Consider the following 56,088-nt stretch of genomic DNA (forward strand, 5'->3'; position numbering starts at 1 on the left):
CATCGCCACCCAGGAAGTGGTTCAGCTCTACGTTCACGATAATGCCTCTCGTCTGGATCGGCCTTATCAGGAGCTGAAAGCGTTCGAAAAAGTCAAACTGACGGCGGGAGAAGAGAAGCAGGTGTCGTTCAAACTGGATAAACGTGCTTTCTCTTATTTCGACGAAGATAACAATGCCTGGCTGCTGGAGCCTGGCCGCTTTACATTACGAATTGGTAGCTCATCCCGCGATATCCACGCTGAAGTGCCGGTAACGGTCGTCTCTTCAACCCCGGCTTTCTCACTGGATACACCGTGGATTGATGTGCAAACTTATCCGGTGGCCGCCACCATCGTGGCGAAAGTGATTGGCGATGCTGAAACTAACGCGTGGATTGAAGGTACTCCGACGCTGGGAGAGAAGCTGGAATCGGCGCTGAAACTGCAGCCTGCGCTGGCGAAGGACGAATCCAAAAGGGAGCAGGCAAAGAAAGATATTCTGAGCAAAATTAACGCGCTTTAATCATTGATAAAAAGTGAAAATAAATCAGCCAGGCGAACATGTCGGGCTGATTTTTTGGCGTGCGGTTAACAGCGTTGAGAAACTAATTTCTCCAGCGCTTAAAATTCCATGGCAACGGCATGGGCACCCGGTTCAATATTTAAATCCGCACCTGATTACGCCGCACGATACACCACCAGTCGATCCTGAAGGGCGATTTGCGTTATCCAGACAGGCTGTCTGGAGCGGGTACAAGGAGCTAAAAGCCAACCAAGGCAGCGTTAGAGCCAATGGTCAATTGATAGAAGAATTCGATAAGAACCTCGTGGGAAATTTGTACAAACTCTGGAACCGAATGGTCTAGGGTAGCTATGTGCCGCCAGCGGTTCGGCGTATCAAGGTAGCAGATTTTATCTGCAGTCATATTGCCCACTGAGATTTACGGTTTTTCAGGTGATTCACCGAACAGTAGTACGCTGCAGCGTGAGCTAAGGGTCTGTCAGAAAATGGTTTTTTTTCAGCCACACGCATACTCATGGAGTATAAGTTGAGTTAACCCCTTGTATCACCCGGCAGAGCCGGATGATACCTATTTTGAACAGTTAACCTTCTGTAGTTAAATCATAACACTACCTGTACCCTTCTCCCTTGCTTTCAGGCGATAAGCCCAGTTCCCAAAATAATGAGCAGGCGTATACAGTATCCGCCGGCGTTCATTCATCAGTGAGTTGCCAATCACCACTTCACCCGCCACACCGCACAGTGACAGCTGGATGTACGCCATCCCTGCGGCAAGCGGGTCAACGTCGGTCGCTGAAAACCACAGATGGCGGTGTAATGCATAGCCTGCCTGGTTGAGGGTATCTGCAACAGCCAGCACCATGCAACCGGCACCGCATGCGGGTTCGCTGAGGGTGATAAAGGTTTTTTGCTTAAACAGCGTCTTCACATCGCCCAGCAGCACGGAAGCCATCATGACGGAGACATCCCAGGGTGTGAAAAACTGGCCGCGGTATTTATCGCCCAGATCCAGCTGCATAAAAGCCTGCCCCAGAAAGTCACAGAAGCCAGCCTGCAGTCCGTTAACTACGTGTGCCAGCAACTGCGCCATGCGGTTCATATCCGGTTTCTGATAGCTGCCTGCAATCCGCAGGTATTTACGCTCCCGTTCCTCACTGAAGCAGAGCCGGTTTTCCAGCGCGATAACGCTGCAGCTGACAAAATCCTCAAATACCTTATGCCGGTGGTGGTAGCGGGCCGTCTGGTTAAAGAGCGTAATAAAAGCCTTCTCATAGTCAGTCATGCCGGTCATGCGAGTTCTCCATTTATAAAAGGGAAACACGCAGCCCGGCCGGGGGAACGGTGTTCCCCCGGGGGTGTAAATACTGTCGTTATATGAAAAAAGACCACCGTTGTCAGCGGTGGTCATACGTCAGTCAGCAGACCATGATTAACCGGCTGCTGCGCCGGAGGGAACCGGTTCTGACTCCCCGCCGGAGCAGGTCAGGCTGATAACCTCTCCTCCGTGCGCATCGGCCGTTATTCGCCCACTGTCAACGTGTTCGCCGCGGTCGTAGCGGTCGTAACCACTGCGCTGCGCGTCCGGCATGTGCCAGCTATGTTCGACCTGACAGCTGAACTTCTCTGACAGGACCATGATGACCTCGCCGGCTGGCGGATACCACGGCGAGTCAAAGTGCACCGTCAGCGTATTGATACTGTCGCGAACGCACCCGGCGTTATGGCCAGACGGCCATTCAACACCATACTGGCGGCCATACAGTTCAGCCCTTGTCGGCACGTCACGCAGCAAATCGCCGGCCCCGTTCAGCTCGGTCGCCAGACGGGTCGGGATGAGCATCAGCATATCGCACGGCGCGGTATGCTCCGGCATCACCCCAAGGCGTTCCCAGCAGCTGCCGGCATCAACTGCAGCACTTAAGCCGGTGAGGCCAAACCAGTCGGCATACTGGCGGGTGAGCACGTCCGCTATACGCTCCCGTGCCACTGCAGGAATGTTTTCCCACTTCACCGCGTCAATACCCGACTGACGGTAGAGTCGTTCTGTCAGCCGGATTTTTTCCGTCGTCAGCGGCACATCCGCTTTCAGCAGACCGAACCATTGTTCAAAGGCGAGATTTTCCTGTGAGGCAATCCCCGGTTGCGTCAGCAAACCGGGATAAGGGGCGTAAGCACCCGCTTTCACCGTCACCGTTTTCAGTATCCCGGCGCAGCCTGCCAGAAAAAGGCGGCAGCTCTGCTGAATGGCATGGCGATAATCAGGTACCACGCAGCCATTTACCCACTGCTGAAATTCGTCCACAAACACGGACTGCCCGGTGATGATCAAGCGATTGTTGCACCAGTTCGACATGGTGATGACTCCTTTTAACAAAAAAAAGAGGGCACCATCCCGTGAGGAACGATGCCCTCACGGGGGCAGGAAACGCTGCCGGTACGGTCAGTGCTGGTTCAGCACACCCTGCAGGCAAAACGCCTGCAGGGTGTGTCAGTCAGATAAATTTCGCTGGTTATTACCAGGTTGCGATGAAAAACACCACATCCCGCTCAAAGTCCAGCGTGGCGGTACAGTGCGCCGCCCACAGGGCAATCAGCTGGAGCTCCATGCTGAGCGGCTCGCCCGGAACGCAGGCCGGGCTGCCACCAGACGACGGAAACTGACCAGTGCGGATATCGTTGCGCAGTAACGCAAGATGATTACGCGATAAGAAAACCGGCTCCCCATCTTCTACAGTGGTCACCACTTTCAGGCTAATCCAGTGCAGCAGCGCAGGAAAATTATGCAGCTCCACCAGAGGGCCCCGTTCGCGGCTGCTCCCCAGGATGATGTCCGGTGAAGGCTCCACTTCGTGTTCAGGATTAACAGTTTGTTGTGTCACAGAAAAATCCCCTTCAGTCAGTAAAAAAGGGGATTTATCTCCCTGACGGGAAATAAATCCCCTTCAGGGTGTGCAGCTAAACCGTTAACCGCTACCGCGTCTGCGGTGTGCCATAACGGTAACGCAGCGTGGCCAGATGTTTCGCCTGTTTCTCCGCTTCACGCATCGCCTGACGGCGACCCGTAAAAACAGTGGCAGGGCGCTCATACGTTGTCTGACGACAACCGGCAGTGCCGGTGCGGCTCACCAGTTCTGCACCCCATTTCCCGTTATCAAGAGGAAACACGCGGGCGCGGACGCTGTAAGTGCCGCACTGGTTATGGAACCATTCGCCGACGCAGGATGGAGCACTCTGCGTCAGGCGTATTCGCATAAGTGCCTGCCACATAAGGTGCCACAGTGACGCCGACCGGCTGAGGGTTAAAGTTTTCATGGGTATTTCTCCTGTTAAAAAAAGGGAAACACCCTGCCCGACGGGAAAGGGGTTCCCATTGGGTAAAGTCGTTGAAGAATTCTGAAATAATCAGAACATAGTTTTCAGCGTAACCAGCCTGATGGCCTGTTGCCTAGCCGCACGATGTGCATCACGCCAGCGGGTATGCTGACAACGCCAGACAATCTGCGCCGTCTGCACTGATGGTTCAGGTTCAGTTCCCCGATGCAGATAAACCACGCCGTGGAACAGCTCACCATCAAACCAGATAGATGGGTAGAAATGACAAATCCCGCTGGCAGAGCGTAACCAGCCGGTGCGACGGAAATACGCCACCACATGCGGATTACTGGCCACAAAGCGCGTAAACAATGAACGGATAACGTCACCGGGCGCTTTCAGTTCAGTGAAAAAGTCTCTGACAGAGGTACGAAATGTGGGCATACAGTTTTCTCCTGAATGGCAGAGAAACTGCTGCCCGGCAGGGAAGACGTCTCCCTGGGGGGTAATAAACCGGCGAATGCCGGAGTTTTAAGGAACCTTCATCACCGCTGGGTGATCCCTGTTCTCAAAGGTTTAACTGGGGTGCCGCCACATGGGCCTCCTCTTTCAGGCTACGAGGCTATTGGCGATCGCCCGAAGGCATTTCTCACAGACCGCTGAAACTTTGGCTGGCAGTCACCCGAAGGCGCTTCTCACAGACTGCTGAAGCATTAGCTGGTTGTCCGGGGACAACAGGTAAGCCTGTTCATTTTCAAACCACTTAAGATCAGTGTCAAGACGATTTACCAACATTTAGCGTTATAAAAAGCCGCAGCCCTGAGTGAGCTGCGGCTGATACGTTTTATTATATCTATAGGCTCTAATATCCCCGTCCGTCCCAGAATATTAGAGCAGCTAACATGCTATAAAAAATGTTAAAGATAACTCATCCACGGCTTTTTACTGCTGCGTTTAAGATCAGAGAAGCGTTTACAAAAAGGATATAACCCCAAAGAGAGAGCAAGGGTAATAAACCAGACGGTAATAAGCTCAACGCTTCTCGCTATCCCGCCCACAAATAAATCAGCCAAGAGATATGCGCCAAGGATAATATAAAGATGTAACACATAAAAAAATAACGGAACACTACCCAGCACAATGAATGGGCTAATAAGCCTGTTTGCGTTTTTAGAAACACTCTCAATAGCGGCCAGCAATAGCAACCCTGTCCCAATAGTGATCAGCAAAAGATCGACTGAAGGTGGGTATTTGCTAAAATTAAGGAAAGACATAACCATTCGGATAGTATCAGCAGACATCGTCCAGGGGTTAGAATCGCCAAAACGATTAAGCAGCCGCAGTATAATAGAGATGAGTATCATTGCGCCACCAATAGCGCATAACATGCGAGTTCGCCAGGAAGGAGAGCTGTTTTTTGCGAACACCGGTCCCAGCAAATACCCACCGTAGATAACGGCAATCCAGGGAAGGACCGGATATAGTACGTCTATAGTTATGGTGTCAGTCAAGTGCAATACAGCAGGAACCTGATAAAGTACAATCCAGATTTCGCGTAGCCACAAGATATCAGGTATGTTTATCTGTACGACAATATAGGGTAAAACCGTCAGGCAGATTACCAGAAGCAGTTGAATCACTCGGGGAAATAATAACAACCCGGAGAGGATGATCATACTAACACCAATTGCCCATATCACTTGTAGTTGCATTGTGTAACTTTTGTAATAAAGAAAATAAAAATTGCACACTGCAAATTCGAGCATAATCAAAAAAACACCGCGCTTGAGTAAAAATAGCCGGGTTGCTTGTATGTTTTGATATTTCTGGTGATATAACCATGTCGCCAACCCAGTAAGGAAAATGAATATTGGCGCGCAAAAATGTGATATCCAGCGGGTCCAAAATAAAAAAGGCTCTGTCGTATCCACGTTAATTGGATAAGCGAGGGTTTTTTTACTATAAAAAAGACCTCGGACATGATCAAGCAACATGACAAGCATAATCATCCCACGCAATGCATCAATCGAATATATCCTCTGACTAACAGATACCTCCTGTTTTACAAGCGATTTTTTCATTAACCTGTGTCACTTTACTGACATATCGTTAAACCAGTAACGCCTCCCCCTGATTAAGGGGTATAAAGTATTTAGCCTATTTTTACAGAAATGCAAATTGAGTTAGAAACCCTCAGAAAGATCTTTACCCATGCCGGGCATCAAAAACTGATTACTGAAGCCTGAACCATTCCGCACTCAATATTGCAGTTCTCCGACTTGTAGTTATTTTCCCTTATTGTAATTAATAATGTATTACTGGCAAAGGGCTCGCAAATACATTTCAAACCTGACTATTTTAAATACAATAAATATTACTGAATTTGCCGTACCTGTAAAGCATGCGTTAGTTGTCAAAAAATTCAGGGAGACCAATGGGCACACCTGCTAAAAGCAATCTACGCGAACTGAGAAAAAAGGCACATCTGAAGTTTGACTATATCCGGAAAAAAGAAAATACATCCCGTAATCAAGCATGTCTGTGGTTATGCCAGAAGCTAAATTGTAGTATTTGCGAATGTCACATTGGATATTTTGATGAGACCATGTGCATTCGCGTACTGGAAATACTCGACGGGTTTATAGGTGGCAATAATAGTCACTACCCTGAAGATTCTTTTGGAATAATCAGAGTCAGTTATCGCCTGACTGATAATATACATTCTTAATATATGTTCCCCGGCCATCGCCGTGCCCCAAATCAATCGACGTTAACGCAAGAGATTCTTCATCATTAAATCCACATCTGAGATGATATTGCATGGCATCTCTGGCATAACTGTAACGAAAACTATGAGGAGTTTCCATCCCCCCTTTTAAACCGCCATCCCGACGGAGCACATTAATATAATAATCAAGAGAAGATTTAAGGCCTGGTTTATCTATCAACTTACCGTTATGCTCTCTGGAATATGCAAGTGCCGCTTCAACAGCTTCCTTCACTTTCTCAGGCTGAACGACCGTTGTCATTCTGGCCCGCCCTCCTTTAGTGCCAAAAATTACCTTTAGTTTATCATCACCCTTGTCGAGTGATTTTTTCCAGGTCTGCAGCGATTTGACCGATTGTACCGCTTCCTCATTTCTCAGACCAAGATAACGGGATAATCTGGCAGCTGCGGCCACACCACGATCCTTCTTTTCGATCCTGGCAAGGATCTCTCTGTAACGCTCATCAGAAATGGATGCTTTTGTTCCTTTACGGCTGGCCCCGGAAAGCCCCAGAGCTTTATTACTTAACCGCTCGTGACGGGGATCTGCCATCAATGTTTTATCTGCTTTATTGAGCATGCAACGTATAGCCGACATTTCATTTTGCCCTGTTCTCTTTGAAATGCCGTCATCATTACGTCGACTGGCTATATACATTTCAATATGTCTGACTTTCAGTTGTTCCGCAGAACTGATTTGGACGTTCATCGCTGCAAGTCGCGAAGACAGCCGTTCCACGATAAGCGTGTAATCTGAGATTTTTTTAAAACTCCCCCCGGTCTTCCTGATGAGATTGACCAGATCGCGCTTAAGTAGTTTTTCCCGTCTTGACATAATACCGTCTCTTTACTGGACAACACGTTGTTTTCCCCGATGGCACGGCTGTTGAATTGCGCTTCCTGCGGCTTAACGGATATCTGTGCATCGGGAAATGCAAGATGTTGAGGTATCGGGAGGTGTCAAATCAGAGTTGCATACTGATCGCAGCTTTCGCTGTACCTGTTTTCAGGTCGCCCCCAACGTCCCCCTCACAGGACGTTGCCATCGATATCGCGTTAATTATCTCCTTAATAAATAATAAAAAAAGCGCTGACTGATTGTCATAAGCCGTAGTTGAAAGGTTTTGAGACGTAGCCCTACAGGGGCAAACATTCAGCTCAAAAGCGGTCAAAGCGTTTTATCACGTCGGGTCACGTTGTCAGTTGTTAACAAACTGGACGCCAGTACGCGTGAACAGTGCTCTGATTCGTATGCGCTGCGCGCGTCACTTTGTCGTCGTTTTACTCCGACGAAAGTGACGCACGCTCCTCTTCTCCTGATGAGACTCACGTAAGCGGCCAAATGTACCCAATGGCCTTATACGTGCGTTCAAAAGTTGCATCGTCAGCGAGACGTTGTAAAAGATTAAAATAATCAGAATGTTGAAGCAGTCCAGTCCGTCGTTACGTGCTTTGCTGCATGGAAACGTAGAAAGATACGTTGATTGTGAAAGGAAACGTCCCGGGTGGGGACTGATTAGTTATTAAGAAACCTTCATCATCGTAGGATGATCCCTGCTCTCAAAGGTTTAGCAGAGGTACCGCCACTGGGGCATCCTCTTCCTGGCTACGAGGATTTTGTGACCACCCGAAGGCGTTTCTCACAGGTCACATGAAACATTGGATGGCACTCACCCGAAGGCGCCTCTCACAGAGTGCTGAGACATTGGATGGTTGTCGTATGACAACATTACAACGAGAATAGCGTAGCAATTTAGGCTGGCTGGCGTCAATATTTATCATTAGATCATCCCTGTTTTATCTCGATAATCGATTCTGCATTTTTTATATGCTGGTGATAATTTTCCCATGGCACCCCAGGGAAAATATTTCTTTCTCCACTTAGCCATCTTTTAAACAAAGCCGGCTCTTCCAGGGCAAGGAATAATGACCGGCTCATTTCATGGCTATCTATATACAAATTATTTTTATGTGCAGCAAGGGAAAGAATTGTCGAAATTAAACCGGTTTCATACCAGACAGTTCCATCCTGTTCTGGTGAGCCATGACTTTCAATACATTGTGTGTTATTGACTGCAAAAAAAAACGCCTGCATGGTTCTGGTCGATAATCATAAATAACACATTGCCCGGTTTGGCGACCATGAAAGACACATCGGGCTCTATAGTTATCTTTTTTATATTCAGACACCAATCCTGCTCTTTTATTAAGATTTTTACGTATAAAAAATAATTTAGAGCAACTAAATTCCTCTTTCAGCTTTTCAGCTATATAAAACACGCTAGGCGCAATCAGAGATACGTGAAGATAGCAACATCTTGAACATCCTTTATGGCAGACGGATTTTAATCTCTTTGCATTCTTTATATCTTCACTCACCTTATCAGAAACACCAAACCAGTTTTTCACAACAATCAAGGTCTGTCGTTTGCTCTTTATCTTAAAAGCGTTAAAACAGGCAGGATAAAATCTGGAGTGTAATAAATCCATAGGTGCCCCCATATTAATTATGAGTTAATTTCGCCTTCAGCAACTTGCTTGATTTGTAACATCAGATCTTTCAACTCGTTACTTTCCAGACGTTTCTTCGAAGGTGAGCTGTATGTAATATATAGCCGACTGCCGGTACCATTCTTTTCTAATTCAACAACCAGGCGGTCATAATCATTCCAGTCATGCCCCATCTTATAATAACTACCGGGCATAGCTTCCCAGACAGAGTGCGCTTCATCAATCGCCGCAGCACTCCAGATTGTTACGGTTGCGCAGGCTTTCCAGCTCCTGGCTGGAAATAAATTGATAACGTCGCTTCAACCGCGCAGCAGCCGTATCCACATCAACAGGCAGGCGATAATCATGTCGGGCATCCTGTCGTGGGCCACTGTTACCGGCTTTTGTCATCCAGGGCATACCGCCATCATTATTGTTGCCACTGGACAGTCCACCCGCTGACAGGGAGTGAGCTGCGTCACTGATTTTTTTATTAACTGCGGTAATTTCTTCCATCGAACATGCTGTAACCAAAACAGGTGCCATACACGCGAACAAGATTTTTTTCTGAACATCGCCCTTTCCTTGTGTGAACCAGTAGAAACTGATGCATTAATCGCCTATCATCAGGCGATAAGTTCATTTTTTCGTCTATAAAAGACCCCCCCCCCCACAGAAAGAATGGAGATTGTCAATATGCTGGAGAGCAATGAGCAGGCTTACGTTCGCGGGCAGAAAGCAGCTACATACTGGAAACGTCTGAAAAAGGTTGTCTCAACGTGGGATCGGCTGTGTGTGGCTTGGGCGAAAAATCACAAGCTGCCAGCATGGATTGGTCATGTACCTATCGCTTGTTTAGTCGCCGTATCTGCCGTTAGTTGCTTGGCTGGAGGGTTACTATTAACTATTGGAGTTTTGTTTGTTTGGGCATTCTTACTGCTGCCTTCTGTGATGGAATTGTTAAGACCAACTGTAAATGTAAAAGTGACTAATTGGGAAGAAAAAAGCCATAACAGTAATTATGGCTCTAATGGTTCTAACGGATCGGATGGTTCAACAGGTTCTTGACTATTTTCCTCCCGAAGCAACTTTTGAAGCCGCTGCGTCACCAACAAGCCCGCCCGTTTGCTGAGGTTTAGAAGTTCCATCAGAAACCATGCGGGCAAGTTCTCCAATTCGTATTCCTGCCCATGAAAATGCAGCAAGCCAGAGCATCGGCAACACAATAAACATCGTCCCCATCACCAGTTCCATAATCAGATCATCTGAACTGTTCTGAAATCCAGCCACATTCCAGCGACTGTGCGAGTCCGAGCTGAACAGTGCCGTCAGCAGCCAGCTGTCCAGCCAGCGCGCCAGCTCCCACCAGAACGTCAGGAAGTTCAGCGCGAATATTACGAAGGTCACGGTGATCACGGTTTTGTACTCGTAGGCCGCAAATGCCAGGATAAGTGGCAGCATCACGTAAACCGCCATCAGCAGGATGGCCTGAACCATCGGCAGCGCCTGACGCATGGAGTCAAAGGCCGGCCAGGCCGCCAGGCTACCCAGCGCAGTGCCACCCACCGCGGCCACGCGCGTGACGGCGTTATCCAGCGTAAAGTCTGCGTTGCCACCATAACCGGCATAGGCGTGACCGCCCTGGGAGACGGTCAGGTTGACCGGGCTCACCAGGCGACGCACCATTGCCTCGCGGTAATCCTCAGTACCATGGCCAATCATTTTCACTGCCGCCGACATGCGCAGTATGACGTCCGGCTCAACCTGTTTGATTACCCGGGCTTCCAGGCCGGTATCGGCGGCTGACCACCATTCACTGCAGTAAGGATAGCCGCCCCGTCCGGTATTCGGTCGCCCGCTGTCCCGCGCCTCATTCCACGGGAAGCTGGCGCGTGGCGTTTTCGACTGCAGGCTGCTGTAATAGCTGCCGTTCAGGAAGGTTTTCGACCCCAGCCACTCGATATCGCGCAGTGTGCTTTTGTCGGTGGTCTGCCCCTGGTCTCGGTTTTTCCAGGTGTACAGCGCCAGCGCATAGCAGTCGTTAGTGAAATCCTGCAGCTCAGCGGCCAGCGCCGGATTGTTTACCCGGCTGTGCTGCACCTCAAAGCGCACCTGCCGCAGGTCGGGACGGCACGGAATGGTGGCCACCGCCGCCTGGGTAACCCCTTTTGAGAGTTTGTGTACCACCATCCACCATACCGGCACCTTTGCCGTCTGGCCGTTCAGGCTGGAGACGATGTTTGCATACCCGGTGTCCCCAGGCGGCTTCGGGGTCCAGGTGCCGCAGGTCGCCGCACGGCTGCCGTCATACTTAAGGGTGTCCAGGCTGACGTTCAGCAGCGGCACGCAGCAGGCAATCATCACAAAGAATGCGCCGTACAGCAGGTTCTCGATGCGCGGCAGCGACAGCATGCCTTTATTGCCTTCGTCGTCACCTTCCTCCCGCACCTTCAGCCAGATACCCGCCACCTTAAACACCATCGGCAGCACAAACAGCCCGGTGCTCAGCAGCACGCTCCACAGGCCGTTACTCACCACCCAGCCGAGCAACGTCAGGAAGTATTCCAGATAGCTGTTGGTCATCATGACGGTGTTCCTCCGTCGCTCAGCTGCGCGTATTCACACGTCAGGATAAACAGCGCACTGGCGATGGCCATGCGTCGAAGCGGCGCTTTATACTCCGGCCGGCAGCCCGGGGACTGCCAGATTCTCAGGAAGCCCCATGCCAGCGCGGCATAGAGTGCAAACCGCCACGCCAGCCAGCTGTGGCGGGTACTGTGCATCCAGTCGCGCAGCGTGGCGCTCTCCTGCGGATGACCAATACCCCAGTGGGCAATGGTCAGCGTAATGACCATCATGGCCACAAGCAGGGCAGACAGCTTCAGCACGCGCCCGGCTCTGTAACCGAACCATCTGGTCCGGCGGGACGGATGTTGTCTGCTGCCTGTTTTTGATTTACTCATTTCAGTTATCCCTGTCATTATTTGCCCCCTTCAGGCACGGCAAGCTGATTAAACCGGGTATCCGTATTGTCGGTCGCCTGGCGCTGCGGGTTCATGTCAGCGCGGTTGTTCTCCCGCTCAATGATGGTCAGCACTGCGTTACGGGCGATTTCGCGTTTCATCTCCATCTCGTTCTTCAGCGCGGTGATTTCCCGGTCCAGCGCCTCAATGCGGCGGGTGCCTTCTTCGGTGGCTGACTTCAGCGCCGCGGCGTTTGGCTCTGACATGCCGGTGGTTATCATCCGGCGCATGATAAACGCCGTTTCAATGGTGTCGGCCAGCGCCAGCTCGCTGGCCAGGCGGGCAACCAGCGCGGCGTTGTCCGGGTCGCGCTGCAGGGCGCGGATAACCCCGGCAGTGACGCCCAGGCTGCCGGTTTTCAGCTTCGCCAGGTTAGCGGCGGTAGGTTTCTCAGCGCCGTTGACCAGCCGGGCCAGCTGCTCGTTGTTGGCTTTCGTTGCCTCTTCCAGCATCGGGGCAAAGCCGGTACCGGCCACGGTGCTGCCCGCCTGCTCGGTGCCGTCACCGCTGGTGCACTGCGCCGCGTCTTTACAGGTGCGCAGCGAGGTGTCGCCCAGCACCTTCACCACGGCGGCAGCCGCCGCTTCGCTGCTGGCATATTTCGCGCAGGCACCGCCGGTACAGCTGTCGCCGGTGACGCTGGCGGTGCTGGTCACCGGCTGGCTGTTCATCATGTTGTAGCCGGCGGCCACCAGGTCATGGGTGGGTTTGATGGCGGGCTGGCCTGCACCGCCGCGCTTCTGCCCGCCGGTCCAGGTCTGGCCCGACTGCCCGGTGACCTTTTCCGTGGCGTTCATCGAGCGCACCGCGTCCGTGTCGCCGCTGTTCACCAGGCTTTTCACCTCCTCCATCGCCGCCGCCTGGCTCCAGCCGGCGCTGTCGCTCATCGCCACCATGCGCTTCGACAGGTTCTGACAGTTGAGCTGCGCCTTGTCGAAGGCGATGCCGCTCTGCAGCACCCCATTGCTCAGCATTTCATACAGGCCGGGGTTGGCACGCTGGATAATCATCGCGGGAAGGCTGGCCACCGCCCCGGTTGCCCCCTGGATAACGTTGCCCATCAGGCTTTTAAATCCGTCCGTCACCCCGTTGAGCTGGTTGCCAACGGTGGTTTTCAAGTCGAAGTTGCCGCACATCAAATCCGAGCTCCAGCCCAGGTTCATGCCGAGGCGCTGCATATTGCTGCGCGTTGGCGGCTGGGAAATCACCGAGCCACCGCCCAGCGAGTAAAACAGCTTGTCCGACACCGCACCGCTGGCGTTTTTTCCGTAGCCGATATTGCTGTCGTTCACCTGCGGTAGCGACACGTCAAACAGCCTGCCGCTCCCCTCATTGTTATCTGCAAATGCGCCACTGCTGATTACAGTGAACAGCAGGCCGCTCATCACAACAGCCCGGGGCGACAGGCTGCATCGCCCCCGGCATACGCCATTATTTGTGTTTTTCATCACCATAGTTATGACTCCGTTAATAGTCGGAGCTGTAGAGGAAGCGCTGCCCGCGGCGCTGGCAGCAGCTGTAGGGCTGCCACAGGGCAAAGGCGGCGTTCGCATCGGCAGCAGCCGGATGTTCGCCATCAGGAAATACCGCGCAGGACGGGCTGAGCTGCGGCGACAAGCGCTGCCATTTGTGGTTGCGGGTTCCGGTGTTCTCTTTAACTGCATCCGGCGGCCAGTAGCCTTCTGAACGCTGACCCGTCAGCGGCTGATAGACGTGGGGCTGACCGGTACGCGTAATAATGTCGGCCACGCGCTGCGCCACCAGGGCCCCCGCCTTGTCATCATCAACCTGAGTAACAAACCCCGAGCGGGGATAGACGTTGCCCCACATGTTCGCAGCAGCCTGACTGCCCAGCTCGCGCTGCCCCGGAATCAGCGCTTCCGGATATAGCGACTCCGGCATGCCGCTGCGCCATACCAGGCTGTCCAGCGTGCTGAGGAAATAGGGAACAAACGGTGTTGCCGCACTGCGGCACGAGTAGCCGGAGATGCTGCCACCGATTAAAGAGGTCGCCGGATGGCCGAAGGCATCGGCATATTTGAAATGGAGGTTAGTTTTACGCTGGCCGGGCATTTTCAGCGCGCTGTTGCCGCCGCCGGCAGACACGCCCGCCAGCGCACCGGTAATGCTGTTCTCCAGGCCGCCGGTGCTCTGGCTGACCATCGCCATTTCCTGCCAAGGATTGCCGCCCGGGGCGTGGTAGACCGACACCACCGCCTGCGGAATAAAGTGGGTCACTTTGACCGAGGTGCGCACCTTGCAGCCAAACGGCGTGCAGAACAGCCAGTAGCAGATGCCGCTGACGCGCCAGCTGATGCAGGACTGTGACACGGCGCTGGCGACAATCTGCGCGCTGTTGAGCGCCGCCGTCGCGGCCGGTACGCTGGCGGCCGACAGCATGAGGGCGACGCTGAGCGTTCTGAGGTTAAGGTGTGATGAGCCAGGGCATTGCCCGCAGGCCACACAAGAGAAAACGGACCGCATCTCACCATCCTCCCTGCGTGCGCAGGGCAACTGCCTGCGCCACGTCGGCCGTGCCGTATACCACATCGTGGTCATCAAACACCACCGCCGGCAGTTTTTTAATCCCCAGTTCCCGGGCGCGGACCACGGCTCGCCAGGCGGTCGTCAGCTGCCGTTCGTGCTCCCGCCACTGCGGTGAGCGGATAATGGCTTTCGCCTGGCGCGCTGCCTCATCCGGGTCAGAGGGCAGTACCCCGAATATCTGCGCCTGCAGCTGTTCCGAACCGTCAAGATAAATGACGGCCACTGACGCATCCGCGTTGCGCGGGGGATGGTGAGAATCGGTATACAGTACCGTACCGGCGTCAACCGATGCCGGCATCAGCAGAGGGAATAGCGTCAGCAATAAGGGAATTTTCATGACCTGCACTCCTGCGTGGACTGGAGCCACACAGGGTGCAACATTCAGATTTTCAGCACAGCAAAGAAATCTTTACCGGATTGTGATAATTTAATTCCCTGCACAATAAATGGATAATGCCCGCAAGCCTCAATGGAGATAACAGTTGCGCATGAAAAAAATACTTTCCCTTACCCTCGTACTGGCAGCCGCTGGCTGCACCCTCACAGAGGCCGTGGCAAAAAACCAGAGCTGTGAGCAGAGAAAAGAGGTCATCCAGCGTCAGATGAGCTATGCGAAAAAATACAATAACGCACATGAGCTTGCAGGTCTGGAACGCGCCTTATCAGAGGTAAAAAGGAACTGCAGGGATCCATCCTGGCAATACAGCGATGAAGATGACATACGACAAAAAGAGCGTAAGGTTAAGGAGCTTCGCAAAAAGCTGGAGCGTGCAGAGGCCGATCTTGACAATGCCCGTGATGATTAGTTTTCCCGGCAGGTGTACTGAGGGGTAATTACAGGAATGGTGCAAATCATGAAACGACGTTATTTATTTTCCCTGCTTCCCGTGCTGTTCATCATCGGGTGTGCGCAGAAAAACACTGTACCTGAAACTCTTCAGAAAAAACCACTTATGCAGGTTCAGGTCGATTTATCGCCTCAGGCCAGAGAGGCCCTTATACGTGGAAATGAAAGTATTATTGTTTCTGCAAGCTGGTACGGGTGGCCACTCCCGGGAAAAGAAAATGCTGCAGATGATGTCGGACAAATTGATCTCGGTCGCCCGAAAATTCTTCTGCCAGCCAGCGGTGGGGTAGCCCGGTTTGCCCCGACGAGCCTGAAGTCAGAGAGGCTTGACTGGATTAAAGGAGGCGTACAGGTGAACGTCAACGTGTATTCGGCACGACACCACTGGGCGGATAATATTCTCGCCTGTGACGTTATCGATGACGCTTTGTCCGACGTGAGCGGCCAGACTGCCGTTCTGAATTGCTCTCTCATCAGCGAGCGGCAGCCTGGGCGGGTGGTCGGGGGTAATACGAACCACGGAAAATCAACCGGGCTACGTTAAGTGAACGTAACACAGAAAACGCGCTTTGGGTACAGAACTCACCAAAACTGGCGACAACGTACCAGCGCAATTTTAAAAACCTCTGGAATGAATCCACCCCGGTGGAAAAGCACAATTAATTATAATCAAATATTTTGATGGTGTTTTTTTGGTGAGGGCTGTTGGTCGCAGTAGCACAACACTAATCAGCTGCACCTGACGTGCGATGGGAATATTGAAAATTCATTCAATTAGGCAAAATCAGTCATGAAATATCATCTTTCAGAACATTTGAAGCCCTGCATCACAGGGCTTTATCTCTCAGCAGTCCATAAGATAGTGATGCGCCTTACCGGCGCCACTGGCTGCTTTGAATATAGTACATCGTCCCACGGACTTGATGCCAAGGGACGACGCACCGGATAAATCACAGAAAAAATTTTAATTAATTCCAATAACTAACTACAATTTTTTTCTTGTCACCTCTACATATGGTGTATTGCCAACCGGCTTTACTTCTGAAGGATTATTAACACTTTCAGATAATCCTACACGGAAAATACCACCGTCCGGATGCCATTGTTTAATGATTTTGATTGTAACATCTTTATCTTCACCCGCCTTTATTTTCTGATATCCTCCAAACGTGCCCCATCTGCCTGTATCAGGATCTTTAACCTGAGTGAAAAGCCAGGTATCACGATCAGCCAGCCCACTAACTACAATCTTAAATCCTGACTCCGCGTCCTCTGGGGTCATAACACTTGAGGTCCTTTCATCAAGTAAAACATCGCCATTTTCCGGAAGATAACTTGTATGCATAAAGGATGCTGGCCCTTCAATCTGATTGCTGTTTTCTGCATGGCTGATTCCAAGAGACCATCTCTGAAATATTTTTTGCCATGGATAATCCGGAGATGACAGCATGTCAGGTGAAATATAAACACTCCCTTTATCAGGCATACTTGCTGTTACCAGAACTTTAGCTGCAATATGACTGAAATCTGATTTTTTTTCTCCTGTCATTAACATAATCCATCGTTCTGGTTTTTCCGAACCACGATCCGATACATCATAGTTAATATGCATCCCTTCCTTTACTATTTTACTGCCCTCCTGAAAATATTTTGTCGTAGCCATATCTGGTAATCGGCATAATTTTTCAGGGGTAGAAGATGAAGGATCCGTTGTTTCACAGCTGGCTTTTGGAACGACTCTCACCAGACTGACTTGTGCCGCAGCAACATCTTCAGGGGTCTCCTTCCATGAGGGCTCTATAAAATATGGATTATCCTCGCAATACTGAAGTTGTTTTTTTATATAAAAACAAGCCTGCTTAATAAACTTTCCCTTTACCCCTCCAGCAAATGAAATCTCTGCCTCTCCGGTATCGGCTGGCTTGCCAATTGACAGTTCCTGATTAATTCCTCCTGGCGCATATATTTCATACACCCATCCTTCACCCTGAGGCTTTGTCCATTCAAGTGCTCCTATTGCAATTTCCTTCTTTGTCGAAGTACTCACAAAAACTGAACGAAAAGAGTCAGTTTTATGGCAGCGCCAGTCGTGATCCCGCTCGGCATCAGTGTATCCATTTGCGATACCTTTTGGGATCATCCCATTTTTGAATGCATCAAGCCCTTCATTTCTTGTATCACCACGCCATAAAACATTTTGATCGGTTCGCCATATTAGTTCAGGTTCTTTTTCCGATGCGCGGGAAAAGTTGATATTATCATTACAGTCCGGATAGTAGCCAGAAGAATCCCATGCATATGCCGCAGGCATAATTGACAACAACACTGGTATAAGGAGTAGTTTTTTTTGAGGCATAATTTTAACATCCATATTAAATAGTTAATTTTAAGCGTTAAGAGATTTATGGTAATATCTCAAATGGAATATATACTTCGCATGCAACCTTGAAATTGTTTTTAAGCAAACTTAAGTGTAATTAAAATCAAAGAATATTCATTTTCTGTAAGCGTGACGAGACATTCAGCCATTGAAACTCGTGTTCGACCTCCCTCAGTCGTTCTGTAGAACAAGATCGGGGAGCATGGAACTATTGTAAAGATGGAATAAAAATGAACAGCGGTCTGATAATTTTGTCTTAACTTCAAAAATTTTTCTCCTCAGACGCATCTCACCCCGGAGAGGGTCGAAGTAGAAATTCTCCTCCTGTTCTTTACACAATGCAGCATCATCTCAATTTTTTGATAACGTCATCACGTGAATGCGCATTTTGTAACTTCGTTTCCCTGGGCCTGTATGGCAGGTTTACACTGGCCTCTAAAGGCCGGAACGACGGAGTCCGTCTGTAACGCTGCAACGTCCTTGCGCTGGATGTTGAACAACGCGTTGATTAAACAATGCGGAGGGCGGGCTACGGGTGACGAAACTCTATCGTTAGTTCTGATCCCATCCGTAGAGTGTAATAAGGTGCCGCCGCGGGACCGAAAACCTGTTCAGGCGGCTTAGTCATTCTGATGATTATTTGATTGCCCTGCAATCTGAAGGGCAACTCAATACTCAGCCCCAGATAATTATTAAATATCCGGGCGAGTTTACGCTTTATGTCGATATTAACCGATGTCGTGCTCTTCGCCGTCTGGTGCTTGCGCGTGATGCTGTCATAAACATCCACGGTCGTGTTTCTGAGGATAATAGTGGTGCCGTCGGCATCCTCTTTCCTGACGCAGGTTCCGGCGCTGAGAGCGTTCAGAGTGGCTTTGTTCACGGGGTACCCACCGGGCTCACGATCCACAATAAAATGGCGGAAGCTGGCCTTACAGGGCTGCGCGGGGACAGCAAGAACTACAGAGGGTAAAAACAACCCGGCCAGTAACAGAATTTTTGGAACAAACATGACTCCTCCATTGTTATTTATGGCCGCCGCTCCGCACCTGCTGATTGCCAGCTTGTCCGGCATGGCAACCTGTTGCGCTGAGTTCGTCCTCACTCAGGGTCCGAAGTAATGATAGGCGAAAACTGCCCGGATGCTCCCGATAATGACAGGGTCAACTGACCGCCACCAGTCAGAATTCTATCTGAGCACCCAGTTCAATGACCCGGTTAGGGGGGATACGAAATAGCTCTGGTGCCCGCAATGAATTACGCTGCAGGGCCTGGAATACCCTGCCTCGTATTCGCAGATACCAGGGACGCCTGCCCAGGACCAGGGTATCGCGCGACAGGAAGAACGACGTTTCATTCATGCTGAAACTCAGTCCCTCCAGACCACACCGGTAAAGAATGTCCGTCACATCCGGGGTTTCACGCCATCCATAGCGGGCAACCACCCGCCAGAAACTCGGAGATAACTGCTCAATGGTGACACGTTTTACATTGTGTACATACGGGGCATCAGCGGTCGCGACGGTCAGCAGTACAATACGTTCATGCAGTACCTTGTTATGCTTGAGATTGTGTAATAACACCAGTGGTAAGGCATAAGGCGTACGCTCCATCAACACGGCAGTACCGGATACGCGCTGCTGTGGCGTAGTTTCCAGGGAGTTTATTAATGCAGTGAACCCTTCCTGGTTATCACGCAGACGATGGATAAGCCGCGAACGTTCTGACTTCCAGGTCAGCATAAGCAACAGAATAATGAGTCCCAGCGCGACCGGAAGCCAGCCGCCGGACACCAGCTTGATCAGATTGGCACCAAACAGGGGAATATCAATCACCAGCATGGCCAGCAACATGATGAGACCCCAGTGACGAGGCCAGCCCCAGTTTTTTACCGCCACAATGCTCAGCAGTATTGACGTCAGCGCCATGGTTCCGGTGACAACAATACCGTAGGCAGAGGCCAGGTTGCCGGAATGCTTAAAACTGATGATAACAATAAGCACTGCTGCGTAGAGCAGCCAGTTCACTGTCGGGATATAAATCTGGCCAGATTCCTGATCTGAAGTATAGATAATCCGCATGGGAGGAAGATACCCCAGGCGAACCGCCTGACGGGTCAGTGAAAATACGCCGGAAATCACCGCCTGAGAGGCGATCACCGTCGCCAGGGTAGCAATTAACAATAAAGGGATAAGCGCCCATTGTGGTGCCAGCAGGAAGAACGGATTATCTATTGCCGTCGGGTCGACAAGCAACAACGCCCCCTGTCCAAAATAATTCAGCACCAGCGAGGGCCCCACTAACGTAAACCAGGCAATCCGGATCGGTTTTTTGCCAAAATGGCCCATATCGGCGTACAACGCTTCCGCGCCGGTTACCGACAGAACCACCATCCCGAGAGCAAAAAATGATACTGCTTTATATTCGAAAAAGAAATTCACGGCCCAGTAAGGGTTCATCGCCTGCAGGATCTGCGGATGACGCAGGATCCCCCCAATGCCCAGTAATGCCAGCGTAAGAAACCAGAGTACCATCACCGGCGCAAACAGTTTACCGACACTGCCAGTGCCATGTTTTTGAATGGCAAACAGGACCGTCAGCACGATAAGTGCCAGGGGAATAATCAGGTGATCCAGTGAAGGGGCAATGATCTCCAGACCTTCAATCGCGGAAAGTACCGAGATTGCCGGGGTGATCACCCCATCCCCATAGAAGAAGCTGCCACCGACCAGGCCAAGAAATATGCTTGCCGGCACCCATCGTTTGTCCAGCTTCCGTACCGCCAGTGACATCAGTGTCAGAATACCGCCTTCGCCATCACTGTCGGCACGCATGACAACGCAGATATACTTTATTGATACCACCAGTACCAGCAGCCAGAAGATAAGCGACAAAAAACCAAAGATAGCGCTATGGCTCAGGGAAATCCCTTTTTCGCTGGTCAGACATTCACGCAGGGTATACAACGGACTGGTGCCTATATCACCGTACACGACGCCAATAGCGGCCAGGGTTACCGCCGGTAATGGCTGTTTTTTTGCGTGCATAATCAGATTTCCGGAAAGAGTGTTCTGGCATTATAGATGCAGAAAAGGCATTTCAGGAAAGTACATTGCCTTACTCTCTCGTCCTGGACGCAGCTAACTGAACCTTCACGGAGGCTGTCGCAAAAAACCAAAGCTGTGAGCAAAGAAAAGAGCCATCCAGTGTCAGATTTACAACGCGAAAAAATACAATAACGCGTATGAGCTTGCGGGTTTGAAACGCGCTCTATCCCCAGTAAAAAAGAATTGTACGGCTCAATCATACCGACAAGACGATGACATCCGGCTAAAAGACCTTCGCAAAAAACTGAAACGCGTACAAGTCGAGCCTGATGAGGACCGGGGTGACTAGTTTTCCGGGTGCGTTCCCGCTGGATACGTTTAAGAGAACAACTACCTGAGCCAGATTAAGAAAGGCGGCGCAGTGTAAATTGCCGCCCCATTGCTAATTACTTCTTATCACTTTCGTCCGCAGCATCACCTGATTTTTCATGCGCCGCTTTTGAAGCATCTTTGGCTTTATCAGACTCATCTTTCGCTTCTTTGTGCTTACCCTCTTTATGAAGCTTTGCCGCCATTTTATGGTGCTTCGCAGCCATTTCGTGCTGAGTTGCCGCATCTTCGTGTGTAGTAGCTGCATCTGCCGCAATACTGGCGAAAGAAACAACGCTAAGAGCGAGTACAGAAGTTACCAGGATTTTTTTGAACATAATGTTTCCTTTCATTGAATAAATGGGTGGACCTAAAGCCAGATTAAAAGTAGGGGAAACAACGCAAACCCGCAAGGAGGTGATAATTTACTTAAGTGATTTTAAAAAGCCCCTCCAGAGGACAAACAGAGGGGTGGTCACAGGACCCAACACCAGGGAAATGATAAATTATCGTCAACATACTATGCCTTGGTATAGTCATGCAAGGATTGCTGACTCAGGCGGCCACCAGAGGCCGGTGCAGGACATGACTCAGATGCAGCAGCAGATACACCACGTCCGCCGCATCCGGTACGGTGATATACCAGCGGGGATGCGCGTATTCCTCCGGCAGTGGCCACAGCGTATTGCCTGTCACCGTTACCAGCAAATCGATGCAGCGCCCCGGCCGTCCCTGCAGATGCAGGGCCACGCTGTTACGGCTGCCAATCCGGTGCGGGTGAACCGTCAGTGTGACCGGCCCGGACAGCCGCGCCGTGATGGCGCGGTACAGCGTATCCAGTGCCTGCCCGTGCATGACGCTGACCGTTGCCGGCCCCTGCGGCGGCAGTGAAAACAGCAAGGAGGAGTTGCTGCCCGCATGGTGAGCACAGACAACAGGCTCCGGGTATTTCAGGGCCATCATGCCGCAGCCTCCCCCGCAGACCGGGCCGGAATGCCCCGTTTTCTGTCCATGCTTTCCGCCACTTTATACGCGGCGTCCAGCTCACTGCAGCCGTACTCGTCCATCAGTGCACGGCGGGCGGCCTTCTCCTCTTTTTCCGTCTGCCCCAGCGCCAGGTACAGGCTGGGGGGCACCGCCCGAAACAGCGCTTCGAGCTTTTTCGACAGCACCACGCCCTCGGTATAGCAGCCGGACAGCTTGCTGGCCGATAACAGCACGACTTTCTGCTCGTCAGTCAGCGCCTTAAAGCGGGCAATCTCATTCACCTCTTCCGGCGGCATGGTGAGACAAATCCACCACTCCGCCATGTTCAGCATCTTCGCGGCGATGTCCGGAAAATCCTGCAGGTTCTGCGTCGCCAGCCACAGCCAGGCGCCGAGTTTGCGCCACATTTTGACGATTTTGGTCATGTACGGTGCCAGCAGCGGGTTCACCGTCACGATATGCGCCTCATCCACCGTAAACACGATGTCCCGCGCAGAATACTGGTCACGTTCGGCAATGTTGTTGATGGTGTTGGTCAGGCTCACCATGGTCAGCGCCATCTGCGCCTCATACCCTTCGCGCGCCAGGTGACCGAGATCAATCAGCGTCACGTCCGCCTCCGGCCACAGGCTGCCCTCACGGTTAAACAGCTCCGCTTCAAAGCTCCCGGCCTGGGTAAACATCCCCAGCGACTCCGCCATCTCCGCTGCTCTGGCCCGTCGCTGCGCGTTGCGGCTGTCACTACCGTCGTCCCGGGAAATGATATACAGCGCTTTCTGCAGATCGGACGGCAACATCTGCCGCCCCTCATCATACGTCTGGCGTGCCGCCATCAGCAGCGCTTCGCGGATCATCGCGCGGTCGGCACGTTTCAGTCCGGCCTCTTCCCCCGCATCACCGCCGGTTATCATCATGCGCGCCGAAATTTCCATTTCGCCGAGGTAATCGCGTTTGTCGCCATCTCCGTCATCATCAGCATCAATATCCGGCAGGCTGTTTTCATCCAGCGCCAGGGAGGTCTGCGGGTCCTCAACCAGTTTGTGCGCATAAGAGAACGGCGGCAGCGAGACGCCGCTGCCCGGTTTGATACTCACCTTGTTGACGGTAAGCCCCTGACTGGCAAAGTAATCGGCCAGCAGACCAAACGAGTTCCCCGCCTCGGCAATAAACAGCCGCGGGCGGTGCACCGCCATCACCTGCGACAGTGCCGCGCACAGCGTCGCCGACTTGCCCGCCCCGGTCGGCCCGAACAGCAGTAAATGAGCATTCTGGCTGCGATCAAGCTTGTTGAGCGGGTCAACCGTCAGCGTATCCCCGCCGCGGTTGAAAAAACTTAAGCCCGGATTGCCGGTGCCGGTCTCCCGCCCGGTCACCGGCAATAAGCCCGCCAGGTGCTGCACCCAGGTCAGGCGCGTGTACCAGTGTTTTTTGTCGGTCTCGGGGTTAAAGCACATCGGCAGCGCCCGCAGGTACGTATTGAGCGGTGCCACGTCAAACTCCGGACGTACCGGCTGCAGACCGGCACCGAGCAGGATGTTAGTCAGGGCAACACGCCTGTGGTTCAGTGTGGTCAGGTCAGCGGCGCGCAGCAGGAAGGTGATGCCGGCCCGGTACAGCTTGTGGCGGTTGCCGAGGTATTCCTTTACCTGAGCCACGTCCTGGCGCACGCGGCCGGATTCGGTATTCTCGCCAACCGCGTTTTTCGACAGCCGGTTGAAATCATTCTCGAGCCGATCCTGCGGCTGCACCACGACAGTCATGCACACCATCGTCCCTTCCGGGAATGCATCCATCAGCGCGCTGATTTTCTTCTCACCGCGCTTCATTTCCCCGGTGAGGGTGCCCGGCTCCGGGGGGTGGCGCAGTTTTTCAACCGGAATGGCGCAGTGCGCCTGGTTGTCGAACCACCACACGCCGTGCTGCGGATCGGACTGCGGCGGGGTAAACCACAGCGTCTCGGCAAAGTCGTTCATTACTGGCATCGCGCCATCCGGCGTATCACGGCTGTCAAAATACGCCGCCTCGCGGTACAGCGCCTCTTTATCCACCCACTCAGGTTCGGGGTTAAAGTGACGCAGCAGCCAGTCATGCACCTGCGCCCCGTTCTGGCGGACACAGATAATGCCCGCTCCGGCCAGCGCGCCGGTGACGCGCTCACAGGTCTGGTTCAGCATGGCCACCGGCGGCATCGGGTCAGCGTTGCTTTTACCGATCCGGCGGTACACCACCATGCGGGTCCGGCGCTGCTGCCCGCGCCACGACTGGTCGGTGATCAGCGTGTCTTTAAACAGTCCCTCCGGCCGCGCGATGCCGCGCAGGTGACGCTCCGTTTCTTTTAACCAGTCTTCCGTGAACGCGCTGCCCCGGGCATGGGGTTTGACGTAGTTTCTCAGCCGGTCGATATACGCATCAACGTTGTTCTCATCCTGGCAAAAGAACTGCACCACCCATGGGTTTTCGTCATGCTCGTCAAACGAATCCTGCAGCGCGTCTTCCACCGTGTCGCGCATCTGCTCCAGGCGGTCGGCGGTACGGCCCTCGGTGGCCACCGGCGTGATGTCAAAAACGGCACCCACCGAGACGCCGTCGTCCAGCAGAATGCACTGTTCCCGGTCAAGAAACTCCACCCATGGCAGGTAATCAATGATGGAGGGATTGGCGTGGCAGAGCCGCTGCTCCTCCTGCACCGTCATCTTGCCGGGACGTCGCAACGGCTCGCGTCCGGCCACCGAAAGGGGCACGCCTTCCCCGGTAGCCATCAGGGATCCAGGGGCATCGTCAACGGGTAATACTGGTTTTTTACGCACTAAACGTTTTTTATCAAACAGGGAAAATCGCATCAGTACGCCTCCGTCCGTTCGCCCGGCATCGCATACTGCACCTGGCTGTAGAACGGAAACACGGTGCTGTAGCCCGGCACTGGCGTGTTGCCGTTGGCCAGATGGGGAAACACGTACATTACCAGGTCGGGATTGGGCAGGCGCGGAAACTGCTGGCTGATTTCGCTTTGCTGCGTACGGCTGTAACTGCTATCAGCAGCGGTCGTTGACTGATGTTCCCCGTCAGTGAGCGGCCGGCGCAGGCTGTCACGTGCGGCTACAGCATTGCGCGCGGAGCCGCCGCCGTCTTTACCCTGCCACAGTTCCAGCATGGTATTATCACCGGCTGGCAACATCTCTTCTTTTGATGTCGAGCAGCCGCTCAGCAATGTGGCAATCAGAATAGCGGCCATCGTCACCTCTGTTTTTTTCATCATCATGAAATATTTCCCCTGTGTTCAGTCCAGACCGCCGGTGCTGCCGTCAGCGTCCGGCAGGCTGAAATCGTCATAACGCACTTTGCGGCCCCTGTCCTCGTAATCCAGCGCCAGCTGGCGGGTGATATGCACCGCCAGCTTCTGGCCCGGCGGCACGTACACGGCGTCAAACATCATGCCGTAACGTTCACGCACCCAGTCGGCTGTCTCTTTCATTCCGCCGGACAGCGCCTTACCCAGCAACGCCTGGCCGGCACTGCCGGTCATGGTGGAGGTGATGCCGTTGACGTTGTTCTGCGTGGTGTACTGCCCCTGACTGATACCCTCGCCAGCAGCGCTGGCGGCAGACAGGGCGGCAATAGTCGGCAGATAGGTCGAGGCATTGGATTTACGCTCGCCGCCGATACACGGAATACCGTTGTCATCGGAGATCCAGCCGATACCGGCAGTGGTGCTGACGTCCTTCGCATTGCCGCCAGAATTCGTGTTATTTCCAGTGGCATTCATGTTGGTGTTGGGTTTTGGCAAAGTGCGCACGGTGCCGTCGGCAAACACGAACGTAATGCTGTTAACCTGGCCGCGTACGCACGACAGCGTCCAGTCGCCGCTGGCGGTGCCGGAGACAATCGCCCCTTCCACATCAGGTAGTTCGATGCCGTTTGCCGTCAGGTTGTCTTTGCCAATCATCAGCTTGAATGGGTAGGGGTCGGTCACCGTGCCGTTAACCGGCACCCGGCCCAGCAGTGCGGTCATCGAGCGGCTGCCGACCAGCGTGGAATTTTCCGGCAGCGTGAACACCGGCTCGGCGTTTTCTTCAGCCCCTTTTTCATTCGTGTAACCTTTCACCTGCTGCTCATACGCGGCTTTCTGGCGGGTCAGCGCGTTATCGGCCAGAAACGACGTCGGGAACTGCGGCCCGTCCTTCGCGCTGCCTGCCTGGCGCGGGTCGGGTTCTTTCTGGTCCTTCGGCCCCACCCACATCAGGCCATCGCTGCCCGCTGTGGCACTGCTTTCGCCGGCACCCATGCCATCCAGGCCAAGACCCGGCGGGATATCGCTGTCACTTCTGGCTTTGTCCTTATTCAGGACCAGCTGGTCGGTCAGGCTCTGGATTTTACTCATCAGCGTCTGCTGCTCCTGCTCAAGCTGCTGCTGGCGCTGTTGGGCCTGCTTCTCAAAACCGGCCACCGCGTTGCTCACCTGACCGGAGACGTTCTGGCCACGCCGGCGCAGCGCTTCGTTCTCTTTAAGTACCTTATCAATATTTTTCTGCAGCTCTGACTGCTGGCTCCGCGTGGTGTGCAGCGTGCCAATCAGCGTGCGCAGCGTGTCCTCCGGCGTATCGCCTTCGACACCGAGCGCATGCAGCTCCTTCGGCGACAGGCTGCCCAGCACCGGGTGGCCCGGTGATGACTGCTCCGTCGTTCTGCCACCACCACAGCTTTTCAGCCCGACGGCAATGGCGGCGGCCAGTACGCCGATAACGATGACTTTGGGTACCACACTGGATTTAACGCCTGCCATGGTTGCCCCTTTGTTTTGCCGCTTTCACTGCTTTTTGTGTTGCTGCCGGCTCGGCAATAAACGCACCGTCCGGACGACCGGTCGTCACCAGATACAGGGTGGTAGTGTCTTCCGGCGTCCCCACGGGCCCAAGATAACGGTGCTGGAAGGTGGCGGTGACGAACTGCCCCTGCAGCAGGCGCGGGTCGAGGGTGATTTTCCGGCTGGCAGTGTTCTGCACCTTCAGGGCCACCACGTTGCGGATGCCAGTGCCCCAGCCTGCCAGCGGCGTGACGGTCAGCGGCTCTGACGGGTACAGCGTGGTGATACGACCGGGCAGGTGATGGTTAACCGGACGAATACCCTGAACCGCCTCAACCGTGCGCACCGGCCCGTACAGGCTCTGCGCCGCATAACGGGTCAGCACCACCGGCAACGGCGCATTATATTTCACGGGTTTGCGCTTTGCCTGTGAAACGTTATCGCTGCCCGGGGTGCCGACTGCAGAAGCGGTATCCCGGGATTTTGTTGCGCTGTCCTGGCTGCTGCTGACCGACGTCACCTCACCGCTGTAGACGATGCGCACCGGCTCGGCAGAGCCTTTGTCAGACGCGGTGACATCAAGCAATATGACCTCCCCGTTTTCCACATCCTGCAGCTGCAGGCGGGTCTGCGGGAAGGCGCTGTCGGCTTTGAGATAAACCGCGCCGCCGCTGCTCTGCACCCGCAGCTTACCGTTGAGCGCCGGCGGGAAGCCGACGCGCACATTTTTATCGGCAAATAATACCCGCTCCTGGCCCACGGCCAGCGGGATTTGTAATGGAATACGTTCCCATTTCATCAGTTCTTCTGCCAGGGCAAGCGGTGCGGTGAGCATCGCAGCCGTGGACAGTAAGCCCATGGCAAGTGCCGGAATGCGTAATTTCATCACTGGAAGACTCCTTTGTTCTGCGGGGCCGCTGCCAGGCGCTGCGGCATGCTGTCGTAACAGTCCAGCGCAAGACCGAACTCATTACGCTCCGGGTCCCCTTCCGCGCGCACCACTTTAAGCGGGTAGCGGGTCAGCGCGCGCTTGACCGGCTCGCCGGCAAAGGCCTCGTCCGCCACCAGGTCAAGGCGCACCACCCAGTTATCCCGACCCTTCACCGTCACCGGACTCGGGTTATAGCGGCCGTTGTAGCCGTGCTCAGGGATTTCGAACACCACGCGCGTCCTGCCGGCCAGCTCGCCGCTGTCGCTGCGCTTTTTCGCCTCCGCCTGCAGGACGGTCTGGCATGAGGGCGTCAGGTAGGGTGACAGGGCGCTGATTTTTGCCGGGTAGTCCGCTTCGCCGTTTTTCGGCCAGGCGTTAAGCTGCTGGAAGATATAGAAGGCAAAGCTGTACACCGTGGAAGGCGGCACCTCCCACCAGGCGCGCGTTGAGCCGCTGCGCAGGTCCGGCGGATTGTGGATGGTGAGGTTAGCCGGCGCCCGCATCCAGCCGATGCTGGTAACCAGCAGAAAAAGGACCAGCACGCCACAGGCAATACGCAGGGTAAGAATATGCTGGTCGCGGTTTTTTACCGCGTGTCGGAAACGGCTCATCAGGATTTTCTCCTCTTTACATCACGACTGCGGCGCAGTGACCAGCCCTGTTTATCGATAATCAGGGCGGGGTCGCCCCAGCCGGTGCGGCGTTTACGCTCGCCGAGACGCTGCCAGATGTAGTTCTCCGGCTTGCCGCGCTTAAGTCGCGTCAGCCGGCTGCCGCCAAACCAGATAACCAGCAGGGGCATCACCAGCATGCCGGTGGGCACCACCACCCAGCCGGCAAGCGGAAGAAACGGCAGCGAGGCGAACAGCCCCAGCCCTGTGCCCGCCAGCGCCGCCAGCCCCATCTCCGGGGTGGTGAATCCGCGGAACACCACCGGTTCGGCGTTGAGGCGGTCGGGCAAAAAACGAATAGTCTGCATGGCGGGTATCCTTAAACCAGGATTTCAGCAGATTTGCCAACCAGCCAGATAACGGCAACCAGCAGCACGACACCGACGACGATAATGGCGCCAAATTTACCCCAGTTGGATTTTCCCTCACGCACCTCGTGGAAAGTAGTGATTGCCGCATTCGCCACCACCAGGAACGCCGCCGCCGCCGCAACCAGCCCCAGGATGACCAGCCCGTCCTGGAGATATCCCTTCAGCGTGTTCATCAGGCCACCGCCGCCGGATGATGGCGGCTCCACGCTGGGCAACCCCGCAAGGGCTGGCTGAGTGACCAGCCAGGCCAGGGAAAGTATCAGCGCCGTGCGCGGTGAAAAACAGCGTAAACGTTGTACAACAGTGTTCATAACAGGTCCTTACAGACAGAAAATGAAGATGAAAAAGAGAAAAGCGCATTCCGGACCGGCGTCCCGGGACGCCGTTTGCCTTAGCTGGCAAACATCCAGATGCAGAACAGCAGCAGAACGACCAGCCTGACGACAAAGTGCACCAGCGCGGCGTTGCGGAGTTTTTCGTTACTCCAGCCGCGCCAGACATCCGTCAACGCCCAGGCCGCCCACACCAGCAGCGTCGCCAGCAACCCACCGATGCAAATCAGCGACAGGAGACTGACTTCAACGCCCCCGCTGGCCGCCTTAAAAGCCTGCTCCTGTGCAGGATTCATCAGGGGCGCTCCCTGCGGTAATTGCCCGCGACAGAACCCGCATCACGGGGCTGCGCACGTGAAGGTGCCAGATAGCGGTCAATGCCGGCATCAATGGTGCTGAGGTCAGCGGTCGCACGGCGGTAGTCGAAAAAGAAACGACCGCGCTCTGCCGGGTCGGCCTGGACCGCTGCCACGCGGGCGCGCTCCAGCGCGGCCTGTACCTGAACCAGCAGGCGCTGCGCGGAAGCCAGCTCGTCTTTTTCGGCGGCGCTGACGGGCTGTGCCGCCAGTAAAGCCAGCGCCATCAGGCAGCCGGCAATGAAGGGGATTTGCATTCACGAACACTCCTTAGACATTCAGAGCGTTCATGGTGCGACAATGCGGAAAGCGGGACAGCGAATAACTCTTTATGATTTTTTGATAATTTGGCCGTACCACGGAGTGATGTTGCTATTAACGGGGATTTGTTGCAGTTATCCTGAGAAAGAGAGTGGTGTCGTCCCTGATCCCATAATCTGTCGGAGTCTGTGGGCATGGTTGCAGCGATGGATAAGCTCACCATCGCCCTTCATCTTATTCCAGGAGCAAAGAAAATATGCATAAGCTGATTGTTATTACCGCATGGTTAACATCGATTTTATTAAGCTCTTCGGCATTCGCCTCGCGCCTTCCCGCCCCGGTTTATCACTATGATGCCGAAGATGACAGCGTAGCGCTGCAACATAAAACTGCTAAAGATATTATTCCGCGAATAACCCTCGATGGACGCACATATCGATTTGAAGAAAATACGCTTGTTGATATTCAGCGCGCCCTGGGAGGCGAAATACATCACACGCAGCGGACGGAATGGATCTGCTTTTATAACCGGGCAGACCAGCAGACCTTGTGGTTCCTGTCGAATAAAGTGATGCAGCATGGACGTTTGTCCGGTGTCGCCATTTCTCAGAATGGCTCCTCTGCGGACTGTACTAAAACGGATAAACCGCTATCAGTTAGTTATTCTGCTCCTGGTCCCGGCGCGCAGCACCAGACGCTTTCCCGTTATTTCGACACCCCTCCTGGCGCAGGTAGCCCGGTCAGTTTTTACTGCGAACACGCCCTTGATAAAGGGGCAATCCAGCTTAACGGCCTACAGTATTATTTTACGGGCGATAAAGTGTCTGAAATACTTTTCAGTCAGGTCACCACGATGTAGCCGGGGGCGACTCCACATCAGTAGTTTTAACCGATGCCAACTACTCAGTGGAACAAACGGCTGATAGTGGCGAATACCCAACATTGGGGATATGACGGAGAGTCTGACCCGCATGCTCGCTGCACAGATCCCTTTAGATATCAGCTTTACGTCAGTGTTCAACATTACTAAAGAACGTCAGACAAAAGGTTTGAAACACATGGAAAATGCACGGAAAAATCTGGATATCGGGCTTACCGACGACGAAGCGATTTCGCTGGTTTTACTTCCTGAATGCCTCAGGGAGAACGGGGTTGGTCCATATGCCTGTAACCTGTCAGAGTCTGAGGACATGGTTACAGCAATAGATAAGCTCACCATCGCCCTTCATCTTGACGGTTACGTTATCGGGGGAAATCCCGACGTTACCCCTGACGGTTGCGGATAACTGACGCGCTGTAAATGTTTTTACATCGCTTGTCTGCTGACGGCAGCGTACAAAAGCAAGTTTTGTACGCTGCCGTCCAGCAATATCACTAAAAAATTGATAATTATAGGTATTTTTTAAAGGAAGCCGTAGTCACCGTCACCGCTATCCCCAGCAGGGTCGCCGCAGGCAACAGCAGCAGATTAGGCCAGACTGCTGCTGGCCAGGACAGGTACAGCATGCAGGGAATATAAATAGCCGGCTTTACCATCCGTTTGGCATGGTGATATACAAAGCTTGATTCATAGCCGGCACCGTAGCGCCGGACATCACGCCGCCCCAGCCCCTCGGTCAGCGCAACCAGCACCACCAGAACAAATAGCGGAATAGAGAGCACCAGAATGGTCACCCGCACCAGGGTAATGACGGTGACATACATCGTCGCCAGCAGGTAATCTTTCAGGGTATTTGCCAGCCAACCGCTCCAGCTGTTCAGCTCCCTGGCAACCGCATTCTGGCTATGAGCCTGCGTATCATAAGTACGTTGGATCCAGTCCAGAAAACCACTGTCGACACATGCCCACCGGTAGGCCTGAGTCAGCCAGCGCCCGAACGTGACCGATGGCTCAGAAAGCAGCAGGCTGCGGGTAAACTCTGATGACAGGTAACCCAACTCCGTGTGCATCACCGCTTCGCTGTGCGCGGCCCCCTGCTCAGTCCAGAAAAACGCCATACCCACATACTCAATCACCAGGCTCACCAGCAGTGAGGCCAGCAACATCCCGACCAGCATCCACGGCCAGCCCCATAGCAGATTGTGAAGCAGACCGTGTTTTCGCGGTTGTGCCGGCTGCTGTGGCTGATTACTGACCGCCTGTGACATCAGCCCCTCCTTTTACTGCTGCATCCGGCATCACCGTACTGGCCGACCACCAGGCTTCGCTGGTACGGTAGTTGCGCCGCATCTCCTCCGCGATTTTCTGCAGGTTGGCCGGCATCAGCGCATCATCCGTGTCACCGCCGGGCAGAGGCATGCGGATTTTCCACAACTGGCCCCCTTCCAGCAGCGCGAACGCCTGCCCTTTTGGCAGACTGATGATGTCCGCTGGGGTCAGTAACGGCGTTTTCACCGTGCCCACACGGTCCTGGGTGCTGGAGGTAAAGTCCTGACCCTTCTCAACATCAGCGGTGTCGGCATGCCCGGAGACCAGCGTCTTGGTATAGATATCCACCTCCGGCAGCTGCGTCGTCAGCAGCTGTGCCGTGCGGTTCTCACGCACGCGCAGCATAATCAGCGTGTTGAAGTTCCCGCTGACCTGCGCCGCTTTGGCACTGCTGCCGGTGCGCGCCTCGATATCCGATTCGGTCTGCGTGTAGGCGGTGACCTGCATACCGGCACCACCGCCTTTGTTAATCAGAGGAATAAACTCATCGCCCATCAGCTCACTGAACTCGTCGCAGTGCAGGTTAATCGGTAGTTTGCCGTCGGCGCGGGTCGGCATACCGCCGTGCATACCGTGCTTGTAGATATGGCCCGCCACCGACACCAGGTCGGCGAACATGCTGTTACCCACCGCAGAAGCCACCACGCCATCAGACAGCGCATCCAGTCCCACGTAGACGATACCGCGTTTACGAATCACCTGCTCCCAGTCAAAAATCGGGCGGGCATCGGTCATGTCCATATAATCCGGAGCCAGCAGCCCCGCCGTTTTGCCGGTGGTGAGTTTTTCAAGCAAAGGCAGCAGCGAGGCGACAATTTTGTCAAAGTAGGTGCGGTCATAGCGCACTGCCGAGCGCAGTCCGTCGAGGATCGGGTCATACAGCTGTTTACCGGCCTTCGAACTCAGAGCCATTTCCACCGCCATGATTTTCACCGCGTTGGGCTGACCCTGCATCGTGCGCGGCACGTCGTCATCGGTCAGCACCTGCAGGCTGTTCTCAATCTGCTGCTGCAGCGCCGGCATCCGCTCCTCAATCACCTTTTTGGCATAGGTCTCATACAGCTCGCTGATGTTATTCACATAGCGGGTGATGAGCTGGTAGTCCGGGCGCTGCCCCAGCGCAACCAGCGCGCGGGCGACGATGTTGACGAAGCGCCAGGCAAACTCGCGAAACGCGGCGCTGTTACCTTCACCGCTCAGCTGACCGGAGATACGGCCCGCCACCTCCGACACGCGTTCAAACCGCCCGACTGCGTTGTAGCGCGCCGAGATATCCGGCCAGCCCAGATGGAAGATAAACAGCTCGTCGCCACGCCCGGCACGGTGCGCCTCTGCCCAGACGCGGCGCAGCAGGTCGGCATCGCCTTTAGGGTCAAACACGATAGTGATGTCTCCGCGCCGGATATCCTGGGCAATCAGCAGCTCGGCAAGCCGCGTTTTGCCGACACGGGTAGTGCCCAGCACCAGGGTATGCCCCACGCGCTCGCGCAGGTCCATCGACACGTCCAGCTCATCCGGTTCAATGCCGTGAATCGCCGGATTGCCACCCACCGGCGGCAGGGGGCGCACCGGATTCAGGGGCGAATCGGTGCGCAGCAACCGGGACAGCCAGGGCAGCCGGTACTCGGTCTGCAGTTCCAGACGCCGTGCCATCTGGTACAGTCGTGGTGGCTGGACGTACTTCTCCACCTCCGGCCGCCGCGTGTCCATCAGGCGCTGAGTATGCTTCTGCTGCCAGCGAAACCCTCTTCCCAGGAACAGGCGCTGATGGCTGACCGGGATTTGCGCGCTGGTCATCACGTAGCGGGGCAGGCGGTGCAGGTTGCGGCGGTAACGGATGATCTTCATGCCCTGGCGGGCGCGCACGGCGGCCATAACGGCAAAGCCTCCGGCGGTGACACGGCTTACCGACGGTGCCAGCGCCACGGACCAGGGGGCGACAGCACAAATGACGGCCGCCGCACCGGCAACGGCGGCGGTATTGAGCTCAACGGCGGGGCGCAGCAGCGCCTCCATGACGTGGCGGTTACTCATCACCAGCCCCTTGTCTCAGCGCCGCCGTGGTGACTTCTGCCAGGAAACCGGTGAAGACCAGATTCTGCCAGAGCGCCCGCAGCATGGCGTGCTTCAGCGTCAGGGCGCTCCCGCTTTCGGGCGACGTAAGCAGGGTCAGCAAGGCCAGTACGAGGCCGGGCCAGTAAAACAGGATGCGGAACGCGGTGCGCAGTAAAAACCGCCCCAACGTTAGCGTATATTCAAAACTGTGAGGCATCAGAGACACTCCATCCGGATTTAACCGGGAAAGGCGTTGAGGAAAGCCGGACCGCATCGCCGGCCAGTAAATTCAGCAGGCGCTGTCCGCTTATCAGCCGTACCTGAGGATATGCGTGCAGCAGTAACCGGCTGAGGTTGCCGGTGCGACCGGTATGAATAAAGAAGCCGCCACAGCGTTCACGCAGCAGCAGGGTGCCAAAATCCCGGATATGGGAAAGGGTGATGGTTTTGCCGTAGCGCTTAGCCTGAATCAGCCAGCGATGACCGTCGATAAACACCTGCCCGTCCAGACCACCATCACCGCTGTACGACGCATTAGGCTGAACCGGATGCCCCTGGCGCTCAAAGGCCAGCAACAGCAGTTCTTCAAACACGTACGGGTTGATTTTGCGCATATAGGCCAGCCGCTGCGCGTCGCCGGCCAGTTGCGGTAAACGCTGAAGGACCCGCTCCGCCGTTGCACGGTAGCTGCAGTGACGGCGCTGGCTTGCCGTCGCCCGGGTACGGCCGTTCAGTGCCAGCATGACGGCAACAAACAACCCAATCAGCACCACCGCCAGTAACGGGTCCATCCTCAGCGCGGCGGCGATATGCTGCGCGGATATCACGGGCTTACCTGCTGCAATAAACCGGTGTCGGTGATGAGAACCGGGTAATGCGACAACTGCAGGCGACGCGCCAGCTCGCTGCCGGACGCCGGTGCCATCGGCACGCCCGGTGCCAGCTCACGCAATTGCTGCAGCGCCGGTAAATCGCTGACGTTCACTACCAGGCCAGCCGCGTGGCGGGATTTGAGTTGCTCTGCATTCACCTGCAGCCAGGCGCGCGAGGCATCGTCATCGCCCACGATAAACAGAGCACCGAGACCCGGCAGCTGCAGGGGACGTGCAGCCACGTCGCCCGGGCTGAGTTCCGGCGTTGTCACCGGCAACACCGCCACTTCGGCTTCACCCTGAGACAGGGGTACCGGCGGTGGCAGCACCGGCGAAACAGCGGGCTCATCCTGCCGGTTAATTCCCTCAAAATACGCTGAGGCATCTTCCCCGCCGATATCGGCGATAACATTCAGGCTGGCCAGTGCGGTAGTTGTTACCAGGCACAGGCCGAACAACACGTAATTGAATTTATTCATCACTGTTGGCTCCGTGGCTCAACCCATGTCAGCGCTGCAGTCTGTGCGGGCACCCTCGCGAGGGTTGTACCTGTCTCCTGTGCCGCCGCCGGTGCCGCTACATCGCTGATGCGGGCCAGTTTTATTTTCACAATGGACTTATACCGCGCGGCGGGTGCACCACCTGCGGGATGGTGATAACAGCCTGCCGCGGCCAGCCAGCTTCCCGGGTAACGGTCATAGCAGGCGCGCAGAATGGCTGCTGCTGCGTTGAGGTTGATATAGGGGTCGAAGGCATCCCAGGTTGAGGTGAAGTGATGGCCGTTCCAGCCCAGATTCACCTGGGCAATCCCGACATCAATGCGCTTACGCGGGTGCGTTTTCAGAAGACCCTGCAGCGCATTCCAGGCCTGCAGGCGGGTGGCGTAGCGGTAGCCCCTGCCGGCCACGTTGATGGTCCAGGGCCAGGGGCGCTCAGCGGAAGGAACCGCACCGGCTTTCCGCGTTACTGCAGAAATGCTTTTCGGTGCCAGCGAGGTTTCGGCCAGTGCCAGCGCATACAGCGATTCCGGCGGTATGCCGTGGCGCATGGCCACCTCGCGATATCCTGACGGGACCGGTTGTGTGGCTGATGACTCAGCGGGTACGGGCAGAACACCACCCAGCAACACCGGTGCAAGAAATATCCCACGGATCAGAATGCGGCGACGGTCCATCCCTTTTCTCCCTGTTGCAGCACCACCGGCATCAGGCCGCTGCCGAACTTCATCCAGCGCCCGCCGTCATGATTGAGCGTAATCTGACGCGAGCGAACCCTGTCGGCCGGAATACGGTGCGCCCTGGCCCAGTCGCGTAGCAGGCTGTCACTGCCTTTGCTGTCGACCAGGTAGATATCGACCGGACGGTTATCCGCCAGCACCGCCGCCAGCCGCGCGTCACACTGACCGCAGCCCTTCGCCTTCACAAACAGCGCCAGCCGACCGCCGGTATCGTGCGCAATGCCCGCGGCGTTCCCCATGCTGACCGGCAAAACACCGAGACGCAGCCAGGCCGCATCCACCTCACGCTGAAACCTCAGCTCTTTCTCCGTGCGGGCAAATTCCTGTTTAACCCACTGTTCGGCGTACTTTTTGCGCTCGGCGTCGCTCCGGGCCTCAATGCCCAGCGCGGTGAACGGGTCAAGCCCGGGCGACTGCGTGCCGCGCGGCCCCCCCATCAGCTGCCGGTATCGCTGATACTCCTCACCGCTCAGCCCCCACTGCTGCCCCTGCTCAGCGGTTTTACTGACCTGGCTTTGCTGAAGCTGGTCTGCCACGGCCAGGCTGTTGTTCACTGTGGTCTGCTCTGTCGCCTGGATTAACGGACTCAGCAGCAACAGGGTAAACAGGCTAAATTTTAGTTTCATCATCGCCCCTTACTGCACGCTGACCGTCTGCAGACGGCCGTTGACACGAAACGTGGCTTGACCGGAGCCGGTGCTGACCAGCCGCCAGCCCGCCACCAACTCTCCCACCCCGATTAACCGCACCTGCGATAAGTCACGGCCCCCCGGCGGGGCCACAGCAGCGAACGTGGCGGTACCCCGCCGTTCAGTGCCGGTCAGCACAAAGGGTACCTTAAGCGCCACCCAGTTTGCATTTTTACCCGGGGCTGGCTTAACCGGCGTGGAATGATGTTTTTGAGGGATGCCGGCGCTGGCGGGTAGTACCGGGACCACCGGTATAACAGGAGAAGGTGCCGGTGCCGCCGTTTTTTTCAGGGCGTCCAGGCGGTCTTTCAGTGCGGTCAACCCGGCCTGTTGCGCCGTTAACTGCGCCTGTAGCTGCTTAGTGTCACGGTCAGTTGTCGTCAGCTGGCGCTGATATTCAGCCTGCTGCGCCGCCAGGGCCGTCAGCTGTTTCTGCTGCGTCACCAGCGTCGCGCGCAGAGTCGCCACGTCACCCTGTGACGTCATGGTTTTCTGCGCCCGCTCCAGCTGGTCAATACGCTGCTTAAGTTCCCGGGAAGCGTGGATATCGACCATCCCCGACACAAGAACAATCAGCACGCTGCCGGTAAATATCCAGGTGGCACGACTGCGCAGCCGGTTTTTTTTAACCAGCGCCGCAGGTATTTTCTGTTCGTCTGGTCCGGTCATTTTTTCAGCCCCCCTCCGGTTGCAGGTACCGCTTTCACTGCGGGCGGCGCAATGGCTGTTGGGGTACCCGCCGCTACTGGCTGGACTCGTGATGCGGGGACAGGCGGCAGTTGCGTGGCCGGCAGCTGATAGCCATCCCGCAGGCTGTGACAGACCACGCGCTGCACGTCATCGACTTCTGGCTGCCAGGCTGGCCCCGCCAGCACCTGCAGGGCAGTACGCAGACGCATCGGCCCCAGCTGATACTGAACCGCCGGTAACGCCTGGCGATACAGCACGCCATTGGCCGGTCCGGTGGAGCACAGCGTGTAGCCTGACTGGCGCAGCGCATAACGCAGCGCATCCGCCACCGTCGGTTTCACCGAAGCCGGAATGCGGATATCGATAATCTGCGAGAGCGGATCGCGCTGGACGGCTGCCGGGTCGGTGCTGACCAGTAAATAACGGTCATAGCGCACCACTTCCGGTGCCTGCGCATACGCATCGGGCCTGACCGGCTGGACATTACGGGTGACGGCGACAGAGGGGGTGACGGGTGAAACATCACGCTGCTGCAGGGATTGCTGAGGGGTGCACCCGACCAGCATGAGAGCCGCGAGGGCAGAGATAACGAGCGTTTTTTTCATCCGGAGGACTCCAGCAGTGACAAATAGAAAGATGTCACTGTGCGGCGACCGCCCCACGGCCTCAATTAACAACTCTTTATCGCAAAATAAAAAAAGCGCCAACCAAAGGTCAGCGCTCATATTTCCTGTCCTGATCTACAGTTCCGGGTAGAAGTCTTCATCCAGTATCTGAGCAGAAGACCAGACACAGTTTTCAGGGAAACCATCGAGACCGGTCTCTTCTGCAGCACTTGCCACAGCATCTGACCAGACCTCTTCGAACCACTCAGGATCTGCCAGGCAGCCCTTCAGGCTTGGGGTTTTACGTATACGCAGGCGAACTGATTTACGCTGCTCTTTTATTGTCCTTTGCCAGCTTGATCCTCGACGCCCGGGCTGGAACTGCCATTTCAGAAGGTGAGCCAGTAACACCGCCATCCGGCTGGCCAGTTCGCGTTTTTCACTTTTGCCCACGTCCTCGATCTCCTCGGCAATGTTCTCAATATCCAGCTGACTGAGTTTACCGGCACGCAGTAATGCCGCCTGTTCATTCGCCCAAGCGACCACGTCGGTATCGTAACGAGTTCCCATGAGAGCCTCCGGTAAGTAGAAAGAAAAAACTGCACGCAGCAGACGCTGTGTGCAGTATGTCAATGAACGCTGACCACGTCAAAGCGCATGAATTGCTGATTTCGCTATGCCGTAACCGTGGCCACTAAACGGAATATCGTCCTCCCACGACAATGCGTCACCACCGGCGGAGGCCGGTGACGATCCGCAGTGAGTCGGGGCTGATGGCTGCTGTGGCTGCCTCTGGCTTCCCGCAGCCCACTGGCCCGGCGAAGTATCCTGAGCGCGGCCCCCCAGCATCTGCATACTCCCCTGCTGACCGACCACGATTTCGGTTGTAAAGCGATCGGTACCGTTACTTTCGTCAAACCACTTGCGGGTCCGCAGCTGGCCCTCGATGTAAACCTGAGAACCTTTGCGCAGATATTCACCGGCGATCTCAGCAAGCTTGCCAAACAACACCACACGGTGCCACTCGGTTTTCTCTTTCTGTTCGCCAGACTGTTTATCACGCCAGGTCTCGGAGGTGGCCAGCGACAGCGTCGCCACTGCACCACCCCCAGGCAGGTAACGGATTTCAGGGGCCTGCCCCAGAAACCCGACGAGTATCACTTTATTGATTCCACGGGAAGCCATGTGCGTATCCTCCTTGTTGAAGAAAAACACGCCCCGTAAAACTACGGGGCGAGAGACGCGATCAGAAAGAGTTGTCCGCGTACTGCTGCTGTGCGGAACCCTGCTGAGGCGGCATAGAGTCGGATTTCTCAGCCTGGAACACCTTTTCCTGACCGATTTTGATCCAGTCGACCTTGATAAGGCGGGCTTTTAGGCTGACACGTTGTTCGCCAGCATGCTCACCACTGTTAAGCGTGAAGATGTCCGTTTTGGGATTGCTGAGCACAAAGCCAATCAGAACTTTTTTGTCTTCATCTGCCGCTTTCTGGCAGCGATTGATCAGGCTGCTGGCCTCTTTGCCGGCGACCGTCACATCGAAACGCGTGTAGCTGGCGTTATCGGTGGGACCGGAGAGTCCGTTGACGACACAGCTGATAAAGGTGCCATTCGGACCATTGACCTGGCGAATATTGCTGAGATACCCCATCCCTTTGATGGTCAGGTTGAAGTATTCAGTTTTACCGGTAGTTTGTTGAGACTGAGCTGACATGATGTTTTCTCCATGGATAGATTCGGTGACGGAGAAATACACCTTCCCTGACGGGAGAAGTATTTCCCGTCGGGGGTCTGCAAAATCGTATGCGAACGCAGACTGTCTGGATTGTGAATGGAACCTTTATCACCACCGGGTGATCCCTGTTCTCAAAGGTTTAACAGGGGTACCGCCGCATGGGCTTCCTCTTTCAGGCCAGGAGGATATTGGCGATCGCCCGAAAGCGTTTCTCACAGACCGCTGAAACTTTGGCTGGCAGTCACCCGAAGGCGCTCCTCACAGACTGCTGAAGCATTGGTTGGTTGTCCGGGGACAACAGGTAAGCCTGCTCATTTTTAAATCATGTGATACAACTGTCAACCGTAAAAATAAAATTGCGCATCACACAAATAAAACAGCGCCGGACAATGCCAGCGCTGCAGGGTCTGCACGACGACCAGGGATGTGTATTCATACTCCGGGAAGGGGTTTCGGCTTCCGGCGCGTTTTTCACGGAGGGATTGCGCCTTTCAGTCGGTCTGATATGTGAGAGACCACTGAGTGGACTGACAACAACAAAACGCCGTTATCATTTCATTGCTGCCCCGCAGTCACGGGGTGCTACATCGAAGCCCATCCACCTTACCAAAACTTTTCGCCCTGTACATCAGACAATCCCTTACTCCGGTACGGTTGCTTTATTTTTCGCCGCGGTTTTTCCTTTATACCGCTTCCCCCTGTGGCTGGTTTTCGCTTCGATATTGATGATGCCCTGGCAGGCCGGGTAGCTGAGGCATCCCCAGAAAGCGCCCGCGCCTTTTTTGCCCGTTCGCCTGCGCATGGTGCCACCGCACACCGGGCAGGGTGGTGACGGCGGGGCGGTGAACATCACCGCCTGGGCTTTCCCTTTTTCAATCAGATGCCCTGTCCACTGCGCCTGGCGCGCCATGAACGTGTCCAGCGTCATCTCTCCCCGGGCAATCTCGTCCAGCGCCTGCTCCCATAAGGCTGTCATACCCGGGTTCGTCAGCGCAGCCGGCAGCGCGTCAATTAACTCGCCAGCAACCGGGGTGGCATGCAGATACTTACCCTTTTTCTCCAGATAGCCGCACTTAAACAGCGTTTCCAGGATACCTGCGCGCGTGGCCTCGGTGCCCAGCCCGGCATTCTCTTTCAGCACTTTCCTGAGCTGCTGGTCGCTGACGAACGCTGCGGCATTTTTCATGGCCGCAATCAGCGTGCCGTCGGTGAAGTGCGCCGGGGGTTTTGTCTGCAGTGTTTTGGGTTCTGCCCCCGTTACCGCGCATGACTGCCCTTTTTCCAGCGGCGGTAGCCTGGCCTCACCGGCATCAGCGTCTCCCGGTTCGTTTTTCGCTTCACTGCTGTCGCGCTGAAACAGCGCTTTCCAGCCTGTCACCACCTCAACCGTCCCGCGGGTGCGGAACAGCTGTCCGCCGATATTGAAAGTCGCCTCCGTCACGTCCACCTCATGCAGCGGCAGAAACTGCGCCAGATAGTGCTGACGTATTAGCTGATAAACATTAAGTTCATCGGCAGACAGCCTGCTCATATCGAACGGCTGTTTTGTGGGAATAATGCCGTGGTGGGCAGTGATTTTTTTGTCGTTCCAGATGCGGGAGACAAAACCGGTATCGAATGTTGCTGCGGTGGCGTTCAGCGTCGGGTCGGTGCGGATGAGCGCGCTGAGTACCTGCGGGATTTCCTCACGCATCGACGTCGGGAGATAGCCGCAGTCGGTGCGCGGGTAGGTTGTCGCCTTGTGTGTCTCATACAGTGACTGGGCGATGCTCAGCACCTGGTTTGCGCTCATACCCCATTTTCGGGAGCAGGCCACCTGCAGGGTTCCCATGTCAAACGCCAGCGGCGCTGGCTCTTTTTTCCGTTCCGTGGCCACATCAATCACCGTGGCCATGCCGGTCTGTCGGCACAGCTGTACCACCGCCTGCGCCACATTCTTGTGAATGCAGCGTTTCTCATCGTCACAATAGTCTGCTGCAGGAACCCAGCCGGCCCGGAAGCTGATACCGTCCTGCTGCAGCGTGGCATGGACCTGCCAGTAAGGCTTAGACACAAAGTCAGCAATTTCCCGGTCACGATTGACAACCAGCGCCAGCGTGGGCGTCTGCACCCGGCCAATTGACAGGACCTCACCGTAACCCTGCGCTCTGGCCTTCAGGGTATACAGCCGGGTCAGATTCATGCCGGTAACCCAGTCCGCGCGTGAGCGAGCCACGCCGGCATGATACAGGCGTTCGGTCTGCGCCCCAGGCAGCAGGTTCGCCAGGGCCTGGCGAATGCTACCCTCATCCAGCGCGGACAGCCAGACACGCTGAACGGAGCCGGTGAAGTGACAATAATCCAGTAACTCGCGCGCGATAACTTCGCCTTCGCGGTCGGCATCGGTGGCAATCACCACCGAGTCCACCTGCTTAAGCAGGCTGCGCACAACGGCAAACTGGTCCGCTGTCTCTTTTTTGACGGTCATCTGCCACTGTGCTGGCATCACCGGCAGCACCTCTTCACGCCAGGGGCTGCCGTACTGCTCACCGTAGGCTTCAGGCTGAGCCTGCTCCAGCAGATGGCCAATGGCCCAGGTGACAATGACCCCCGGGCCAGCCAGATATCCCTGTTTCCGCTGGTTTGCCCCCAGTATTGCACCGATATCTTTGCCCTGGGAGGGTTTCTCACACAGATAAAGTTGCATCAGATAATCCCCGGCTCAGCGTAACGGGCCTTTTGCAATCGGTTGAGGGTCTGAAGTGGCCGGAACTGAACGCAATGGAGGGGAAAACGCCGAACGAAGTGAACCATCCATGATTGCCGGATCCGGTTCACCCAGCAGAGCAATAGCCTGCTGGCCCGCTGGCGTTTTATTCAAAATATCCTGCCGTGTGACAACCACAAACCGATGATTCTGAACCACACCATAAACCCTGCGCACCGCATGACGGCCATTATCCAGAATCTGATCTTTACGCTGACGAGAAATCAGACCGTAATGCAGCGCCTGAAATGTTTTCATCGCCAGCTGATCGTAGCCTACCAGTAACCATACACAACGGTATCCGAGTGGAGAACGGCTGAACACGCCAATATTCAGTGGATCCACGGAAACAACATCTGACAGAGTCACACTGGCGGGTAAAGATGCCAGTGCTGTATCTGTTTCGGTGACTAATGCGTGAATTGTCGCCGATGCGTTCGCGAGGGCATTTTCCAGTGCGATTAACAAAGCATCGGCATAGGGATTGTCAGCAGAAGCATCACGACTAATCATCCCTGCACGCTGTATCACTCTTGGCATACTGACAATTTCAGGACGCTTGCGCTGTCCTTCAGTTGTTTTTTCAGCCCGTCGTCCCTCCCACAAATGGATCGCATACCGGGAATGCAGTTCAATGCTCAGGGACGATTTCAGTGCACCGGCGCGGGGCGATTTTTCCTCTTTCTTTTCAGTGGCGTCAACCATATCAGGCTCTCTTCAGGATTGTGTCTGGTCTGGAATAGTCCCGGGCGAGGCCGGGGACGACAATCCAAAACTCTTTTTGACCTGCAGAGAAAAAACGCCGTATGTGTAAATTAACGCACGCAGCTGTCTATTTTTTAACCTTGCTGACACTGTCAGCAAGCTCATATTTTGTACAACTCTCCATTTGATAATGGATCCCTGCCAGCGTGCCGTTTGATTTAATGCTGTCAGACGACAATCACAAAACAAAAAGGGTTTTAATTGTCACGTTCATCGCCAACAGATAAACCGCTAAAAACGATACGCCAGTCGCTTTCATCGACAGATTTTTGCTCTGGCCATCTCCTGGCGCAACGTTGCAACAATGTTTCCGACATGCTGGCGTGACGCAGCCTGGCGGCTAACGGGCAATACTGTTCCGGGAGCAGGTGGCGGATTATTTATCCCGTCTGGTCGGGCTGGCTGAGTCGGTTTCGACGCCGCATACAGCTCCCCGTTCCGCGCCCGTTTCATCACCGCCAGCAGCCACCCTGTCGGATTGTTCACCGCCCCCCTGGCCATCGCCTGGTTCAGGCTGGCCAGCACCTGCTGAGCCACCTTCGGCGGCAACGCCTGCAGCTGTGCCGCCAGCTGCCGGCAGTCATCCTCCGGCAGACTGTTCTGCAGCGCCGCGGGCAATGCGGCTACGTACGTTTTTTTATTCACACTCTGTGTGAAAGAACGTACGTTACAGTTCGGTTTGGCATTACTGCCATAAGTGACTGATTTCAGACTGAGTTCGGAAAACGAACCTGGTGCCTTCTCACCCCGATTTTCGCTGAGTTCGGAACCTGAATCTGGCTTTATCTGGCTCAGTTCGGTATCCGAACCGGGTAATTTCCTGTCGGGTAAGGTAACCGAACCCGGGTCTGATGCCTCACGAAGCGATACCCGCGTGGCCATGTGCTGCGGCGTCTGCGTTGCCCCCAGGCGTTCGGCTATGACGGCCAGCCCTGAATGCTGGTGACGCATAGTCGGATCACTCTGGATATCGACCAGCACTGACCAGGCCGTCTGACTGACCGTCCGGTTTTTATGCTCACAGGCTGACGCCAGGGTGTCGAGCCAGGTCGGATCCAGCGTCTCGGCATCACGCGCCGACAGCGGTTCATCATGTTGCGCATAGATATTGCCACGCACGCGCCCCTGAGGATCGCGTACCCGCCGGCAAAGGCTGAGCCACCCGGTCAGACGTAACATCAGCAGCACGCGGCTCACGGTCTCACGCGAGGCTTTGCCTTTAAAGGGAGAGGCCAGCTGTAGCTGCAGTTCATCATAGGTGGGGAAGACCGCCCCCTGATTATGCTGAGCATACAGGCGGATCATGATCCAGGCCTGTTTATCCAGGGGAGATAAACGCGTGTCCAGCAGCAGCCGGCGGGGAACAGCATCGTGCACGTTCCCCATATAAAGGAGGCCGCTGCGCAGCCGGGTGACATCCGTCGCACCACAGTGCTTTTCATCCTTTATTCGCTCCTCCAGCCGGGCATTCATTTGCGCAAGCGTAAAGGCGATCAGGCTGTCGTCAGCCATGTTGTTCAGGGTACTCATTGATGTTGCACATCCTTTTCCCACCCCCTCGCCAGCAGCGAAGAGGGGGCTAATCAGTTATCGTGCAGAGCTGCCTGCGCCCGGACCATTCAGGCGCAGGGGGAATGTCGTCACTTCCAGATTTCGTTGTTATAGCACTCATGAGTCAGCAACTCCCAGTCTTCGCCGTTGTTACGACTCAGCAAACGCCAGCGGGTGCCGATATTGATTTTCAGCCAGACCCGCCCGGGAGTGTGCCTGCCTTTGACATGAATTTTTTTGTAGTTACGCTCACCGCGGCGAAAACGCGTGAGTTGTTCCTGTGCCTTCCGCCGACACGACGGCGGGGCAGAACGCGGTACCTGCAGGCTGGGCATGACTAAGGGGGATTTCATGCGCGCCTCCCGGTATTACCGCCGACAGCACGCGATGGCCCACGTACCGCCTGAACCGCCTTTCTGGCCGTGGGCGTTGCGAGTGACTCAAAACTGCGCACCGCATGCCAGACCGCCGTCAGTGATACGCCCAGCTGTTCTGCAGCCAGCATCATCACGTCCAGGCCAGCGGCGCTGGACGTATCGTCAATGTCAGCCTTTTGCCACTGCCGCCATAACGCGGCGTTTTCTTCATCACTGAGGGCTGTACAGCGGCCCTGGCGAACAGTGATACCGGTCATACGGCGACGGGCGGCCACCTCCACCGTGGAAAGGCCGAAAAAGTGCTGCATCATTTCAATCGAACCGCCCAGCGCCAGCGACCGGTCAATACGCTGAAAGCGCTGCTGCTCACGGCGTGCGTGCTGCAGCATCAGCGAAAAATTCTCATGGTGGATCTGAAACGTCAGCACCGAGACCGGGCTGTTGAGCAGGTAGTGCAGATCTTCGACCGTCATGCTGTGCAGCATCTGCATTTCTTCGGGGGTCAGGCCCAGGGATTCACAGCGGCGGATATAGCCCGATTTCAGCTCCATCACCAGCTGGGTCAGCAGACTGTTGGTTGCCTGCGATAAACTGTTCATTCAGCATTCTCCTCTGTCGGATTCAGGTCCCGCTGTAGCTCACGCAGACGGCGTAACACGCGGACCAGGCGCAGAAATTTCACCGCCTGAATATCATCCAGCAGTGGCCGGTCCGCAGGAATATCCGAGCCGATAAGGACTTCGCTCAGGGAGCACCCGCCACTGCCCGCGCGGCTTTCCCCCGTCAGCGACAATAACAGCACGGCAAAAGGTGAAGGTTGTCCGGTACGTTCAGCCGCCAGCTGCAACTCAGCCAGCGCAAAGCCGGACGTGCGCTGGCTCTCTCTGTCTGCCCGGATTTCAGCTTCGCACCCCGCCGCCTCGGCCAGCTCAAACGCCAGGCGAAATGCCATCATCTGCAGATGTTCGATATCGTCCTGCAGCACAGGGACAGACCAAAGGGTGTACACCGGTTCGAGACCGACGGCAGCAAAGGCGACATCGGAGTCCGGCACGACTGCCTCGGGTAAAGAAAAGATACCTGCCGCGCTGGATGCGGCATTGCCATCACTGTCATCGTCAGTATCACCAGACAACACCGGTGGAGCACCGTACATATCTGGTTGTAATTCAGTGCGGAGCCCGGCGGACGGCAGCGGTGAGGGTGCTAATGCGGATACCGCGTCAGAGGTGATTTCCGCAGGTTCAGATATGTCTGACAAATCAGTGGCCGGGGTTACCAGTGCGGCCGCACCATCCGGTACTGTGACCGTTGAAGACGGCACAGCACGTGCCCTCACATCAGATAACTGCGGTATAATCTCCGGATATTCAGCATCATTCACAGGCGTCGCTATCAACCTGGGCTCCCCAAAATGCTTCCTGCGATTTTGTTCTTTCGGATCCAGCTCCAGCAGCCAGCGATCGTAGTTCAGGGAAGGATGGGGCAGCGCCTTCATCAATGCGCCAATCAGTTCATCGCGGAACATTTCTATGGCATAAACGTCCGGATCATCAAAATGCCGGCAGACGGCTCCAAATACATCATCGAAAGAACATTCAACTGGAATATCCTTTTCAAACACCTGCCAGTTCTTCTCCGCATGGTTGCGTAAAGCCAGCAACAGCTGAATTTGTGGCCGCCCCAGCCCTGACGCCAGTAACACCGGCATACAGGGATACAAATATTGAATGGTGTCCTCCATCCGGCTGATGTTGGAGTTATGCACCGGATAACCTGCATCCGTCAGCAATGCCGACAGTTCGCGGAGGGTGACATTTTTCCCCAGCTGCTCCTCATATATGGCCCGGGCCCGCCGGATACCAAAGGCTTTCTCAATAAAACTCAGGTCACCACGCACCTCGTTCTCGGCCAGATGGCCAATCACGCACGCCAGCCTGCCCGGCCACGGTTTGAACAGGCAGGGGACTCGATAAAAGCGCTCATCACCCGTTTCCTGCCACAGCTCGCACAGGATCTCATAGCGGGTATTGCCCCCGTCGCTGAAGATATAAACCGGTTCGCCTTCGGGGTCGCGTGTGACTTTGGGCACCGTGTCCAGCCCGCGGGCCCGGATGGATGCCTTAATATCGTCAAATCTGGGGTTACGTGAGGTGCGCGGGTTATCCGGATTCGGCCGCAGCTCGTCGAGCGTCAGCACCATCGGCATTTCACTGACCGGCAGCGACATCACTGCCGCCGTTTCTGCTAAAGTTGCCGGGGCAGTTTTACCCCGCTGCAGCAGGACACTGCTGAGGTCCGACATTTTATTTTTTAACCGTGACATGCTCATACTCTCCCCGTGCCAGAGTGGTAATGCCCCTGCGGAACGTCACGAAAGGCGGTGTACCGTCCCTCAAACTGCAAGCGCAGCGTGCCCGTCGGCCCCTGACGCTGTTTGCTGATAATGATTTCAGCCACGCCTTTGTCTTCGGTGTGCGGGTGATAAACCTCGTCCCGGTAAATGAACACGATGACGTCGGCATCCTGCTCAAGGGCGCCGGAATCACGCAGGTCCCCGTTGTTCGGCCGTTTATCCGCGCGGCTTTCCAGCTGACGATTGAGCTGGGACAACGCCACGACCGGGCAGCCCATTTCTTTGGCCAGCGCCTTCAGTGAGCGGGAAATTTCCGCAATTTCCTGCGTACGGTTTTCCTGGCCGGAGCAGCGCATCAGCTGCAGATAATCCAGACCGATAACCGACGGGTGACCGTGTCTGCGGGCGTTGCGGCGCGCCCGGATGCGAAGCATCGCCGGCGTCAGGCTGCACGCGTCGTCGATAATCAGACGCTCCCGCAGGTCGCCTGCCAGCATCGCGTAAGCCTGAGAAACGCGCGCCCAGTCTTCCTCCTCCATCCGGCCGCTTTTCAGCCGCTGCAGTTCTACGTTGCCGAGTGAAGAAACCATGCGCATCAGTATCTGCTCCACGGGCTGTTCAAGGCTGTAAAACTGGCCGAAGGAGCCCGCTTGTTTCATCAGGGAATTCAGCATAAGGTTGATGAGAAAGGCAGTTTTCCCCATCGACGGGCGCGCGGCTATCAGCACCAGATCACCGGCCTGCAGCCCGCTGGTCATGGCATCAAATTCGTCAAACCCGGTCGGTGTGCCGGTAATGCCGTCCGGCGTGCCGCAGCGACGCTCCAGCTCCGTCAGCAGTTTTTCCATGCCCTCTGCCAGCGTCACCGCCTGTTGTGGCTCAGCAGATTCAGCGAGGCGGGTGATTTTCTGCTCTGCCTGCTCCATCACCCGCGCGATATCTGCTCCGGGTGCCAGTACGTTGTCGGTGATTTCTGTGCCAATGGCGGCCAGCTGACGGGCGCGGCTGTACTTCGCCACAATTTCGCTGTAGGCGATAATATTGGCTGCGCTGGGGATGTTCTTCGACAGCTCAGCCAGATAGGCGAAGCCGCCCAGCTGGTCGAGCCTGTCGGCCCCCTGAGACTCAATGCTCTCTGCCAGGGTAACCAGGTCCAAAGGCTTGCCGGCACTGACAAGCCGGGCCATTTCCTGAAAAATCACGCGATGAACCCGGTGGAAAAAATCACCGGCACTGACCAGAAGCGCAACGTCATCCCAGCACTCGTTATCCAGCATCAGCCCGCCAATGACGCACTGTTCAGCATCCAGCGAACACAGGCCGGGGACCGTTTTTCTCAGCTCAGGCATAGGCACCTCCCGTGAACTCAGTGAAAAACACCCCTAAATCCGCCTGCCAGTGAGGAAATATCTCACAGGCCAGGCGGTACATCGTGACAGTCGCAGCCGGTGTGGAGGTGCGCGTGGTGTTTTTTTCCAGGCGATGCACCGGCTGACCGCAGGCATGGCCCATTTTGTAAATTTCAAGTTTGGGGATAATGGTGGAGAGAAGGGATACATCGAAGACATCTGCGCGGGGATACCGGCCATTATTAATTATGCCGGTCAGGCTTTGCAGTGTCTCCAGGTCCAGCCTGGTATATTCCATGCAGTTGGCCAGAATGCGGATGCGGGGTAAGGTAATGCCGTAACTGGTCAGCGGCAGTAAACCCTCCATCAGCCCCAGGGTGCCACGCAAAAACTCACGCGTATCCGGCAGTATGGGTTTGATGACCCCGATGGCAAACTCCGTGCTGGCCAGCAGTATCATCTCAAGCATGACGGAGGCTGCCCCTTTAGAGTCGATAATAATGACGTCATAGCCGGCAAAGAGCGGATGCTGCAGCACGTTGCGCAGGCGCAACCGGCCATCCGGCGCGTGCAGCATGGCGGAAGACAAACGGTCATGCGGGTCGTTGGAAACAATAACGTCCAGCCCGGGGATGGCAGTGCGTGAAATGATGTGTTCTGGCTGATTAAGGTCGACAGACCGCATCAGCAGTTCGTACAGACCATTTGGGGCTTCACTGATAAGGGGAAATATACTGCTGGCAGTAGGCTGGGAATGGTCACCATCGATGAGGAGCGTTTTTTTGCCGGCATCCGCGAGGAAACCCGCGAGATTGGCACTTTGAGTGGATTTGCCCTCGCCGCCTTTGGTTGACACCACAGGAACGATGAGCGGACCTCTGAGAACTATGTTCGTAACAGAGTTAACGGCAATTGTTTGCATATCACATACCCGAAACTTATTCGGATATGTATAGGGTAAATAATCCTGTTAAAATCCTCTAACAGTTACCACCTGCCACACCTTACAAACCCTGCGCGAGGATTGAAAATCCCCGTGTCCTTGGTTCGATTCCGAGTCCGGGCACCACTCATTTAGAAAAACCAGCCTACGGGCTGGTTTTTTGCTTTCTGGGGTTCGGACTCTCTATCAAACACGTTCGAGTATTCGCCTCATCCATGAGGCTCACCCCTTAGGGGGCCAGCGCAAGCGCTGTTCAAAAACGTTCCCGACGTTTTGGTATTCGCCTCATCCATTAGGCTCCCCCCTTAGGGGCCAGCGTTCAATCAGCCATTCCAATAACCACTGTGCGCAATCGATTCACTTTATAAAAGGGAAAATAAAATCACTACGATAACGCGTTATTATGTTAACAAGAGAAACCCTTCAAACCCCAAAAATATCACGACAGAGAAGCAAACCATGCACTCCGGTTACACCACTGGTACGTTCTAATACCGTGTTTTTTATACCATAAATGGCTTTACAGGGTTTACCTAAGCGTTCCGATAACGCTGAAATATTATCACCATGGCAAAGTTTCTTAATTACATCTAACTCTACGTGACTGGGTTTATGGTAACGACCATTCAATGTAAAATTCTTTGCATAATGAACGAAAGAGTTAACACAAGTTTTTGAAGGAATGACAACGATAGCTGCGTTCGCAGATATCGTTCCGTCCATGATAATATCTTTAAAATTTTTCTTATACGTTTTTCGACTCGACAAGATAAGAACACTTCCGCCTTTTACAGCCACCGCATTTAAAATTTTTCTCCTGAACGCAATGTTATTCACATACAATATTATTTTATTACTTCTTTTTTGCTTAAGAATTTTATAAAAATCTATTTTCTCACTCCAAATATATGAAGTGTATACCACTGCCCGTAGCCCCAAAGACTCAGTGAGCAATGCCGAGGCGCCAAGTAAAAAGAAATTGTTATCAGAGATAATGTGATACCGCAAAATAAAGCCCTCTTATCATTACCCAAAAGACTCTATTTCATGGAACTCAAATGGAACTCAATGGGTGCTTTTTCGCCTAATCACACTCCCAAAAATAATAATAAAAGACAATAAAAAGCACCAAAGGAAAGACAAAAGAATCATAAAAACAAAACACTACATTCAAAATCATAGATCGCACAGGTAGAGTCTGCGGTTCTCGCTTTACTACTGAACATTCAGGTAGATCATGGATAGCGGACCGTCATCCACCAGGCTTATACTTGCAGCGTCAGGCGAAACGAAGCTTCAACCTGAATAACCTAACGAAAAATCACTGACAGTATTTAGCAGGGCAAGAGGAATACCTATCGATAATCAAATTTTAAAACGCTATCATAGTACCATAACCAGAATATAAAATTATTTACTAGTACAGAGGAAAAGAGGCACATTTACAAAACTTATTGTGTATGAATTATTTCCAAATTTTTTAATAGTAAAAGTAAGAGGTTCATTTTCCATATAGAAAAAATGTGGGTAGTGTTCTGAAAGATGAAGTTCAGATGCATTATCAATAGGTATCTTTTTTATCTCCCGGCTTTTTGAAAAGTAAACATCCTTCTTTCTGACATAATCAAAGTAAATATTTCTACTTAGCGTTTCTTTTTTATCACCAGCAGATATTTTACCATTTATTTTCAGCACCCCTGTGTTATTTGCTTCATCGAAGATGAACTCATAAAATGACGTTACTGCAAAATCACCATGAAATAACTTATGCCTGACATGACAATCTATCGATGCGGAGGCTTGTGCGGGCAATGACATCACAGTAGCGAAAAGAAAAGAAATATAACAACAAGTATTTTTCATTTTAGACTCTCGACCCACGTAATAGATTCACAAAGTGCGTTCGCTTTTTTAGGACAGATAAAAACAGAAATTCTTGGTGTAATTGAAAAGTAAGAAACATAATACACATATTCTTTATCGCATTTATAATTATTGGTAATCATAAATTTATTAACCAGATCATTGTCAACATTTCCGACATTGAAATAGTAGCATTCGGGATAACCTTTAATTCGCGCAAAACCGGGGGGAGGATCACGGGAATATACCGTCGAAAAAATTAATGTGATCGCTAAAATAAATGCGATAGACAGACCCAAAAACAGCCAGTTTAGATGCGTTTTTTTAAATTCCCTACCGTTCAAAGCGTATATTACCGTGCTGCCTGAATCTCGGGATTTAAGATCTTCTTTTTTTTCGCCAGATGACTCTGCGTCATCAACTTGAATAACAACATCCACCATTGAATTTAGCGTCATTCCCTTTTGTCGGACAGTCGTGATCAGATTCCGTGAATAACCTATCTCCTTCATTTTCTTACGTAAATCAACAAAGCACTGATAATATGTAGCTATTGCAACACTTTTTGCTTCTTCTTTTCCCCAACCTTCCTCAATCAGCTCATTCTGTGTTACAACCTCACCTTTTCTGTTTACCAAAAGCAATAAACAGCGGGCACTTGCACTATATAAAGTAGCTTCTGCATCACTTTTTAATGAAGAAATTTTCCTTTCCATGGGGCAAAACAAAACTTCACCATCAATGATAATTTTTTCCATAAAACCTCATCAACAATAGAATGAAAAACAATAAAACATTAAATGCAATGATATAGAATCACAAGTGGGTTTTTAGAATTACTTGATCCATGACATGCATCGGCAACACGCATAAATAATCACACACAACAATAACCAACAAAAGTGTATGGTTATTGTTTAATTAATATCAAAAATAAAATGATAGATATTATTATTTTGTAAAAACAACACTGACACATAAAACCACAACCCATTGAAAATGATTGATTTTTTGCTTTATTTACTTATTTTTATGGCTTTTGATTATTAATCAGAGATATAAAAAAGATGTTTTAGCCTCAACCGTGGAATACATATTAATAATTATGAATATATTACTTATCTCCGATGATCATCTCTTCTGCCTGGGCTTTGCTCAAAGTTTACCCAAGGAACCTGCCGGCAACAGGAAAATAAACATAAAAATCAGAAACTCTTCAAGTCATCGTCAATGCGATTTCATGGGCATTGACATAGCCATTATTGACTCAGCAAATGACATTTCTGATACAGACATACCCACTTTTTATGAAGGTGACTTCTTTCAAATTTGTGATTTAAACCCAGACTTCATTGCAGATAATGCATTTTTACTGTCAAAAAAAAACTCATATGCAAGACTGATTCAGAAAATGTATTCTGCCATATGCCCCATAAAGCCGGCAGTTAAAGCGCCTAAGCTTAAATCAAAAGATATTTTTGTTCTTGCTGCGATTAACCGCGGTTTTAGCATTGAATGCATTGCAGCTTTTTTAAATAAAAACTACAAGACAGCCTCAAGAATAAAAATGAAGACGATTTCTAAATGTGGTTTTTTGAAGCAGCATCCGCTCATTACCAGACAGTGCGAACAGTTTATTTTAAATAATTCAAAAAATCAGCGACTGGATCAGATGTTAAAGAGTGAAATAATAAATCTGGAGAAATTGAATCAAAAGAATGCCCCTCAGCTATGGCAGTAAAACCATGGCTACAACAATGAAATCAGAATGCCAGTACCCCCTATTTCCGGAAGCATTAGCGATTAATGCTGGTTTAAAGCAGCATCATGACATAAATCAAAAACCTGTTAGGTCCGCGCTCTGGTAATCGTCATTGCATTCCTCGTGAACGCTGTGGCCAGGCAGCAATCCCCCGGCCACGGTTACCACGATAAAAATAATCCTCCTCAGAAAATGCCGCTGAGTGGGGGCAACCTCACTCGCTATCTCTTATCCTTTACAACGATAAGCGGTTCGATATCGCTCTCTTTTTTAATCACTAAAGCATCATCCCCTCGCAGGCAGGTACCACCGTAGCTGCCACCAACAGTAAAGGTACACACCTGAATGTATTTGCCATCGACGTTTGGCAAACACCACAGCTGCTGATAGATATTCTTACGATCGGTAAATTTACCGCTGGTTTTATCCAGCAGTTCATCGTGGTGGCTTATCAGGTCGATGTTGCTGCCGCAGCGCCCTGCTATAGGTTTTACAGCATAGCCGGTTTTTGCCAGCAGCTCATTCACTTCGAAATCGGTATCCAGCAGGTAGCGGTGGTTAGGGAACAATTGCCACAGCACCGGTAGAATAGCTTTGTTACCAGGAATAACCGTCCACAGAGGCTCAAAGACCAGCACTTCCGGGCGCAACAGTACGTCAATCAGTCGGACCTCCTTCTGAGGGTGACCCGTGCGTATCGGCACAGCCGCATATTCGGTTTCGCTCACCTCACGAATTTGCTCAATCGCGGTTTCCCACGCCCAGGTCTTCCATACGCAGTTCACGGCCCGACCGTCACTATCAACAAGCTGCCCTGCACCGTCCCAGCATAGCTCACCCAGGCCGTGTAAAATTTTGGTATCGAACCCGGCCTGCATGAGCGAACGCTGCATAAACAGCGCGTGATAATCTTCCTCGGAGTCATTGTCCTGCATGATGTGCACAAACGGACGAGCACTGCTGTGCTTCCACGCCCCGGTAAGCTCTTCCAGCAAGCCTTCTGCAGGGTTATGCCCCGTTCCCCGATAGCCTTGCTTAACCCACTCTTCAAGAATCAACCCGCCTTCGGTATGGCAGGATGCAGAATCGGCGTTATATTCATAAACCTTCAGCCCGCGTTCATCCATGCAGAAATCCATACGCCCGGTGATCATCTGGTGACGACGCCACTGCCAGGAAAGACGCAGGCGCGGCCAGAGGATTTTGGGAATATCGAAAAGCGCCAGCAGATTGTCATCTTTTAGCACTTTGTCGGTCGCGTGCAGGTACATCAGGTGCAGCTCGTTGGTGGCCTTAATCAGCTCCTGCTCGGCGCTTTCGGTAATGGTGAAATACTGACAGGGATCTTTATTGATGATATGGCCGTTTGCCCGCACGTAGGCCCGCTGCAGTTCGTCTTTTTCATTCAACCATTTGCCGTCGAACTGGCGCTTGTTGGCAAGGCGAGCACCGCCAATTTTCATCGCCTCGCCGCCGATTTCCGGCTGCGGCAGGCTATGGGCCGTTTCCTCCGTCTGGATCATCCAGCCAAGAATCGAGGTGTCGGTAAAGGTATCTTCCAGCGTATAGCAGCCGTCCTGCTCGACCAGAGTCAGCTCACGCGTCCACTGTTGCCCCACGGGTAGCGGCGCATGAATCACGTTCTGCTCGGCAATACGTACTTTATTACCCACAAGCTGAGTAATGACCGCGACATGGCCGGTTTCATGGAATTCCCCGCCCTTTTGCCAAATGAGGAGCGCCCCGGCTTCCGGAGCACGCTTTGAGCCATTAGCAAAGGCCTGGAGCGGCAGAATATTATCGTTCACGACCTGACGTAAAAAGCGCAGCGAAAAGATCTCCCACGCCATGCCAACATCGGTGAAAACAAAGCCATAGTTAAGGAAAAGGAAGCGACGGGCAAACTCTACGCACTGCCATTTGTGCCCCATGTATTCGTTGCCAATGTAGCTGCGAAACTCGGCGTCTTCGGGGTAATTTCGTGGATCGAGGCTGCCGTAATTAGAAGAATAAATCGCTACGCCACCCGGCGCATAGCCCAGAAGTGTGCCGAAGGGCGAATCGTTGTCTGGTGTTCCTGTATGCATGTTTCCAACCTAAATCAGGCAGGCGGCAAAGGTCACGCTGATTGTCGTCTGCACGTTAAAAGTAACCTGACAGAGAAGGAATTATCATACACCCCTGCCGAAGGTTTTGTGCAGTCACGCTTCGCTTAAACAGCGCGGATCCCGGGAGGCCGCTCACCCAAACAAAAAGGCCGCCTCATCGGGCAGCCTTGATTAGCCTTTTG

60 protein-coding genes and 2 pseudogenes are annotated in these 56,088 nt (G+C 53.9%); 9 read left to right on the plus strand and 53 right to left on the minus strand.

The features are described 5' to 3' along the window. On the plus strand, positions 1-502 hold a 502-nt coding region (locus VGM55_RS22490; protein WP_331636756.1), incomplete at its 5' end, for a fibronectin type III-like domain-contianing protein. A 595-nt stretch (positions 503-1,097) separates the two neighbouring features. Here VGM55_RS22490 and VGM55_RS22495 read toward each other — a convergent pair. The 6 genes from VGM55_RS22495 to VGM55_RS22520 form a co-directional block, all read right to left on the minus strand. Beyond that, the gene (locus VGM55_RS22495) at positions 1,098-1,793 is read right to left on the minus strand and encodes an N-6 DNA methylase (protein ID WP_331636757.1); all 696 of its coding nucleotides are present in this window, start codon (positions 1,791-1,793) and stop codon (positions 1,098-1,100) included. 138 nt (positions 1,794-1,931) lie between these two features. Next, positions 1,932-2,855 (minus strand): DUF1281 domain-containing protein, encoded by a 924-nt coding sequence (locus VGM55_RS22500; RefSeq protein WP_331636758.1) that lies wholly within the window; start codon positions 2,853-2,855, stop codon positions 1,932-1,934. A gap of 160 nt (positions 2,856-3,015) precedes the next feature. Beyond that, complete coding sequence (locus VGM55_RS22505) at positions 3,016-3,381, minus strand: hypothetical protein (protein WP_331636759.1); 366 nt, start codon at positions 3,379-3,381, stop codon at positions 3,016-3,018. 91 nt (positions 3,382-3,472) lie between these two features. After that, positions 3,473-3,814 carry a hypothetical protein gene (locus tag VGM55_RS22510; RefSeq protein ID WP_331636760.1) on the minus strand — a complete coding sequence of 114 codons (342 nt, stop codon included), beginning with the start codon at positions 3,812-3,814 and terminating at the stop codon, positions 3,473-3,475. Between the two features lie 90 nt (positions 3,815-3,904). Next, on the minus strand, positions 3,905-4,258 hold the full coding sequence (locus tag VGM55_RS22515) for a hypothetical protein (protein ID WP_331636761.1): 354 nt from the start codon (positions 4,256-4,258) through the stop codon (positions 3,905-3,907). 473 nt (positions 4,259-4,731) lie between these two features. Next, complete coding sequence (locus tag VGM55_RS22520) at positions 4,732-5,895, minus strand: DUF1624 domain-containing protein (RefSeq protein WP_331636762.1); 1,164 nt, start codon at positions 5,893-5,895, stop codon at positions 4,732-4,734. Between the two features lie 329 nt (positions 5,896-6,224). Between VGM55_RS22520 and VGM55_RS27530 the strand changes: the two genes are divergently transcribed. Then, positions 6,225-6,542 (plus strand): zinc-finger-containing protein, encoded by a 318-nt coding sequence (locus tag VGM55_RS27530; RefSeq protein WP_414648305.1) that lies wholly within the window; start codon positions 6,225-6,227, stop codon positions 6,540-6,542. Here the strand turns inward: VGM55_RS27530 and VGM55_RS22525 are convergent. The 4 genes and pseudogenes from VGM55_RS22525 to VGM55_RS22540 all read right to left on the minus strand — a co-directional run bounded on the left by VGM55_RS22525 (position 6,508) and on the right by VGM55_RS22540 (position 9,617). After that, on the minus strand, positions 6,508-7,416 hold the full coding sequence (locus tag VGM55_RS22525) for an integrase domain-containing protein (RefSeq protein WP_331636763.1): 909 nt from the start codon (positions 7,414-7,416) through the stop codon (positions 6,508-6,510). The two genes, VGM55_RS27530 and VGM55_RS22525, sit on opposite strands and share 35 nt — an antisense overlap. 951 nt (positions 7,417-8,367) lie before the next feature. Beyond that, complete coding sequence (locus tag VGM55_RS22530) at positions 8,368-8,676, minus strand: hypothetical protein (protein ID WP_331636869.1); 309 nt, start codon at positions 8,674-8,676, stop codon at positions 8,368-8,370. Further along, positions 8,580-9,083: a YkgJ family cysteine cluster protein gene (locus tag VGM55_RS22535; RefSeq protein WP_331636764.1), complete on the minus strand. Its 504-nt coding sequence runs from the start codon at positions 9,081-9,083 to the stop codon at positions 8,580-8,582. Before VGM55_RS22535 ends, VGM55_RS22530 begins: the two co-directional genes overlap by 97 nt. A gap of 5 nt (positions 9,084-9,088) precedes the next feature. Further along, positions 9,089-9,617 (minus strand): annotated as a pseudogene (locus VGM55_RS22540) (hypothetical protein). A 150-nt stretch (positions 9,618-9,767) separates the two neighbouring features. Between VGM55_RS22540 and VGM55_RS22545 the strand changes: the two are divergent. Further along, positions 9,768-10,139: a hypothetical protein gene (locus tag VGM55_RS22545; protein ID WP_331636765.1), complete on the plus strand. Its 372-nt coding sequence runs from the start codon at positions 9,768-9,770 to the stop codon at positions 10,137-10,139. On the opposite strand, the gene VGM55_RS22550 is transcribed toward VGM55_RS22545, so the two are convergent. The 5 genes from VGM55_RS22550 to VGM55_RS22570 all read right to left on the minus strand — a co-directional run bounded on the left by VGM55_RS22550 (position 10,140) and on the right by VGM55_RS22570 (position 14,978). Continuing rightward, positions 10,140-11,657 carry a conjugal transfer protein TraG N-terminal domain-containing protein gene (locus tag VGM55_RS22550; RefSeq protein ID WP_331636766.1) on the minus strand — a complete coding sequence of 506 codons (1,518 nt, stop codon included), beginning with the start codon at positions 11,655-11,657 and terminating at the stop codon, positions 10,140-10,142. Next, positions 11,654-12,034, minus strand: coding sequence for a hypothetical protein (locus VGM55_RS22555; protein ID WP_331636767.1), 381 nt, complete (start codon positions 12,032-12,034; stop codon positions 11,654-11,656). The genes VGM55_RS22550 and VGM55_RS22555 overlap by 4 nt, the downstream gene beginning before the upstream one ends. Before the next feature lie 17 nt (positions 12,035-12,051). Then, positions 12,052-13,542: an integrating conjugative element protein gene (locus VGM55_RS22560; protein ID WP_331636768.1), complete on the minus strand. Its 1,491-nt coding sequence runs from the start codon at positions 13,540-13,542 to the stop codon at positions 12,052-12,054. A gap of 19 nt (positions 13,543-13,561) precedes the next feature. Next, complete coding sequence (locus tag VGM55_RS22565; protein ID WP_331636864.1) at positions 13,562-14,494, minus strand: TIGR03756 family integrating conjugative element protein; 933 nt, start codon at positions 14,492-14,494, stop codon at positions 13,562-13,564. An 85-nt stretch (positions 14,495-14,579) separates the two neighbouring features. Beyond that, positions 14,580-14,978 carry a TIGR03757 family integrating conjugative element protein gene (locus tag VGM55_RS22570; protein ID WP_331636770.1) on the minus strand — a complete coding sequence of 133 codons (399 nt, stop codon included), beginning with the start codon at positions 14,976-14,978 and terminating at the stop codon, positions 14,580-14,582. A 151-nt stretch (positions 14,979-15,129) separates the two neighbouring features. On the opposite strand from VGM55_RS22570, the gene VGM55_RS22575 reads away from it, so the two are divergent. Together VGM55_RS22575 and VGM55_RS22580 are read left to right on the plus strand one after the other, a co-directional pair. After that, positions 15,130-15,447 carry a DUF1090 family protein gene (locus VGM55_RS22575; protein WP_331636771.1) on the plus strand — a complete coding sequence of 106 codons (318 nt, stop codon included), beginning with the start codon at positions 15,130-15,132 and terminating at the stop codon, positions 15,445-15,447. 48 nt (positions 15,448-15,495) lie between these two features. Beyond that, positions 15,496-16,032, plus strand: coding sequence for a hypothetical protein (locus VGM55_RS22580; RefSeq protein ID WP_331636772.1), 537 nt, complete (start codon positions 15,496-15,498; stop codon positions 16,030-16,032). A gap of 441 nt (positions 16,033-16,473) precedes the next feature. Here VGM55_RS22580 and VGM55_RS22585 read toward each other — a convergent pair whose 3' ends face one another. From VGM55_RS22585 to kup, 3 genes are all read right to left on the minus strand, one after another. After that, entirely contained in the window at positions 16,474-17,844 is a 1,371-nt protein-coding gene (locus VGM55_RS22585) for a scabin-related ADP-ribosyltransferase (protein ID WP_331636773.1), read from the minus strand. Between the two features lie 553 nt (positions 17,845-18,397). Then, complete coding sequence (locus tag VGM55_RS22590; RefSeq protein WP_331636774.1) at positions 18,398-18,880, minus strand: hypothetical protein; 483 nt, start codon at positions 18,878-18,880, stop codon at positions 18,398-18,400. 169 nt (positions 18,881-19,049) lie between these two features. Further along, the gene (gene kup, locus VGM55_RS22595; protein ID WP_414648307.1) at positions 19,050-20,918 is read right to left on the minus strand and encodes a low affinity potassium transporter Kup; all 1,869 of its coding nucleotides are present in this window, start codon (positions 20,916-20,918) and stop codon (positions 19,050-19,052) included. A gap of 148 nt (positions 20,919-21,066) precedes the next feature. Here kup and VGM55_RS27535 point away from each other — a divergent pair. After that, positions 21,067-21,264, plus strand: a pseudogene (locus VGM55_RS27535) (DUF1090 family protein); the annotation flags it as partial. 97 nt (positions 21,265-21,361) lie between these two features. On the opposite strand, the gene VGM55_RS22600 reads toward VGM55_RS27535, so the two are convergent. The 11 genes from VGM55_RS22600 to VGM55_RS22650 all read right to left on the minus strand — a co-directional run bounded on the left by VGM55_RS22600 (position 21,362) and on the right by VGM55_RS22650 (position 29,990). Continuing rightward, positions 21,362-21,622 carry a hypothetical protein gene (locus tag VGM55_RS22600; RefSeq protein WP_159465196.1) on the minus strand — a complete coding sequence of 87 codons (261 nt, stop codon included), beginning with the start codon at positions 21,620-21,622 and terminating at the stop codon, positions 21,362-21,364. A 217-nt stretch (positions 21,623-21,839) separates the two neighbouring features. Continuing rightward, positions 21,840-22,247: an acetyltransferase gene (locus VGM55_RS22605; protein WP_331636776.1), complete on the minus strand. Its 408-nt coding sequence runs from the start codon at positions 22,245-22,247 to the stop codon at positions 21,840-21,842. Then, positions 22,244-25,111, minus strand: a complete 2,868-nt coding sequence (locus VGM55_RS22610) for a conjugative transfer ATPase (protein WP_331636777.1) — start codon at positions 25,109-25,111, stop codon at positions 22,244-22,246. The genes VGM55_RS22605 and VGM55_RS22610 overlap by 4 nt, the downstream gene beginning before the upstream one ends. After that, entirely contained in the window at positions 25,111-25,524 is a 414-nt protein-coding gene (locus VGM55_RS22615; protein WP_331636865.1) for a TIGR03751 family conjugal transfer lipoprotein, read from the minus strand. The genes VGM55_RS22610 and VGM55_RS22615 overlap by 1 nt, the downstream gene beginning before the upstream one ends. 24 nt (positions 25,525-25,548) lie before the next feature. After that, positions 25,549-27,051 (minus strand): TIGR03752 family integrating conjugative element protein, encoded by a 1,503-nt coding sequence (locus VGM55_RS22620; RefSeq protein ID WP_331636779.1) that lies wholly within the window; start codon positions 27,049-27,051, stop codon positions 25,549-25,551. Further along, positions 27,038-27,931, minus strand: a complete 894-nt coding sequence (locus tag VGM55_RS22625) for a TIGR03749 family integrating conjugative element protein (RefSeq protein ID WP_414648308.1) — start codon at positions 27,929-27,931, stop codon at positions 27,038-27,040. The genes VGM55_RS22620 and VGM55_RS22625 overlap by 14 nt, the downstream gene beginning before the upstream one ends. A 26-nt stretch (positions 27,932-27,957) precedes the next feature. Continuing rightward, positions 27,958-28,614 carry a PFL_4703 family integrating conjugative element protein gene (locus tag VGM55_RS22630; protein WP_331636781.1) on the minus strand — a complete coding sequence of 219 codons (657 nt, stop codon included), beginning with the start codon at positions 28,612-28,614 and terminating at the stop codon, positions 27,958-27,960. After that, on the minus strand, positions 28,614-28,982 hold the full coding sequence (locus VGM55_RS22635; RefSeq protein ID WP_331636782.1) for a TIGR03750 family conjugal transfer protein: 369 nt from the start codon (positions 28,980-28,982) through the stop codon (positions 28,614-28,616). Before VGM55_RS22635 ends, VGM55_RS22630 begins: the two co-directional genes overlap by 1 nt. 11 nt (positions 28,983-28,993) lie before the next feature. Then, positions 28,994-29,356, minus strand: a complete 363-nt coding sequence (locus tag VGM55_RS22640; RefSeq protein WP_331636783.1) for a TIGR03745 family integrating conjugative element membrane protein — start codon at positions 29,354-29,356, stop codon at positions 28,994-28,996. Between the two features lie 80 nt (positions 29,357-29,436). Continuing rightward, the gene (locus VGM55_RS22645) at positions 29,437-29,673 is read right to left on the minus strand and encodes a TIGR03758 family integrating conjugative element protein (RefSeq protein WP_331636784.1); all 237 of its coding nucleotides are present in this window, start codon (positions 29,671-29,673) and stop codon (positions 29,437-29,439) included. Next, a complete protein-coding gene (locus VGM55_RS22650) occupies positions 29,673-29,990 on the minus strand; it encodes an RAQPRD family integrative conjugative element protein (protein WP_414648306.1) in 318 nt (105 codons plus the stop codon). Before VGM55_RS22650 ends, VGM55_RS22645 begins: the two co-directional genes overlap by 1 nt. Positions 29,991-30,250: 260 nt before the next feature. Between VGM55_RS22650 and VGM55_RS22655 the strand changes: the two genes are divergently transcribed. Next, entirely contained in the window at positions 30,251-30,853 is a 603-nt protein-coding gene (locus VGM55_RS22655; RefSeq protein WP_331636785.1) for a hypothetical protein, read from the plus strand. 91 nt (positions 30,854-30,944) lie between these two features. Further along, positions 30,945-31,280, plus strand: a complete 336-nt coding sequence (locus VGM55_RS22660; protein WP_331636786.1) for a hypothetical protein — start codon at positions 30,945-30,947, stop codon at positions 31,278-31,280. 103 nt (positions 31,281-31,383) lie between these two features. Here VGM55_RS22660 and VGM55_RS22665 read toward each other — a convergent pair whose 3' ends face one another. The 23 genes from VGM55_RS22665 to VGM55_RS22775 form a co-directional block, all read right to left on the minus strand. Next, positions 31,384-32,142, minus strand: a complete 759-nt coding sequence (locus VGM55_RS22665; RefSeq protein ID WP_331636787.1) for a TIGR03747 family integrating conjugative element membrane protein — start codon at positions 32,140-32,142, stop codon at positions 31,384-31,386. Beyond that, entirely contained in the window at positions 32,123-34,237 is a 2,115-nt protein-coding gene (traD, locus tag VGM55_RS22670) for a type IV conjugative transfer system coupling protein TraD (protein WP_331636788.1), read from the minus strand. The genes VGM55_RS22665 and traD overlap by 20 nt, the downstream gene beginning before the upstream one ends. Next, a complete protein-coding gene (locus tag VGM55_RS22675) occupies positions 34,230-34,475 on the minus strand; it encodes a hypothetical protein (RefSeq protein WP_331636789.1) in 246 nt (81 codons plus the stop codon). The genes traD and VGM55_RS22675 overlap by 8 nt, the downstream gene beginning before the upstream one ends. Then, positions 34,459-35,085 carry a restriction endonuclease gene (locus tag VGM55_RS22680; protein ID WP_331636790.1) on the minus strand — a complete coding sequence of 209 codons (627 nt, stop codon included), beginning with the start codon at positions 35,083-35,085 and terminating at the stop codon, positions 34,459-34,461. The genes VGM55_RS22675 and VGM55_RS22680 overlap by 17 nt, the downstream gene beginning before the upstream one ends. Next, positions 35,082-35,609: an integrating conjugative element protein gene (locus VGM55_RS22685; RefSeq protein WP_331636791.1), complete on the minus strand. Its 528-nt coding sequence runs from the start codon at positions 35,607-35,609 to the stop codon at positions 35,082-35,084. Before VGM55_RS22685 ends, VGM55_RS22680 begins: the two co-directional genes overlap by 4 nt. Next, entirely contained in the window at positions 35,609-36,304 is a 696-nt protein-coding gene (locus VGM55_RS22690; protein WP_331636792.1) for a transglycosylase SLT domain-containing protein, read from the minus strand. Before VGM55_RS22690 ends, VGM55_RS22685 begins: the two co-directional genes overlap by 1 nt. Continuing rightward, entirely contained in the window at positions 36,283-36,993 is a 711-nt protein-coding gene (locus tag VGM55_RS22695) for a TIGR03759 family integrating conjugative element protein (protein ID WP_331636868.1), read from the minus strand. The genes VGM55_RS22690 and VGM55_RS22695 overlap by 22 nt, the downstream gene beginning before the upstream one ends. Before the next feature lie 9 nt (positions 36,994-37,002). Then, entirely contained in the window at positions 37,003-37,725 is a 723-nt protein-coding gene (locus VGM55_RS22700; RefSeq protein ID WP_331636793.1) for a hypothetical protein, read from the minus strand. Beyond that, positions 37,722-38,351: a PilL N-terminal domain-containing protein gene (locus VGM55_RS22705; protein ID WP_331636794.1), complete on the minus strand. Its 630-nt coding sequence runs from the start codon at positions 38,349-38,351 to the stop codon at positions 37,722-37,724. The genes VGM55_RS22700 and VGM55_RS22705 overlap by 4 nt, the downstream gene beginning before the upstream one ends. Positions 38,352-38,486: 135 nt before the next feature. Continuing rightward, on the minus strand, positions 38,487-38,921 hold the full coding sequence (locus tag VGM55_RS22710; protein WP_331636795.1) for a DUF29 domain-containing protein: 435 nt from the start codon (positions 38,919-38,921) through the stop codon (positions 38,487-38,489). A gap of 78 nt (positions 38,922-38,999) precedes the next feature. Then, positions 39,000-39,536, minus strand: a complete 537-nt coding sequence (ssb, locus tag VGM55_RS22715) for a single-stranded DNA-binding protein (protein WP_331636796.1) — start codon at positions 39,534-39,536, stop codon at positions 39,000-39,002. A 61-nt stretch (positions 39,537-39,597) separates the two neighbouring features. Beyond that, complete coding sequence (locus VGM55_RS22720; RefSeq protein ID WP_331636797.1) at positions 39,598-40,065, minus strand: STY4534 family ICE replication protein; 468 nt, start codon at positions 40,063-40,065, stop codon at positions 39,598-39,600. Between the two features lie 661 nt (positions 40,066-40,726). Continuing rightward, entirely contained in the window at positions 40,727-42,772 is a 2,046-nt protein-coding gene (locus VGM55_RS22725) for a DNA topoisomerase III (protein ID WP_331636798.1), read from the minus strand. A gap of 15 nt (positions 42,773-42,787) precedes the next feature. Next, on the minus strand, positions 42,788-43,537 hold the full coding sequence (locus VGM55_RS22730) for a PFL_4669 family integrating conjugative element protein (RefSeq protein WP_331636799.1): 750 nt from the start codon (positions 43,535-43,537) through the stop codon (positions 42,788-42,790). 315 nt (positions 43,538-43,852) lie between these two features. Beyond that, entirely contained in the window at positions 43,853-45,127 is a 1,275-nt protein-coding gene (locus VGM55_RS22735; protein ID WP_331636800.1) for an STY4528 family pathogenicity island replication protein, read from the minus strand. Positions 45,128-45,237: 110 nt separating this feature from the next. Then, positions 45,238-45,501, minus strand: coding sequence for a hypothetical protein (locus VGM55_RS22740; protein WP_331636801.1), 264 nt, complete (start codon positions 45,499-45,501; stop codon positions 45,238-45,240). Continuing rightward, positions 45,498-46,124, minus strand: a complete 627-nt coding sequence (locus VGM55_RS22745; protein WP_331636802.1) for a DUF2857 domain-containing protein — start codon at positions 46,122-46,124, stop codon at positions 45,498-45,500. Before VGM55_RS22745 ends, VGM55_RS22740 begins: the two co-directional genes overlap by 4 nt. Then, positions 46,121-47,851 carry a ParB family protein gene (locus VGM55_RS22750; protein ID WP_331636803.1) on the minus strand — a complete coding sequence of 577 codons (1,731 nt, stop codon included), beginning with the start codon at positions 47,849-47,851 and terminating at the stop codon, positions 46,121-46,123. Before VGM55_RS22750 ends, VGM55_RS22745 begins: the two co-directional genes overlap by 4 nt. 2 nt (positions 47,852-47,853) lie before the next feature. Then, positions 47,854-49,230 (minus strand): SPI-7-type island replicative DNA helicase, encoded by a 1,377-nt coding sequence (dnaB-PI, locus tag VGM55_RS22755; RefSeq protein WP_331636805.1) that lies wholly within the window; start codon positions 49,228-49,230, stop codon positions 47,854-47,856. Beyond that, a complete protein-coding gene (locus VGM55_RS22760) occupies positions 49,223-50,152 on the minus strand; it encodes a ParA family protein (RefSeq protein WP_331636806.1) in 930 nt (309 codons plus the stop codon). Before VGM55_RS22760 ends, dnaB-PI begins: the two co-directional genes overlap by 8 nt. A 444-nt stretch (positions 50,153-50,596) precedes the next feature. Continuing rightward, complete coding sequence (locus tag VGM55_RS22765) at positions 50,597-51,181, minus strand: hypothetical protein (protein ID WP_331636808.1); 585 nt, start codon at positions 51,179-51,181, stop codon at positions 50,597-50,599. Between the two features lie 402 nt (positions 51,182-51,583). Beyond that, the gene (locus tag VGM55_RS22770; RefSeq protein ID WP_331636809.1) at positions 51,584-52,036 is read right to left on the minus strand and encodes a hypothetical protein; all 453 of its coding nucleotides are present in this window, start codon (positions 52,034-52,036) and stop codon (positions 51,584-51,586) included. Then, positions 52,033-52,794, minus strand: coding sequence for a winged helix-turn-helix domain-containing protein (locus VGM55_RS22775; RefSeq protein WP_331636810.1), 762 nt, complete (start codon positions 52,792-52,794; stop codon positions 52,033-52,035). The genes VGM55_RS22770 and VGM55_RS22775 overlap by 4 nt, the downstream gene beginning before the upstream one ends. Positions 52,795-53,141: 347 nt before the next feature. Between VGM55_RS22775 and VGM55_RS22780 the strand changes: the two genes are divergently transcribed. Further along, positions 53,142-53,777 (plus strand): hypothetical protein, encoded by a 636-nt coding sequence (locus VGM55_RS22780; RefSeq protein ID WP_331636811.1) that lies wholly within the window; start codon positions 53,142-53,144, stop codon positions 53,775-53,777. Positions 53,778-54,019: 242 nt separating this feature from the next. Here VGM55_RS22780 and gss read toward each other — a convergent pair whose 3' ends face one another. After that, positions 54,020-55,885, minus strand: a complete 1,866-nt coding sequence (gss, locus tag VGM55_RS22785; protein WP_154189408.1) for a bifunctional glutathionylspermidine amidase/synthase — start codon at positions 55,883-55,885, stop codon at positions 54,020-54,022. Positions 55,886-56,088: the final 203 nt, after the last annotated feature.

This window comes from Cedecea sp. (genome assembly GCF_036500665.1).
Lineage (GTDB): Bacteria > Pseudomonadota > Gammaproteobacteria > Enterobacterales > Enterobacteriaceae > Cedecea.

Excerpts from the sequence above, each read along its gene's own strand:
- VGM55_RS22705 (WP_331636794.1), bottom strand. The coding sequence starts at position 38,351 with ATGAAAAAAACGCTCGTTATCTCTGCCCTCGCGGCTCTCATGCTGGTC.
- VGM55_RS22520 (WP_331636762.1), bottom strand. The coding sequence starts at position 5,895 with ATGAAAAAATCGCTTGTAAAACAGGAGGTATCTGTTAGTCAGAGGATA.
- VGM55_RS22745 (WP_331636802.1), bottom strand. The coding sequence starts at position 46,124 with ATGAACAGTTTATCGCAGGCAACCAACAGTCTGCTGACCCAGCTGGTG.
- VGM55_RS22570 (WP_331636770.1), bottom strand. The coding sequence starts at position 14,978 with ATGAAAATTCCCTTATTGCTGACGCTATTCCCTCTGCTGATGCCGGCA.
- VGM55_RS22730 (WP_331636799.1), bottom strand. The coding sequence starts at position 43,537 with ATGGTTGACGCCACTGAAAAGAAAGAGGAAAAATCGCCCCGCGCCGGT.
- VGM55_RS22555 (WP_331636767.1), bottom strand. The coding sequence starts at position 12,034 with ATGAGTAAATCAAAAACAGGCAGCAGACAACATCCGTCCCGCCGGACC.
- VGM55_RS22620 (WP_331636779.1), bottom strand. The coding sequence starts at position 27,051 with ATGGCAGGCGTTAAATCCAGTGTGGTACCCAAAGTCATCGTTATCGGC.
- VGM55_RS22515 (WP_331636761.1), bottom strand. The coding sequence starts at position 4,258 with ATGCCCACATTTCGTACCTCTGTCAGAGACTTTTTCACTGAACTGAAA.
- VGM55_RS22770 (WP_331636809.1), bottom strand. The coding sequence starts at position 52,036 with ATGAAAAATACTTGTTGTTATATTTCTTTTCTTTTCGCTACTGTGATG.
- VGM55_RS22710 (WP_331636795.1), bottom strand. The coding sequence starts at position 38,921 with ATGGGAACTCGTTACGATACCGACGTGGTCGCTTGGGCGAATGAACAG.
- VGM55_RS22600 (WP_159465196.1), bottom strand. The coding sequence starts at position 21,622 with ATGTTCAAAAAAATCCTGGTAACTTCTGTACTCGCTCTTAGCGTTGTT.
- VGM55_RS22580 (WP_331636772.1), top strand. The coding sequence starts at position 15,496 with ATGAAACGACGTTATTTATTTTCCCTGCTTCCCGTGCTGTTCATCATC.
- ssb (WP_331636796.1), bottom strand. The coding sequence starts at position 39,536 with ATGGCTTCCCGTGGAATCAATAAAGTGATACTCGTCGGGTTTCTGGGG.
- traD (WP_331636788.1), bottom strand. The coding sequence starts at position 34,237 with ATGAGTAACCGCCACGTCATGGAGGCGCTGCTGCGCCCCGCCGTTGAG.
- VGM55_RS22690 (WP_331636792.1), bottom strand. The coding sequence starts at position 36,304 with ATGGACCGTCGCCGCATTCTGATCCGTGGGATATTTCTTGCACCGGTG.
- VGM55_RS22695 (WP_331636868.1), bottom strand. The coding sequence starts at position 36,993 with ATGAAACTAAAATTTAGCCTGTTTACCCTGTTGCTGCTGAGTCCGTTA.
- VGM55_RS22630 (WP_331636781.1), bottom strand. The coding sequence starts at position 28,614 with ATGAGCCGTTTCCGACACGCGGTAAAAAACCGCGACCAGCATATTCTT.
- VGM55_RS22725 (WP_331636798.1), bottom strand. The coding sequence starts at position 42,772 with ATGCAACTTTATCTGTGTGAGAAACCCTCCCAGGGCAAAGATATCGGT.
- VGM55_RS22775 (WP_331636810.1), bottom strand. The coding sequence starts at position 52,794 with ATGGAAAAAATTATCATTGATGGTGAAGTTTTGTTTTGCCCCATGGAA.
- VGM55_RS22535 (WP_331636764.1), bottom strand. The coding sequence starts at position 9,083 with ATGGGGGCACCTATGGATTTATTACACTCCAGATTTTATCCTGCCTGT.
- VGM55_RS22665 (WP_331636787.1), bottom strand. The coding sequence starts at position 32,142 with ATGTCACAGGCGGTCAGTAATCAGCCACAGCAGCCGGCACAACCGCGA.
- VGM55_RS22675 (WP_331636789.1), bottom strand. The coding sequence starts at position 34,475 with ATGCCTCACAGTTTTGAATATACGCTAACGTTGGGGCGGTTTTTACTG.
- VGM55_RS22700 (WP_331636793.1), bottom strand. The coding sequence starts at position 37,725 with ATGACCGGACCAGACGAACAGAAAATACCTGCGGCGCTGGTTAAAAAA.
- VGM55_RS22655 (WP_331636785.1), top strand. The coding sequence starts at position 30,251 with ATGCATAAGCTGATTGTTATTACCGCATGGTTAACATCGATTTTATTA.
- gss (WP_154189408.1), bottom strand. The coding sequence starts at position 55,885 with ATGCATACAGGAACACCAGACAACGATTCGCCCTTCGGCACACTTCTG.
- VGM55_RS22740 (WP_331636801.1), bottom strand. The coding sequence starts at position 45,501 with ATGAAATCCCCCTTAGTCATGCCCAGCCTGCAGGTACCGCGTTCTGCC.
- VGM55_RS22750 (WP_331636803.1), bottom strand. The coding sequence starts at position 47,851 with ATGTCACGGTTAAAAAATAAAATGTCGGACCTCAGCAGTGTCCTGCTG.
- VGM55_RS22635 (WP_331636782.1), bottom strand. The coding sequence starts at position 28,982 with ATGCAGACTATTCGTTTTTTGCCCGACCGCCTCAACGCCGAACCGGTG.
- dnaB-PI (WP_331636805.1), bottom strand. The coding sequence starts at position 49,230 with ATGCCTGAGCTGAGAAAAACGGTCCCCGGCCTGTGTTCGCTGGATGCT.
- VGM55_RS22545 (WP_331636765.1), top strand. The coding sequence starts at position 9,768 with ATGCTGGAGAGCAATGAGCAGGCTTACGTTCGCGGGCAGAAAGCAGCT.
- VGM55_RS22760 (WP_331636806.1), bottom strand. The coding sequence starts at position 50,152 with ATGCAAACAATTGCCGTTAACTCTGTTACGAACATAGTTCTCAGAGGT.
- VGM55_RS22640 (WP_331636783.1), bottom strand. The coding sequence starts at position 29,356 with ATGAACACTGTTGTACAACGTTTACGCTGTTTTTCACCGCGCACGGCG.
- VGM55_RS22585 (WP_331636773.1), bottom strand. The coding sequence starts at position 17,844 with ATGCCTCAAAAAAAACTACTCCTTATACCAGTGTTGTTGTCAATTATG.
- VGM55_RS22605 (WP_331636776.1), bottom strand. The coding sequence starts at position 22,247 with ATGATGGCCCTGAAATACCCGGAGCCTGTTGTCTGTGCTCACCATGCG.
- VGM55_RS22495 (WP_331636757.1), bottom strand. The coding sequence starts at position 1,793 with ATGACCGGCATGACTGACTATGAGAAGGCTTTTATTACGCTCTTTAAC.
- VGM55_RS22500 (WP_331636758.1), bottom strand. The coding sequence starts at position 2,855 with ATGTCGAACTGGTGCAACAATCGCTTGATCATCACCGGGCAGTCCGTG.
- VGM55_RS22645 (WP_331636784.1), bottom strand. The coding sequence starts at position 29,673 with ATGAATCCTGCACAGGAGCAGGCTTTTAAGGCGGCCAGCGGGGGCGTT.
- VGM55_RS22650 (WP_414648306.1), bottom strand. The coding sequence starts at position 29,990 with ATGCAAATCCCCTTCATTGCCGGCTGCCTGATGGCGCTGGCTTTACTG.
- VGM55_RS22565 (WP_331636864.1), bottom strand. The coding sequence starts at position 14,494 with ATGCTGTCGGCCGCCAGCGTACCGGCCGCGACGGCGGCGCTCAACAGC.
- VGM55_RS22735 (WP_331636800.1), bottom strand. The coding sequence starts at position 45,127 with ATGAGTACCCTGAACAACATGGCTGACGACAGCCTGATCGCCTTTACG.
- VGM55_RS22780 (WP_331636811.1), top strand. The coding sequence starts at position 53,142 with ATGAATATATTACTTATCTCCGATGATCATCTCTTCTGCCTGGGCTTT.
- VGM55_RS22510 (WP_331636760.1), bottom strand. The coding sequence starts at position 3,814 with ATGAAAACTTTAACCCTCAGCCGGTCGGCGTCACTGTGGCACCTTATG.
- VGM55_RS22560 (WP_331636768.1), bottom strand. The coding sequence starts at position 13,542 with ATGAAAAACACAAATAATGGCGTATGCCGGGGGCGATGCAGCCTGTCG.
- VGM55_RS22575 (WP_331636771.1), top strand. The coding sequence starts at position 15,130 with ATGAAAAAAATACTTTCCCTTACCCTCGTACTGGCAGCCGCTGGCTGC.
- VGM55_RS22610 (WP_331636777.1), bottom strand. The coding sequence starts at position 25,111 with ATGCGATTTTCCCTGTTTGATAAAAAACGTTTAGTGCGTAAAAAACCA.
- VGM55_RS22530 (WP_331636869.1), bottom strand. The coding sequence starts at position 8,676 with ATGCAGGCGTTTTTTTTTGCAGTCAATAACACACAATGTATTGAAAGT.
- VGM55_RS22525 (WP_331636763.1), bottom strand. The coding sequence starts at position 7,416 with ATGTCAAGACGGGAAAAACTACTTAAGCGCGATCTGGTCAATCTCATC.
- VGM55_RS22720 (WP_331636797.1), bottom strand. The coding sequence starts at position 40,065 with ATGTCAGCTCAGTCTCAACAAACTACCGGTAAAACTGAATACTTCAAC.
- VGM55_RS22590 (WP_331636774.1), bottom strand. The coding sequence starts at position 18,880 with ATGTTTGTTCCAAAAATTCTGTTACTGGCCGGGTTGTTTTTACCCTCT.
- VGM55_RS22550 (WP_331636766.1), bottom strand. The coding sequence starts at position 11,657 with ATGATGACCAACAGCTATCTGGAATACTTCCTGACGTTGCTCGGCTGG.
- VGM55_RS22685 (WP_331636791.1), bottom strand. The coding sequence starts at position 35,609 with ATGAATAAATTCAATTACGTGTTGTTCGGCCTGTGCCTGGTAACAACT.
- VGM55_RS22615 (WP_331636865.1), bottom strand. The coding sequence starts at position 25,524 with ATGAAAAAAACAGAGGTGACGATGGCCGCTATTCTGATTGCCACATTG.
- VGM55_RS22660 (WP_331636786.1), top strand. The coding sequence starts at position 30,945 with ATGACGGAGAGTCTGACCCGCATGCTCGCTGCACAGATCCCTTTAGAT.
- VGM55_RS22625 (WP_414648308.1), bottom strand. The coding sequence starts at position 27,931 with ATGGGCTTACTGTCCACGGCTGCGATGCTCACCGCACCGCTTGCCCTG.